The sequence below is a fragment of the Methylobacterium sp. ARG-1 genome (genome assembly GCF_001262595.1).
Taxonomy (GTDB): Bacteria; Pseudomonadota; Alphaproteobacteria; order Rhizobiales; family Beijerinckiaceae; genus Methylobacterium; species Methylobacterium brachiatum.
Map to the genome: position 1 here is coordinate 111,488 of NZ_LHCD01000001.1, position 56,225 is coordinate 167,712.

Sequence of the window (56,225 nt, forward strand, 5' to 3'; positions counted from 1 at the left end):
ACAACGGCCGCATCTCTCCCAGAACAGCTGCAGAATATACATCCGCTTCCGGGAGTGGCCGATCGCGCCTGAACGACTGTGTTGGGTTGGTCGCGGTCCGCTTTTGCGGCGGACCATCTCAGAAGCAGACCTGCTGCTTACGGCCAAACTACGCCATGCCTGATCGCCAATAAGCGCAAAACCTGCCGTTCGGGTTTGCGCCCATTCCAGCCATCTGGCCTTTTATCGGTTAGTCCCAGAAGCGGACATGGCAACTGACGACAAGCACGACCGCGAGCACCTGCTCGGGTTGAGCGAGACGCTCCAGATCAGGAACGCACCGCTCGCCGCCTGGGCCAAGGCTGCTGAGGACGAGGCCGCGCGCGTCCAGGCTCGCCTCGCCAAGGTCAAGAGCCAGTTCGACCGCTTCCGCGCCGAGGAGTTCTGGGACCGCGTCATGCAGGAGGTCGCCGAGATCCTCGCGGAACGGGGTGACATGACCACGGCTGAGATCCTGCTGGAGCTCAGAACCGTGACGCTCCGCGGCATCACCTTGCACAAGGAGCCGCTTACCTCCGGGACCCTCAAGAAGAAGATGGACGTGCGGGCGTCGTTCGAGAGCTACTTCGAGCCCCGCGCCGAGGGATGCTACGCCCGCCGCGCCGGATGACGCGCGCAGATGCACAGCCAGTGCGCCAAGGGCTTCGTGTCGAACATCACCTAGCCGATGGGCGTCGAGCCAGACTGGCAGCAAGTGGCGAGCCATGTTGTCCCCGCTTGAGCGATATCGGGGTATGCATCGCATCGGCGCCTGGGCGCGTTTCCTGTCCCGACCCCATCGGCGGATGGCCACCGCGCCTCCGCCATCTGCCGGAGACGCCTCGTGAGCGACGGTTACCCTTCGATGACGGCCCTCCTGGGCCTGTTGGCTCTTGCCGGTTACCAGAACCGGGACAAGCTCGCGGAACTGCTGGGGGGCACCGGCCAGGCCGCGCCGGCACCGTCAGGCACTGGGGCGGCGCCCGGAGGGCCTAGCGGCGGGCTCAGCGGCATCCTCGGCGGTTTGCTTGGCAGCCAGCAGAACCAAGCCCCTGGCGGCTTCCTGCACAGCGGCCTCGGCGAGATGCTCGAACGCTTCCAGCAGGCCGGCCACGGGGCGGCCGCGCAGTCCTGGGTCAACCAGGGACCGAACCAGGAAATCGCGCCGCAGCACCTGGAGCAGGCCATCGGGACGGACGTCCTCGCGGACCTGACCCAGCGCACCGGCCTGTCCCGTCAGGAGTTGCTGTCCCGGCTATCCCGGGAGCTTCCCCAGGCTGTCGACCGCTACACGCCGGATGGCCGGATGCCGGCTTAGCCAGGGTTCCCCGACCTCGACGGCCTTGACCGGCGCCGTTCCCGGGATCTCGACCTGGGCGACGACGCCGGCAGGTCGCTGCCCCGGCGCGGTGTCTTACGACCGTCGCGCTACGAAGGGACTTCGGACAGTTGGTCAGAGCCATCCGCTCTTACGGAAGCGCCAATACAGGATCGCACAGGCTGCCAGCTGCGGGTGGCTTCTGGCTAAAGGGCACGGCTTGGGGTCGTCCGAACGACACGGTGGGCGTCGGCGCCGCGGTCAACGGCATAACTCCAGCGCACCGGGCCTTCTTCAGCGCCGGCGGCCTAGGCCTGTTGATCGGCGACGGTCGGCTGACCCGCTACGCTCCCGAGAGTGCGTTCGAGACGTTCTATGCAGTGAGCCTGACCAAGGCGATGACCGTGACCTTCGACTACCAGCACGTCGAGAACCCGGCCTACAACAAGGACAGGGGGCCTGCCGACTTCTTCGCGACACGCCTGCACGTCGACTTCTGAAGCAGGCCACGCGAGGCTCCTCGCTCGTCATCAGCCTCGCCACCACGTCATCAGCCCGGCGCCCGGCGCGATTAGGATGAATGCCCAGGCCAGTGCCGAGGCGATGTTCGCGACCTGGAACGGCAGGCGGCGTACGCCGAAGACGCCGGCGACCAGCGGGATGACGGCCCGGATGGGTCCGAAGAAGCGTCCGAGCGCCACTGCGCCCGCGCCCCAGCGCCCGCAGAACGCCTCCGCGCGTGCAACCGCCGCGGGGTAGCGCCGCATCGGCCACATCCGCTTGGCGTCGTCCTTGTAGTAGTGCCCGAACTCGTAGGAGATCCAGTCGCCGAGCGCGGCCCCTATCGCGGCACAGAGCACCACCGGCCAGAACGAGACGTCGGCTGCCGCGATCATGGGCCCGAGCGCGAGCAGGATGACGGTGGCGGGCACCAGGAACGACAAGAAGGCGACCGACTCGCAGAAGGCGAGCACCCCCGCGATCAGGGGCGTCCAGGCCTTGTGAGCCTCGATGAAGGCGAGCGCCCATTGCCGGATCGCGTCGAGGTCCATGTCACCACGTTATTGAGAGGTGTCAGGTTGAGCGGGGCATGCTCCGACGGCAGCCCCGACCAACGTTTGCGTACGCTCGTTCAGTAGCCGTAGGAGCGTTGCCCATAGGGCTGTGAGGAACCGTACCCGGCGCCGCGCGGCTGCACGCGGGAACCGTAGTCGATCTCGCGCTGGCGCCGGGCCTGACGATTGGCCAGGTAGCGTCCGCCGAGGCAGCCCGCCACGGCACCTACGACGCCGCGCTCGGCCAGATAGTGACCTGCCAAGCCGCCGATGATGGCGCCCTTGATGCAGCCCTTCGCCTCCGCCGCCCCGGCGCCCATGAGCGTGACGATGGCGAGGGCCGCCGCGTGTCCGACAAGTCGCATGCTGGTGCTCCTGTTTGATGGGGAGAAGAACCCTTGCCGCCGCAGGAGCGTTCCGGCGTTCGAGCATCGACGAAGCCTCGCGTAGGAAGGACTTCGCCGAACCCATGGAACCAAGCGTCGGAGGCGGCGCGGCGTATCGCAACCTTCTGCGCGGATCGCTCGGAGGCGTCAGAACACGCTGATGCAGGCGAGACCCGCCAGCATCAGCAAGCACCCGAAGATGCGCCCCATGCTGGCCTCGTGCACTTCGAAGCCGACCCAGCCGAAATGGTCGAGGACGACCGAGGCTACGAGTTGGCCCGTCAACACCAGCGCCATCAAGGTTGCCGCCCCGAGGCGGCCGGCCAGCAGGATTGCCGCGACCCCATAGGCCGAGCCGGCCAGACCGCCGAACCAGGCCCACCACGGCACCGCTCCCATCTTCTCGAAGGAGGGCCAGGAGATCCTCATGGCCAGGAAGTAGGCCACCACCACGCCGAGCCCGAACAGGTAGTTGACGATGAGGGCCGGCACGGGTTCGCCGAAGCCGCGCTTGAGCCCGGCATTGGCCCCGGCCTGGACGGTGACGAGGGCGCCCGCGGCGACTGCGAAGGCCCAGGCGAGGAGGGCGGTCAACGACGCGCTCCCTTAGCCTCGGCCAAGTGTCGCATTGCCTTGCCGCTCATCGAAACGCCTCCTTGGAAGCCCGGCGGTCGGCCGGGCGCGGGGAGCGAAAGCCCGCGACCGTGGCGATGGTTCCTCAGATGTCCGATCCAGGTCGCAGGTTGGCGATCTGGGAATGGGGAAGCTTGCCCGGGCAAGATGTTTGTTGCCGCGAACGAACCGAGCCGTTTGGCCGTTAGAGGCCGATCCTGGCGGGAACCACCCGCGTTCGGAGGACGCGTCGGATGTCGGGTTCCACAACCGAGCTTTCGGCCACGCAGATGCCGCCGGCGGCCGATGCGAGCCATGGCTCCAAGACGAGCTTCTGGGCGCTTACCCTCGGCTCCGTCGGCGTGGTCTACGGCGACATCGGGACCAGCCCGCTCTACGCCCTGAAGGAGTCCCTGCATGCTGCCGCGGGCGGGGGGCATGCCCCGACGCGCGACATGGTCTTCGGCGTTGTCTCGCTGATCCTTTGGGCGCTCATCCTCATCGTGACCCTGAAGTACGTGCTCCTGGTCATGCGCGCGGACAACGACGGCGAGGGCGGGACCCCATCCCTCGTCGCGCTCGCCCAGCGTGTCCTGGGTCATTCCGGCGGCTTCGTCATTGTCCTCGGCATGGTGGGCGTCGCCCTGTTCTACGGCGACGCGATCATCACGCCGGCCATCTCGGTGCTGTCCGCCGTCGAAGGGTTGAAGCTCGTCACCCCGGCCTTCGAGCCGTACGTCCTGCCGCTCAGCCTCACCATCCTCATCGGCCTGTTCGCGGTCCAGAGCCACGGCACAGCGCGGGTGGCGACGTTCTTCGGGCCGATCACGGCGTTCTGGTTCGTCGTGATGGCGCTTGGCGGCCTGGGCCATCTCGCCGAAGACCTGAGCATCCTGGCGGCTTTCAACCCGGCATACGGGATTAGCTTCCTGCTCAACCATGGCACGGCCGGCCTGCTGGCGCTGGGAGCCGTCTTCCTCGCCGTGACCGGTGCCGAGGCGCTCTACGCCGACATGGGCCATTTCGGCCGCTCGCCGATCCGGGCGGCCTGGTTCGGCCTCATCCTGCCGGCGCTCGCCTTGAACTACCTGGGACAGGGCGCCATGCTGCTCGCCCACCCCGAGCGCATCGAGAACCCCTTCTTCCTCCTCTATCCGTCCTGGGCCCTGCTGCCGATGGTGCTTCTCGCCACCGTGGCTACCGTCATCGCGAGCCAGGCCGTCATCACCGGCACCTTCTCGATCACCCAGCAGGCCATGCAACTCGGCCTGCTGCCGCGCATGCGGGTCCAGCGCACCTCCGAGACGGAGAAGGGCCAGATCTACATCCCGCGGGTGAACTGGTGGCTGCTCGTCGCCGTAGTCTTCCTAGTGGTGCTGTTCAAGTCGTCGAGCGCGCTGGCGGCGGCCTACGGGATCGCCGTGACAGGGGACATGGTCATCACGGCGATCCTGCTCTTCGTCGTGGCCTGGAAGGCTTGGCGCTGGTCACCCATTCTAGCGGCCGCGGTCATCGCGCCGTTCCTGCTGATCGAGTTGGTGTTCCTGTCTGCCAACGCGCTGAAGCTGCTCCACGGCGGCTGGGTGCCGCTGACGATTGGGGCGGCGCTCGTTACCGCCATGTGGACCTGGCGGCGCGGTTCGGCCCTGGTTGCTGAGGAGATCCACCGGCGCCGCGTTCCCCTGTCCAACTTCACGAGCATGGCCGAGACGGGCTCGGTCCTGCGGGCGCCGGGCACGGCCGTGTTCCTAACCGGATCGCCAGGGGACACGCCCGGGGCCCTGATGCACAACGTGAAGCACAACCACGTGCTGCATGCCCGCAACGTCATCCTGCACGTGGTCACGGACGACCTGCCGCGGGTGCCTCAGACGGACCGAGTCACGGTCAAGCTGCTCTCGGACGTCTTCACCTGCGTGACGGTGCGGTTCGGGTTCATGGAACTGCCCGACCTGCCACGGGCCCTAGCCGCAGCCGGCTTCGATGCGGACAACCTGTCTTACTTCCTGACGCGGCGGGTCCTGGTGCCCTCGCCGGAGACGGGCATGCCGGTTTGGCAGGACCGCCTCTACATCGCCATGGCGCGCGCGGCGACCGATGCGTCACGCTACTTCCGCATCCCGGTCGATAGGGCCGTCGAGATCGGAGCCCGGATCGACATCTAAGGCGATGATTACCAACCCGGGCGCGTCAGAGGATGCGGCACGTTCTTTTGATCGCCCGGCCGAAGCCGAGGCGCATGAGCGGGCTTGAGCTCAGCCCGCGCGGCGACGAAGGAGCGTGCCGAATTCGCGGTCAGTTCGCGATAAAGCGGCGCTTGGCCTGGACGGGAGGATGCGCAGATGGGTCACCGTGACGATCCAAGCCATCGCCGCTTGATTGTCTTTAGCGCAACAAAGCAACTTGAATGGAGGCAGCCACCTCGCGATGGCTGCCTCCGATCACTTTAAGTGGATTACTAGCGGAACTTTGGTGCTCAAAGCGGATCTTTGAGCACGCGATCAAGAAGATCAGTTTGCTCGCGCCATATCCATCAGCGTCAGGTCCGGTTCGCAGCTTGATGCAGACCTTCGGTGGTGTGATGTCGTAGGTCCGAAATGGGTCATGAGGCTGTCCCCACCTGAGCCGCGCCGAACGTCCATTCTTCGACTTCCCAAGCTTCGAAGCGGACGGGCCGCTATCGGTCATCATCTGCCGCGGCGTATCACTCGCCTGAACGTCTCAGATGGGTGGATTGCCGTCCGTCCGCTTTGGGACGGCGATCCATGGAAGCGGACATCGTCGTCGGGCCCGCTAACGACCCTTTGCGGAAGCTGGGAGCGTCCGCTTGCCGGCTGTCATGAGGCAGAGACCTACGACCGGGACGGGTGGGAAGCGGAAGCCCGACAGAGGCGTCTCAAGCTAAGACAATTCAGCCTCGCCGCGATGGCTCGACAATGCTGGAGCTTCCTGGGAGATGAAGTCGAAGCGGAACAGCACGAGCTTCTGCTCGTCCGTCACCTCAATGCGCCAATCCTCGCCTAGCGCGATGCGCTTGGCTTCATCTTTGATGACTTCGCCTGCGAACTCGATGGTTTGGATGCGGGCCTCCTGCCAGTCGGCAAGTTCGGTGCCCATATCGTCAGGCAAGCTGACGCTATCGTAAATGTTGAAAAAGAAGCGCGGCAAGTAGCCCTCCGCCGGTGAGTGGGGCGGGAGTTGCTAACTCTCAGGTGCCGGCGTGCCTGGATCGAAGCCTGCCATACCATCTAGAATTGCACCTCGTCGCGAGCAAAGCCCGCACCTAGATCAGCTTTTCCACTGCATGGCCGGTATGCCGCGCCTCGGCGCCCATGGCGAGTTGCAGACCCGGAAGTCTGTTTGGGGCAAAGCTAACCGCGAGGAAGCACGGTATCTCTACAACTTGGGGGAAGCTTGGTATGCGGCAGAAGATTGCCGGCCCCGGCATATGATCCTACGAGGTCAGCGGCCGGAGACGTTACGCTCTCGCTCGCGAACGGGAATGAGAGCGCAATGACTGGATCATTTGACCGACCCAACACGCACCTGATCCTCCGCAAGGTAGAGAGCATCGCCCCTTTCGCCCCGAGCGAGGATGAGAAGGCTGCGCTGCTTGCTCTGCCCCTGCATGTGGCCAGCTTCGAGACTGGCCAGGATATCGTGCGTGAAGGTGACCGCCCCTCGCAGTGTCGTTGTACTGGAAGGCATCGTCTCCACCTACAAGACCACCCAGGCAGGCAGGCGTCAGGCCATGGCCTACCATGTTCCAGGCGACGTACCCGACCTTCAGAGCCTGCATCTGAAGGTTCTCGACAACAGCATTTCCGCGGTCGGACTATGCAGGGTTGGCTTCGTCCAGCACGACGCAATTCGGCACTCGATGCGTGCTCACCCACGGCTTGAGGCCGTGTTCTGGCGCTCTACGTTGATCGACGCGGCACTCGTCCGTGAGTGGATGTTGAACGTCGGTCGGCGCGAAGCCTACGCCCGCATGGCCCACCTGCTGTGCGAGTTGATCACGCGCCTGCAGGTAATTGGGCTCTCCTCGGATTACACCTGTCTGTTGCCGATGACGCAGCCCGAGCTTGCGGACGCGCTCGGGATCACGCCAGTCCACGTCAACCGCACCCTTCGCGACCTGAAGGCTGCTGGTCTTATCACCCTGCGCAGCAGACGACTTACGGTTCACGACTGGGAAGGGCCGAAGGCGGCGGCGGAGTTCGATCCGATTTACCTCCATCTTGGTAGTGACGAAGCCGAGTAAGGTGTCTGCAGCGGCGATCCACAGCTAAGGGTCGGAAGCGGAATGTCCGCTTCTGGATCAGGGACCAAGGTCCGATAGCCACCCTTAGCCGAAGCTGTCGAACGACCGACTAACGGCCGCTTTCGGGAAGCGCTGACGGCAGTCCCGACGACCGGGTTGGGTCGCAAGCGGGAAGGCCGCTTAGGGTGGTTTGCGGATTGTCCGCTTCTGAGTGGTGAGGGCGTTGAAGCGGTCAGCCACCAGATCGTGCTGCCGGGGCCACAGTTTCGTTTTCCAGAGCTTCGAGGTAGGCGCGCAGCAGGGACGCCCGGCTTGGCCGAAAGCTTCCTCCCTCGACCCTGGCTTCGGCGATGCGGTCGATCCGAAACATCCGGAACGCTTCGCGTAGACGGCACCACGATAAAACGACCAGTCGCCGCTCCGTGTGGACGATCGCCAATGGCAGGATCGTCCGCAGCGTGCCCGAACCGCGCTCATCCGTGTAGCGGATGGTCAGCGCCTCTTCCCGCCAGCACGCCTGCCGGATCAGACCCAGGTCATTTGAGGGCGCGTAGCGTGCTTCGGGGCGATAGACCTTCGACACGCAGTGGAACAGATGTTGCTCGCGATCGTCCGGCAGTGTCGCCGCAACTTTGGCCACGACCGAAGCCGCTGCCGCTGCCAAGTCGGGGTCGCCCATGGCGCGCACCTCGGCCATGCCAAGCGCCAAAGCCTCGATCTCCAGCCGATCCAAGGTCTGCGGTGGAAGGGCGTAATCCTCGGCAAGCCGGTAGCCGTACCCCCGCTCGCCGTCGATCCGGGCTCCCGCCGCCCGGAGACTGTCGATGTCCCGGTAAAGCGATCGCACGGAGACGCCGGTTTCCTCGGCTAGCCGTGCGGCCGTTACCGGTTTCGGCAGGGTTCGCATCGCCTGAAGGAGACGGAAGAGGCGGTCGCTCCGTGCCATCAGCCTACTGCCGGTTTCTGTCAGGTGGGGGTTGATACATCCCGGTCGCAGGGCACGACAAGACGCCCCGCACATCGGAGACCGCCATGTCCGTCCAGACAACGACCCATCTCAACTTCCGGGTCAGGCTCGCGAAGCGCTTGAATTCTACCGCTTCGTCTTCGGGGGCGATCTGTCGATCGCCACCTACGGGGACCTTGGGACGACGCAGGATGCTGCGCAGGCCAGCAGGTGATCTGGGGCCAAGTGACGTCCGATCAGGGCTTCCGGATCATGGCCTATGACGTGCAGCCGGAAAAGCCGTGGAACCCCGGCGAGAACGCGGTCTACGTCTCGGTTCGCGGAACCTCGCCGGAGGAGATCACCGCGTACTGGGAGAAGCTGCGCGTCAGCGCGTCGGTCCTGCAACCGCTTGGCGCGTCGGCTTGGTCGCCGCTCTATGGGATGCTGACGGATCGGTTCGGTGTGACATGGGTCATGGACGTGATGGTGCCCTGACCTGGCATTCTGACTAACGGGCGAACGGGCGTTTGTCCGCACTGTCGCACCAGAGCCGAAGTGGTGAGCCGCTGAGTTGGGTCGAGGGAGGCGGTCTGCTTCGGGGCAACGGACGCGTTGCGGCGGATATCATTGCGGTCACCGCGCACAGCCCCAAGCAAACCCTTCCGAAATCTGCTGCCACCAATGTGTTGCCAGATATCGTCACCCTGCTTCGACATAGGGTGTTCCCGCTGCCGCGCCCGCGACAGCGCGGAAACCACGATCGATGAGACGAAGAAAGACGCGGCCGGCAGCATCGGCGTCGCCGGGCGTGTCAGCCACCTTGTACCCTTCGAAGAAGGCGACGCTCCACGTCGCCACGAGCAAGCCCGCAATCAGATGCGCGTCGGGATCGTCCGTGGGTCGATCGACCGACTCTGCCATCATCGCTGCCAGAACGCGCGTGAACTCGCTGCCCATCTGGCGGGCGCGCGCCTTTAGCGCTTCGCTCGCCAGCGCCGTCGCCACGAACCTCAGTGGCGCACCGAAAAGCGGGAGGAGCGGGTTTCGGTCCTCGATACAACGGTGAGCGAGCAAGCGTAGCGCCGTCACCGGGCTCGCTCCCGCGTCCCGCCCATGGATGGCCGCGGCCACCATTCCGCGTATCTCCTCCTCCCGATCGAAGAACATGTCCTCCTTGCGGGGGAAATGGTTGAACACGGTCATGCGGCCGACATCGGCGGCCTCCGCGATCTCATCGACCGTTACCCGATCGAAGCCGTGCTCCATGAACAGGCGAGTGGCCGCATCGGAGATGGCTTGGCGCGTCGCCAGCCGCTTCCGGGTGCGCCTATCTAGCTTGGGGCTTGCCTGGTCCTGCACGTAAAAATATACTCGGTATAGTTTTGTATCGAAATTATTTTGAGGTGCCGGCATGCCTACGTCAACCGTGATGTCCAGTTCCTCCACCGAGCCGCGATCCGCACTCGTCAGCGGCGCAAGCTTCGCCGGCTTGGCGACGGCATTTTGGCTCAACCGGCTAAGATATCGCGTCACGGTGGTCGAGGTCGCACCGGGCCTGCGACGCGGCGGGACGCCCGTCGACATCGAAGGGGAGACAATCGCCATCCTCACACGCATGGGGTTGATGGACGCTGTTCGCGCCAGAACGCTTCCGCCTCGACGCTTCGCCTTCAAGGATGCGGAGAACGCAACGTTGGGCGATATGGCCCACCACCCAGACGATGAGGCGGGGCCCCGCTACGAGACCCACCGCGACGACCTGTTGGACGTTCTGTGCGGCGCGATCGAGGGCGCTGTGGAACTGCGGTTCAACCGTTCGATCGTGGCGATCGAGGAGCGTCCGGAAGCGGTATCGGCGACCTTCAGCGACGGCAGCCAGCACGAATTTGCATTGATTTGTGGCTGCGATGGAAATCGCTCCAACACGCGCAGGCTCGTGTTCGGCGACGGTGAGCAGTTCACCCATTTCATGGGCGGATATTTCTATCTCAAAGTCGTGCCGGACACTGGACTGCTCGAACCGAATAGCTCGGAGCTTTTTGCCGTTCCTGGGCGGATGGCGATGCTGAACGGCTATGACGATCGCACGGATATCGGCTTCGGGTTCCGCACGGCTGGCGAGATCGAATACGATTACCGAAACAAGGATCAGCAACGTCGCCTGATCAGGGAGCATTTTTCCGGTCTGGGGTGGAAAGTGCCCGACATGCTCGCTCGTATGGGCGAGGACAACGACTTCTATTTTGATCGTATCAGCCAGATCAGGATGCCGACGTGGTCTCACGGGCGCATCGCTCTCGTCGGCGACGCCGGCTATTGCGTGTCTCCGTTCGCGGGCCTCGGTGGCTCGATGGCCATCATCGGCGCAGGAAGGCTGGCTGACGCCCTGGCTCGGCATCCGGACGACCATGCCGCCGCCTTTCACGTCTACGAGGAAGGGCTACGGCCGTTCGTCGAGCAGGTGCAAGAACGGGCCGCTATCGACAGCGTACAGATGCTGTTTCCAGGCGACGAAGCCGAAATGGCGGAGCGAGATCGAAAACTAGCCATCGGTGACATCGGCGTCTAACGGCCGCTTTGGAGAAGCGCCACTCACGGTTTGGACGGCCGGGTTGGGTCGGTAGCAGGTTGTCCGCTTTTCCCGCGGGCTTTCTCCGAAGCGGACAACCGGCTTTCGGCCAGACTGCGCCATGCTAGATCGCCAATGGGTTCAAAGCCGGTCGTTCGGCTATGCGCCCATCCCGGTCATTTAGAGGATATCGAGCGCTTCCCCATAGCGACATTGAGCGTCATGACAGCGCCACCGAGAGATTCGCATACGGGCATGCTACGGAATCAGGCGCACTGTGAAGCTCCGCGGTCGTCTGCAAGCTAATGTACGGCCTGGGAAGGTCCGCTTCCCGGTGGTCGACGCAGCAGAGATCAACAACGGGGTAGGGCAGAAACCGGACTATGACCTTTCGTATGAAAGCGACCAGATCCGGCCCGCCGCTTGGAGCCTATGTCGGTCAATCGAGACCTCGAAGATACTTCCGAGCCATGCCTCCGCGCGCCAACGATGAGTGGAATATCCATATTCAGGGACGACAATAGAATGCAGCATGCCTATTACTGGAACCATGATCGGAAAATTGCGTGTATATTTGCTAGCGCATTTAGAAGCACTCGAGGTCCGTTCGCGACGCCAAGCACCATTACATCAACCCAGATTGCGATCTGTGCTGCGAGCAAGGTCGCCGCAGGCCGCACGCTAGTACGGTCTGCGGCGATAACGGCTTATTCAGCCGCTTGCAGGGCCGGCTCACGCGACACGGGCGTCGTGGCACGCCCAGAGAGGGCCGCCGCGAGTTTCTCCTCGTCGACCTCGTTCTCCCAGCGCGCCACGACGATGCACGCCACGGCGTTGCCGATGAAGTTGGTCAGCGCGCGGCACTCCGACATGAACCGGTCGACGCCCAGGATCAGCGCCATGCCGACCACCGGCACCGAGGGCACCACGGCGAGCGTCGCCGCCAGCGTGATGAAGCCCGAACCGGTGACGCCCGCCGCGCCCTTGGAGGACAGCATGGCGACGAGGAGGAGGAGCGCCTGCTCGCCGTAGCTTAACGGCGTATCTGTCGCCTGGGCGATGAACAGCGCCGCCATCGTCATGTAGATGTTCGTGCCGTCGAGGTTGAACGAGTAGCCCGTGGGCACGACGAGGCCGACGACCGGCTTCGAGCAGCCGGCCCGCTCCATCTTCTCCAGGAGCGAGGGCAGCGCCGACTCGGACGAGGAGGTACCGAGCACGAGCAGCAGCTCCTCCTTGATGTACCGGATCAGCGCGATGATCGAGAAGCCGTTGTAGCGGGCCACGGCCCCGAGGACGACCAGCACGAAGATCGCGGAGGTCAGGTAGAACGCGCCGACCAGGTAGGCGAGGTTGGCGAGCGAGCTGATCCCGTACTTGCCGATCGTAAACGCCATCGCCCCGAAGGCGCCGATCGGGGCGACCTTCATGATGATGTTCACGACGCCGAAGATCGCCTCGGACAGCACCTTGATGATGTCGAGCACCGGCTTGCCGCGATCGCCCAGGAAGGCGAGGCCGAAGCCGAACAGCACCGAGAAGAACAGCACCTGGAGGATCTCGCCGCCCGCGAAGGCACCCACCGCCGTAGACGGGATGATGTTCATCAGGAACTCGACGATGCTCTGCTCCTTCGCCTTGCCGGCGTAGGTGGCGATCGCCTTCGGATCGAGCGACTTCGGGTCGATGTGCAGGCCGTTCCCGGGCTGGAGCACGTTGGCGATGACGAGTCCGACGATCAGCGCGAGGGTCGAGAACGTCAGGAAGTAGATCAGCGCCTTCCCGCCGACGCGCCCGACCTTCTCGAGATTGGTCATTCCGGCGATGCCGGAGACCACGGTGAGGAAGATCACCGGCGCGATGATCATCTTGACAAGCTTGATGAACGCGTCGCCCAGCGGCTTCATCTCAGCGCCGAGCTGGGGGTAGAGGTGTCCCAGCGTGATGCCGATCGCGACGGCCACCAAGACTTGGAAATACAAGGTCCGGTAGAGCGGTTTCGGCTTCGTCGGCGGATGGGGTGCGGTGAGCGGTGACGGTACGGCGGCCATGGATGGATCTCCCTAGGATCGGCTTGGGTCATGGCGGTTGGCCCCGGGGTATCCAGGCGGCGTCCGCGCTTGGTCTTGTCCTCTCGGCGCGCAGTCTTGCCGCAAGGGCATGGCTGCGTTGCGCAACTAGAATGGCAATCTCCGTACCAGCCGTGGAACCCCGCGACGTTTTGCTTAAACAATTCAACCCATTAATCTTTTCTCGGCTGCGCCGGGTCGGTCGGAGACCCGGTCGTGCGGAAATCCGCACGCGCCTTGCTAATCCGGTCCGGGATTCCGCACCGGGCGCGGGCCGGTGACCGGGATGGGGGCGCACGGAACCGGTGGGCTCGGCCACGCGGTCGCGCGCCGGACGCTCCTGATCGTGGCGGGTCTGTGCGCGATCCTCTGCGCCGCCTGGTTCGCCGGGCGGTCCGCTGAGCGGTGGACGCTGGCGGACCTGCGGCGCAACGCGCGCTCGGCGATCGGATTACAGGTCGGTGTGCTGCTGGCCGAGATGCAGAAGCAGGCTTCCCTGCCCCTGGCGCTCGCCGCCGACCCGGAGATCGTCGCCGCGGTCGGCCGCGCGCCGGGGCGGGACCTGCTGGATCGCGTCGACCGGCGGCTTGCGCAGGTGGCCGCCGCCACCGGCTCGGCCGTGATCTACCTCATCGGTGCGGACGGCATCACGGTCGCAGCCAGCAATGCCGGGGCGGCGCAGAGCTTCGTCGGGCGCGACTACACGTTCCGGCCGTATTTCCGGCAGGCGCTGGCGGGCGGGGCCGGGTCGCAGTTCGCCCTCGGCACCGTCAGCGGTCGACCGGGGCTCTACCTCGCGCGGCGCATCGGCGACGGCGACGGCGTCGTCGTGGTCAAGGTCGAGTTCGACGTTGTCGAGGCGGCGTGGCGGGCGGCGCGCGAGGTCACCTTCGTCACCGACGCGCGGGGCATCGTCCTCGTCACCAGCGAGCCGGACTGGCGGTTCGGGACCCTCGGCGCCATCGACGCGGCCGAGCGCGTCCGGATCGGCGAGGGCCGGGAGTTCGGCGCGGCCCCCCTGGAGCGACTGCCCCTGCACCCGGTCGAGGGGGTGCCGGACGTGATCCGCGTCGGGCGCGGCGCGGTGCCGGCCTGGACGGCGATCACGACCCAGGCGCCCGTCCCCGGAACCGACTGGGAATTGCACACGCTGACCCCGGTCGGGAGCGCCGTGGAGCGGGAGCGGCTGCAGGCCTGGATCATCGCGGCGCTCGCGACCGGCCTCGCCGGATTCGCCGCCGCCGCCCTGCTCGACCGGGGCCGGCGGACCCGGGCCCGGCTGGCGCGGGCGGCCGCGCATCGGATGGAGCTGGAGAGCCGCGTCAGCGAGCGGACCCGCGCGCTGAGCGAGGCCAACGCCCAGCTGCGCGCCGAGATCGCGGAGCGGGAGCGCGCCGAGGCCGAGCGCGAGCGTCTCGGACGTGAACTGGCCCAGGCCGGCCGGCTGGCGGCGCTCGGCCAGTTCGCGGCCAGCATGGCGCACGAGATCAACCAGCCGCTCGCGGCAATCCGCTCCTATGCCGACAACACCGCGATCCTCGTCCGACGCGGACGCATCGAGGACGCGGCCGAAAACGCCTTCGCGATCGGCCGGCTTACCGACCGCATCGCCGGCCTGACCCGGCAGCTCAAGGGCTTCGCCCGGCGCTCCTCGCCGCGGCGCGAGCCGGTGGCCTTGCGCGACGTGCTGGGCAACGCGCTGGAACTCGTCGGCGCGCGCGCCGCGACCCTGGGCGTCCCGGTGCAGGTCGATGCGGCCGCTGCGGCCCTTCGCGTCCTCGGCGACGGGCCGCGCCTCGAACAGGTCGTGGTCAATTTGCTCCAGAACGCCGTCGACGCGGTGGCGGGCCGTCCCGAGCCCCGCGTGGAGCTGCAGGTGATCGCCGTGGATGCCGACCGGGTCGCGCTAGAGGTGCTCGACAACGGCCCCGGCATCCCCAAAGCCCTGCGTGGCCAGGTCTTCGACGCCTTCTTCACGACGAAGACCGACGGGCTGGGCCTCGGCCTCGCCATCGCCCGCGGGATCGTGGAGGATTGCGGCGGCAACCTGACCATGGCCGTCCGGCCGGGCACCGGCGCAGTCTTCCGGATGGAATTGCTCCGGGCGGCCTCGGGCGTGGGATCTTCGGTGGGAGTGGCGCAGTGACCGACGCGGCAGAAGACCCGGGCTACTCCGAGCGCGTCGTCTTCATCGACGACGAGGCCGAGGTGCGCCGGGCCAACCGCCAGAGCCTCGAGCTCGAAGGGTTCGCGGTCGAGGCGTTCGACGCCGCCGAGCCGGCCTTGGCGGCGATCCTGGCCGCGCCCCCCGGGGTCGTGGTCACCGACGTGCGCCTGCCCGGCCTCGACGGGGTGGGCCTGCTGGCGCGTCTGCGCCGGGTCGATCCGGACCTGCCGGTGATCCTGATCACGGGCCACGGCGACATCCGCATGGCGGTGAACGCCATGCAGGGCGGCGCCTACGACTTCCTGGCCAAGCCCTATCCGGCCGAGGGCCTCGTCGCGTCCGTGCGCCGGGCGCTGGAGCGGCGCCGCCTTGTGATGGAGAACCGTTCGCTGCGCGCGCGGCTCGACGCGGCAATCGAGGATGACCCGTCCTTCCTCGGCGTCTCGCCGGAGATCGTGGCGCTGCGCGCCCTGGTGCGCGAAGTGGCCCGCGCCGATGTCGACGTGCTGGTGTTCGGCGAGACCGGATCCGGCAAGGAGGTCGTCGCGGGGGCGCTCCATCGCTGGAGCCGGCGGGCCGGGCGGAATCTCGTGGCGATGAATTGCGGCGCGCTGCCGGACACCGTGGTCGAGAGTGAGCTGTTCGGCCACGAGGCCGGCGCCTTCACGGGAGCGGTCAAGCGGCGGGTCGGGCGGATCGAGCATGCACAGGGCGGCACGCTCTTCCTCGATGAGATCGAGAGCATGCCGCTGACACTTCAGGTGAAGCTGCTGCGGGTGCTGCAGGAGCGCACCGTGGAGCCGCTGGGCACCAACGAGGTGCGCCCGGTCGACATGCGGGTCGTGGCCGCGACCAAGGTCGATCTCGGGCAGGCGGCGGCCCAGGGCACGTTCCGGGACGATCTCTACCACCGCCTCAACGTGATCACGATCGCGATCCCGCCCCTACGCGACCGGGGCGAGGACGTGATGCTGCTGTTCCAGCATTTCCTGCGGCGGGCCGCCGGGCGCTTCGAGCGGGAGACCCCGCCGATCACCCCGGCCGTGCGCGACCACCTGCATCGCCACGCGTGGCCCGGCAACATCCGCGAGCTCGGCCACTTCGCCGAACGCTTCGCCCTCGGCTTGGTCGAGCCTCCACGCGTCATCGCGGATGCGACCGGCGGTAGTCTGGTCGATCAGCTAGAGCGCTTCGAGAGGCGGTTAATCCGGGACGAGTTGATCGTTGCCAGTGGCGATGTCCGCGCGGCAGCCGAAGCCCTCGGCCTACCGCGCAAGACCCTCTACGACAAGGTGGCCCGCCACGGTCTAACACCGGCGGACTATCGCTAGACCGCCCGGTTCGGTCCACGATTTCAAAAGGAATTTCAGTCTGTTTTCGGCCTTATCCACTCGACTGCTTTGCGCCACGAGTCGACGTTGGCGGTTTGGCCGTAAGTGGACGTTCGGCTTTGCGCCCATCACGGCCATTCGGCGATCGACGCCGGTATTCCGGAAGCGGACGTCGTCTCGGGTTGAATGATGGGCTTCAGTTGTGCGCGAAGCATCATCGGACCCATCGTGCGGAGGCGCGCGGCCGGAAGGATCTGCGGCTATCCGCTTGGAGAACAGCTTCAGGCCAGCGGGCACGCCTTGGTGCTCGATTACGATCCAGCTGAAGGCGGCTGGGATCCGCGAGGAGTCCGACACGTCATGCGATTGACCGGGCCGCCTTTCTGGAGCTTCACGCTTGGCAGGCGGCCTCTGCAAGGGAGCAGAAGTCAGTTCGATGGCAGGGGAGGTCACGCCTTCGGCATCGAGGGCCTCGGCGCATTTGGGGCGCAGAAGTCGGCACGTCTGAACGCCGGACGAAGGCTGCTAACCGTCCGCGCACGCCATCCCTTGAGGGGTCCTCGCATTAGAGATACTGAATACATTAAGATCGTTCCAGAGAGAGGATCCGATGGCACGACTGAACGTCAACGGCGTCGTGCGGGATGTTGATGCCGAGCCCGACACGCCGCTCCTCTGGGTCATCCGCGAGCAGATCGGGTTGACCGGCACCAAGTACGGGTGCGGCATCGCTCAGTGTGGCGCCTGCACCGTGCATATTGACGGGGCGGCCGTCCGCTCCTGCTCAATGCCGCTCTCCGCGGTCGAGCCAGGTCAGAAGATCATCACGATCGAGGGGCTTGCCCCGGATGCCGGCCATCCGGTCCAGCAGGCCTGGGCCGAGCTCGACGTGCCGCAATGCGGCTTCTGCCAGCCCGGGATGATCATGGCCTCGGCGGCGCTGCTGGCGCAGAACCCGCGTCCCAGTGAGGAGCAGATCCGTCAGGAGATCACCAATATCTGCCGCTGCGGCACCTATAACCGCGTGCTCGCGGGCATCAAGATTGCCGCCGAGCGCGGCCAGTCCGGCTGACGGAGAGAGAGCAGATGAATCTCGAATCCAAGGCCTCCCCGCAGGCTGTTCGCCCCACCCGTCGCACACTGCTTGCCGGCGCCGGTCTCTTCACCCTGGGCTTCCACATCCCGTTCCCCGCACGCGCCGCGACCCTCGACGCGGCGCCCGCCACGCCGGAAGTGAACGCCTGGGTCGTGGTGAAGCCGGACGAGACCGTGGTGATCCGCATCGCCCGTTCGGAAATGGGCCAGGGCACGCTCACCGGCCTCGCGCAGCTCGTCGCCGAGGAACTCGGCTGCGACTGGGCCAGGGTCACCACCGAGTATCCGAGCCCGGGCCAGAACCTCGCCCGCAAGCGCGTCTGGGGCGACTACTCGACCGGCGGCAGTCGGGGCGTGCGCGATTCCCACGAGTACGTGCGCAAAGGCGGCGCCGCCGCCCGCACCATGCTTATTGCCGCGGCCGCGAAGGGCTGGGGCGTGCCGCCTGTCGAGTGCCGCGTCGAGCGGGGCGTCATCACGCACGGTCCTACCGGCCGAAGCACCACTTACGGCGCTGTCGCCGCAGAGGCGGCCAAGATCGAGCCGCCGAAGGACGTGGTGCTCAAGAATCCGAAGGACTGGACCATTGCTGGCAAGCCACTGAAGCGGCTCGACACCCTGCCTAAGCTCGACGGCAGCCAGGTCTACGGGATCGATCTCAAGCTGCCTGGCCTGCTCAACGCCGCGATCCGCGACTGCCCGGTCACCGGCGGTAGCGTGAAGAGCTTCGACGCCGCGGCGGTGTCGGGCATGCCCGGCGTGAGACGAGTCATCCAAGTCGGCGACAGCGCGGTCGCGGTGGTGGCCGACACGTTCTGGCGTGCCAAGACGGCCCTCGACGCCCTGCCGATCGTCTGGGACGAGGGCCCGAACGCGAGGGTCTCCAGCGAGACCATCGCGGCGACCCTGCGCGAGGGGCTCGACGCCGAGCAGGCCTTCGTCGGCAATAAGGCCGGCGACGTGGCCGGCGCGCTGAAGGGTGCTGCCAAAGTGGTCGAGGCCGTCTACGGCGTGCCGTTCCAGAACCACGCCACGATGGAGCCGATGAACGCGACCGCGCTCTGGACGCCGGAGCGCTGCGAGGTCTGGACGCCGACGCAGAATGGAGAGGCGGCTTTGGCCGCGACCGCCGACGCCGCCGGGCTGCCGGCCACGTCCTGCGAGGTCTACAAGATCCATCTCGGCGGCGGCTTCGGCCGGCGCGGCGCCACGCACGACTGGGTGCGGCAGGCGGTGCTCATCGCGAAGGAGATGCCGGGCACGCCGGTCAAGCTGATCTGGACCCGCGAGGAGGACATGACGCATGGCCGGTACCACCCGGTCACGCAGTGCCGGATGCGCGCCGCCCTCGACGGGGACGGCAACCTGACCGGGCTGCACATGCGCATCTCCGGCCAGTCGATCCTGGCCTCGGTCGCCCCTCAACGCATGGTCGAAGGCCGCGACCCCGTTACCTTCCAGGGTCTCAATCCCGGAGGACCGGAGGCCGCGATCGGCTACACGATTCCGAACATCCTCGTCGACCACGCGATGCGCAACCCGCACATCCTGCCGGGCTTCTGGCGGGGCGTGAACCTGAACCCGAACGCCATCTATCTCGAATGCTTCATGGACGAGCTGGCCCACGCCGCTGGCCATGACCCGCTGGCCTTCCGGCTGAAGCTGATGGACAACCACCCGAAGCACCGGGCCGTGCTGCAGGCGGTGGCCGAGCGGATCGGCTGGGCCAATAAGCCGCCCGAGGGCATCTACCGCGGCATTTGCCAGACGATGGGGTTCGGCAGCTACGTGGCGGGTGCGGCCGAGGTCTCGGTCTCCGACCAAGGCGAGTTGAAGATCCACCGTATCGTGGCGGCCACCGATCCCGGCCACGCGGTCAACCCGCAGCAGATCGATGCGCAGGTGGCGGGCTCCTTCGTCTACGGTCTCTCGGCCGCGCTCTACGGCGCCTGCACGGTGAAGGACGGGCGAATCGAGCAGACGAACTTCGACAGCTATCCCGTGATGCGGATGGACGCGATGCCGGCAGTCGAGGCCATCCTGATGCCGTCCGGCGGTTTCTGGGGCGGCGTCGGCGAGCCGACGATCGCAGTCGCCGCGCCGGCCGTGCTCAACGCGATCTTCGCGGCGACCGGCAAGCGCGTCCGCCAGCTTCCGCTGAAGGACACGGATCTGCGCCGGGCATGAGGGCGATGACGCCGGCGCTCGCGTTGCTCGCCGCTCTGGCCGGGGGGACGGGCGCGCGCGCCGCCGGGATGCGGCCCTCGCCCGGCGCCTCGTCCTGCACCGGCTGCCACGCTGAGGGCGCCGCCATGGGCGCCCTCGCGGGGCGGTCCGAGGCCGAGATCGTCGGCGCGCTCGACGCCTTCCGCGGCGGCACCCGCCCGGCGACGATCATGAACCGGATCGCCAAGGGGTTCGACGCGCAGGAAAGCCAAGCCATCGCCGCTTGGTTCGCATCGCAGGGGGCGCGGTGAAGCGCGACACCTTTCCCGCGCCGACGCGCCGTGCCGTGATCGGCGCCACTGCGGCGAGCGTGCTGGCGCGCCCGGCTTTCGGCGGTACGGCTCCGCGTGTCGTGGTCGTCGGCGCCGGGTTCGGCGGCGCTACGACGGCGCGCACGCTCGCCGCCGGGGGCGTCGACGTCACCCTCGTCGAGGCGGCGGAGCGCTACATCGCCTGCACGGGCAGCAACGCGGTCGTCGTGGGGCTCCGCGGCATCGACGCCCAGACCTTCGGCTACGAGGCCCTCGCCAGGACAGGGCTTCGGTTCGTGCGCGCGACCGCCACCGGGGTCGATCCCACCGCACGCCGGTTGAGCCTCGGCGACGGGACGGCGCTGCCTTTCGACCGCCTAATTCTCGCGCCGGGTATCGACCTGCGCTTCGATGTGGTGCCGGGCTACGACGAGCGAGCCGCCGCGGCGATGCCCCATGCCTGGAAGGCCGGGGAGCAGACGGTGCTCCTCGCCCGCCAGCTCGAGGCCATGCCGGAGGGCGGCACGGTGGTGATCTCGGCGCCCGCCAACCCGTATCGCTGCCCGCCCGGCCCCTACGAGCGCGCCAGCCTGATCGCGCATTTCCTGAAGACCCGGAAGCCCAAGGCGAAGCTCGTCCTGCTCGACGCCAAGGACACGTTCTCGAAGCAGAAACTGTTCGAGGCCGCCTGGGCGAAGCTGTACCCGGACGTGCTCGAATACGTGCCGCTCGCCTCAGGCGGCGCGGTCACGGAAGTCGACTCCGCCGCGATGGTCGTTCGGACGGACTTCGCGGAGTACAAGGCCGATGTGGCGTGCATCATCCCGCCCCAGCGCGCCGGCCGCATCGCCGCGCAAGCCGGCTGCACCGACCGCAGCGGCTGGTGCCCGATCGATCCCGTGACCTTCGAATCGCGCCTCGTGCCGGGCATCCATGTCATCGGTGACGCGGCGATCGCCGGGGCGATGCCGAAATCCGCCTTCTCGGCGAATTCGCAAGCCAAGGTCTGCGCGCAGGCGGTGATCGATCTGCTGGCCGGACGGAAGCCCGAGAGCCCGAAGCTCATCAACACCTGCTGGAGCCTCGTCGCACCGGGCAACGGCATCTCGATCGCGGGCGTCTTCCGCCCGACCGACGGGCTCCTCGCGGACGTTCCGGGAGCCGGCGGGATCAGCCCCATCGACGCGCCCGATGAGGTGCGCGCGCAAGAGGCAGCCTATGGCGAGAGCTGGTATCGGACGATCACCCGGGACGTGTTCGGATGAGCCAGGGCCGCTCGGCCCTCATTCTCGTGCTGGCGCTCGCCGCCCCGCCGTCGCAGGCCGAGGAGGGCTTGGTACCCACCACGGTCGTCGGCGACGCCATTGCTCAGGGCCTCACCGGCGCGCCGGGCGATGCCGCGCGTGGCCGGGCCATCGTCGTTGACCGGACCCGCGGGCTCTGCCTTCTCTGCCATGCCGGGCCTTTCCCGGAGGAGCGGTTTCAGGGCAACCTCGCGCCGGATCTCACGGGTGTCGGCGGGCGGCTGAGCCCGGGGCAGTTGCGCCTGCGGCTGGTGGACGGACGGGTATTGAACCCGGAGACGATCATGCCATCCTATTATAGCCTCGCGGGGCTCGCCCGCGTGGGGCGGGCGTGGCAGGGGCGCCCAATCCTGAGCGCGGCCGAGATCGAGGATGTCGTCGCCTTTCTGGCGACGTTGCGCGAGGCTGGCCCCGAGGAAAGCCGATGAGCAGGCACAGGAGACGGAGCGCGCGTTCGATGGACCGGCGCGGCGTGCTCGCCGGGTTGGCCGGGACTGTGCTTGTCATCGCGCTGCGCCCCGCCGCCGCGGCGACGCTCCCGCGCACCGAAACGACCGAATCCGCCATCCGGCGCTTCGCGGGTGACAACCCGATCCGGCCGGGCCGGGTGACCCTCGACCTGCCGCCGCTCGTGGAAAACGGCAACACGGTGCCGCTCACCATCAGCGTGGAGAGCGCGATGACGCCCGAGGATCATGTGCGCCGGATCGGCGTGTTCAACGAGAGGAATCCGCAGCCGAATGTCGTCACGGCTCACCTAAGGCCGGGCGCCGGTCGCGCGCAGCTCTCGACACGTATCCGGCTCGCCGACACGCAGCGCATCACCGCTATCGCCGAGATGAGCGACGGGACCTACTGGTCGGCGAGCGCGGATGCCATCGTGACCCTCGCCGCCTGCCTGGAGGGCTGACCCCGATGGCCCGGACGCTGATCAACCTGCCGAAGACCGCCAAGCCCGGCGACACGATCACGATCAAGACCCTGATCTCTCACCCGATGGAAACGGGCTTCCGACCCGGTGCCGACGGCCGCATCCTGCCGCGCAACATCGTGACGGACTTCGTCTGCCGCTTCGAGGACGAGGAGATCTTCAGGGCCGAGCTGTTTCCCGCCTCGGCCGCCAACCCTTATATCACTTTCACCTGGATCGCGACGCGCAGCGGCCGCTTCAGCTTCACGTGGCGCGGCGATGGCGGCTTCGACCAGACCGAGTCCGCGGCGATCACCGTAGCCTGAGCCTGGCCGTGCCGCGCCGCCTGAGCCGTCTGCTGCCGGTGGCTTCCGTGAGCCTGCTCCTCTCTGGCGCTCTCACTGGGGCGGAGCCGATCCCGCCGGCCGAGCGGCGCTCGGGCTTCGATCAGATGAGCCCCGAGATCCAGGCGATGCAGCGGGACGACGGGGCCAATCCCGGCATGCTCGCGGTTGCGGATGGGGAAGATCTCTGGACGAAGGCGCCTCCCTCCGGCCGCCCCGCCTGCGCCGGCTGCCACGGCGAGGCCTCGTCCACGATGCGCGGCGTCGCGACACGCTATCCCGCCTGGGACGCGCGGACCCAGAAACCCATCGACCTCCAGGCCCGGGTCAACACCTGCCGACGGGAGCATCAGCGCGTTGAGCCTCTCGCCTACGAGAGCCCTGACCTGTTGGCGCTCACGGCCTTCATCGTCGCGCAGTCCCGCGGGCTGCCGATTACCCCACCAGACGATCCCCGGCTCGATCCCACACGGGCGGAGGGCCGCGCACTCTTCGAGGCGCGTCAGGGACAGCTCGGCCTGTCCTGCGCGATCTGCCACGACGACCATTGGGGCCGCCGCCTTGGCGCGGCGGCGATCCCGCAGGGACATCCGACCGGCTACCCGCTCTACCGCCTCGAATGGCAGGGTCTCGGCTCATTACAGCGACGCCTGCGCAACTGCCTCACCGGCATGCGTGCCGAGCCCTTCGGGTACGGCGCGCCGGAATACATCGCGCTCGAACTCTACCTCGTGACTCGGGCCGCCCCGCTGCCACTAGAGACGCCGGCCGTGCGGCCCTGATCCACCTTGGGCCAGCCACCTCCCAGTGCCGCGTCCGCATTTCACGTCGGTCACGATGGTAACGCACCAGAACGGGCCGCGCGAACGCCTCGGCCGCCCGCCAAACCGCAACTTCATCCTTCTTCCTGGCCCAAGAGACGCGCAGGTGGTGGTGTAAAGCGCCGCGCTTACACCGACTCGGCCGCGAGCCTACATACGCGGTATGCCTGTCCTCCTGGCGCTCGGCGTCACCCTTCTGTTCGGCCTCGTGTTCGGACCCCAGTGGTGGGTGCGTCGGGCGATGCAGCAACACGCCACCGAGCGGCCGGACCTGCCCGGGACCGGAGGCGAACTAGCCCGCCATCTACTCGACCTGGCACGGCTCGAGGATGTTCCCGTCGAGATCGCGCAAGCCGACCACTACGATCCAGTCGCCAACGTCGTGCGCCTGTCGCCAGAGAGTGATAACGGCCGCTCCATAAAGGCGGTCGCGGTCGCAGCACATGAGGTTTCTCACGCGCTCCAGCACGCGGAGGGGGATCGGCTGCTCGCGGCGCGGGTGACCTTCGCCCAGGTCGTCCGGGGCTTCGAGTTTGCTCCAGGCTTGGTCATGATGACCGCGCCCATCATGCTTGCCGTCACCAAATCCCCCGCCCTACTCGCCTTACAGGTCGGGTTCGGCATCGCGCTCCTCAGCGTTCGCCTCGTGTTTCACCTTTTAACGCTGCCTGTCGAGCTCGACGCGAGCTTCCGCCGGGCTTTGCCCATCCTGGAAACAGGTCGCTTCCTTGACGCTGACGATATGCTTGGCGCCCGCACCGTACTGCGCGCCGCGGCCCTCACCTACGTGGCCTCATCCCTGGTGTCGCTCGTGAACATCGCCCGCTTCCGGCGACTTCTCCCGTTCTAAGACCTGCCAGGCGCGCGACCGCTTTTTGCTCCGCTCAGCTGCAAGCGGACTATCTCCTATCGGCCAAAAGACGTGACGCCGGATCGCCGAAGCTCGCAAGATCAGACATTCGGCTTTGCGCCCATCTCGGCCATTCAGCGGACTCTCATCCTTGCCCGAAAGCGGACCCCAATGTGATGACTCTGATCTACTTGTAGCCGAGCGAGCGCCAGACCTTGCGGTAGAGGCAAGACCTACGCACCACAGTTACAAGCGTCGATCGCCAAGGCCGCCATGTTCGTCGGACCCGACGAAGATCTATCTCGCTCCTGCGATCACGGTTGGGCCACTGATTGAAGTGGCTTCCCGATGCCCCCGCAATGCGACGTACGACCTGCGCAAAGCGAGGCTGCCCTCGGCGCACCGCGTCACCGAAAGCTCTGCTCCGGACCGACGAACCGATCGCCCGCGAACCAAAATTATGCGGCTCGCCTCGGGACGAAGCCCCAGATCCGCATCTGATCACGAGTGAGATGGCCCAATTTGCCTGGAAAGTTCAGCGATTTGTGCAGCCGGTGCTGTGAAAATAAGCATCGAAGCGCTTGCGGGTGATCGAAAAAACTCTCAGACTGACCACCAGTGAGATTTTTTGATCGGCTGGAGCGTCGTGGCATCGGACCAGGAGGAACTGTCTGTCGCGCAGCGGATCGCACAAGCGTTTCCGGCGCTAAGCTCCGCTCACCGAGACGTAGCCCGCTTCGTCCTTGATCATCCGTTGCGCGCTGCGACCCTGCCCGTGAATGAGCTTGCCGACTTGGTCGGCGTCTCAGTCGCCACCGCCAATCGGTTTGCCCGCGCTGTGGGCTATGAGGGCTACGCAAAGTTCCGCGCGGCCCTCGTCCTCGGCTATGAGAAGGCGCTCGCCCCGGTCGAGAAGCTGCGCGGCGGCCGAGATCAAACCGCTACCGCGTCCGGCATCCTTGACGGAGCCTTGGCCGACATCGTCCGCAACATCGAAGCGACACGCCGCGGGCTCGACGGCCAGACCTGTGCGCAGGCCGTCGAGGCGATCCGCCGGGCCCGACGGGTCTACATTGTCGGGCTGGGCAGCAGCAGCTGGCCGGCCGGCATCCTGGCGCGCAACCTCGACGTCAACCGCGAGGACGTCCACCTGCTGGCGACACTGGAGGGGCCCGGCTTCGCCGCCCGGACTCTGCGCCGGCTGACGACCGACGACCTCGTCATCGCGCTCGCAACCCCGCGGTACTTCGCCGACACGGTGCGGCTGGCCGAGATCGGCCGGAAGCACGGCGCCGCGGTTCTGGCGCTGACCGACGGACCGCACTCGCCCCTCGTCGCCACCGCTACGATCGCGCTCTACGCGCAGACTGACTGCCACTACTTTGCCGCCTCAGATGCCAGCCTGACGGCCCTCGTCGAGGCCCTGGCGAGCGCCTTCGCCCACGCCACCGTGGATCTCGTCCCGGCCGCGACGCAGGTGACGGAAGCCGTCCTGCCCTGGCTCGACCGCGACTACGCCGCCTGGCCGCCGCAGGGCGGAACCGACGACCTGCCCGACACCCCGCCCCCGGGAACCGTTCCATGAGCGACCACAGCCCCGTACTCGTAATCCACGGCGGTGCCGGGACGATCGCGTCGGGCCAGGCCGATCCTGTCGAGGCGGGCTATCACGCGGCCCTCGCCGAGATCCTTGCGGCCGGAGCGGCCTGCCTCGCCGCCGGCGGCAGCGCCCTCGACGCCGTGAGCTGCGCCGTCGACCTCCTGGAGGAGTGCCCGCTCTTTAATGCCGGCCACGGCGCCGTCTTCACCAGCGCCGAGACCCACGAACTCGACGCCGCGATCATGGACGGCGCCACCCTGTTGGCCGGTGCCGTTGCGGGGGTCGCGCGGGTGCGCCGGCCCGGCCGCGCAGCCCGCGCGGTGATGGAGGCGGGCGAGCACGTGCTGATGGCCGGGGCCGGCGCCGAGGCCTTCGCGCTGCAGCACGGTCTGGAGATGGTCGAACCGAATTTCTTCTCGACGGAGGCCCGCCGCGACCAGCTCCGCCGGGCACTGGCCGCCGGGCAGGTGGCCCTCGATCACGACACGGCGTCGGGGCCCCTCGACGAGACCCGCAAGTTCGGCACGGTGGGCGCCGTCGCCCTCGACCGGGACGGCCATCTCGCCGCCCTGACCTCGACCGGCGGCATGACCAACAAGCGTCCCGGCCGTATCGGCGACTCGCCGCTGATCGGCGCGGGCACCTACGCGGACGACCGGACCGCCGCCGTCTCCTGCACCGGCACGGGCGAAGCCTTCATCCGCGTCGCGGCGGCGCACGATGTCTGCGCGCGCATGGCCTACGGGGGCCAGGACCTAGCGGCGGCGGCCCGGGCGGTGGTCGAGGACGCGCTCCCGGCGGTTGGGGGCCGCGGCGGACTGATCGCCGTCGACGCGCGCGGCCGTGTCGCGATGCCGTTCAACACTGAGGGCATGTATCGCGGCCTCGTCCGCCCCGGCGAGGCACCAACCACCGCGATCTTCGGCGAGTCCCGCCGCGTCCCAGCTCCCGCGCGCTGAGATCCGCCATGCCGACCATCGCAGCCGGAACCGGCTCTCCCACCGCGATGCCCGACGGGCGCGTCGTCTCCGTCACCAGTCTCGCCGTCCGCTTCGCGACCTCCGAGCGGGTCGTGGAGGCGGTCCGCGACCTGTCGTTCCACGTTGATGCCGGCGAGACCCTGGCGATCGTCGGCGAGTCCGGGTCCGGCAAGTCCGTGACCTCGCTGAGCCTGATGCGCCTCGTCGAGCACGGCGGCGGCCGGATCGCGGCCGGGCAGATGCTGTTCCGGCGCGGCTCGGGCGAGGTCCTCGATCTCGCTGCCGCCCCGAACGCCCAGATGCGGGCGATCCGCGGCGCCGAGATCGCGATGATCTTCCAGGAGCCGATGACCTCCCTGAACCCGGTCTTCACCGCCGGGGACCAGATCGCCGAATCGATCCGCGTCCATCAGGGGAAGAGCGCCTCCGCCTCCCGGGCCGAGGCCATGCGGATGCTCGACCTCGTGCGCATCCCCGAGGCGCGCAACGTCCTCACGCGCTACCCACACCAACTCTCCGGCGGCATGCGCCAGCGCGTGATGATTGCCATGGCGCTGTCCTGCAAGCCGCAGTTGCTCATCGCCGACGAGCCGACCACGGCCCTCGACGTCACGATCCAGGCGCAGATCCTCGAGCTGATCCGCAGCCTCCAGGCCGAGATGAGGATGGGCGTCGTCTTCATCACCCACGACATGGGCGTGGTGGCCGAGATCGCCGACCGCGTGCTGGTCATGTACCGCGGCGACAAGGTCGAGGAGGGGGCGGCGCCCGCGCTCTTCGCTGCGCCGCGCCACGTCTACACCCGGGCGCTGCTCGCCGCAGTGCCCAAGCTCGGCGCCATGGCGGGCAGCGACCTGCCGCGGAAGTTCGACCTGCTGCGGGCCGAGGCCCGGGAACAGCCGGCAGGGCAGGCGGCCCCAGCCGCAGTCGACGCGCCCCATGACACCGTTCGCGCCGGCGCTGGTCCGATCCTGCGGGTGCGCGACCTCGTCACCCGGTTCGACATCCGCGGTGGCCTGCTGAACCGCGTGCGCCGCCGCGTCCACGCGGTGGAGCGGGTCAGCTTCGATCTCCATCCCGGCGAGACCCTGGCCCTCGTCGGCGAATCCGGCTGCGGCAAGTCCACGACGGGCCGCTCGCTCCTGCGCCTTGTGGAGAGTGAGAGCGGCCTGATCGAGTTCGACGGCGGCAACGTCCGCGACCTGCCCCCCGGCCGGCTCCGCGGTCTGCGGCGCAACATCCAGTTCATCTTCCAGGACCCCTACGCGTCCCTCGATCCCCGCCTGACCGTGGGCTTCTCGATCATGGAGCCTCTGCTGGTCCATGGGATCGCGACGCGCCGCGAGGCCGAGGCGCGGGTGGCGTGGCTGCTCGAGCGCGTTGGGCTGACCCCCGACCAGGCCCAGCGCTACCCGCACGAGTTCTCGGGGGGACAGCGGCAGCGCATCGCTATCGCCCGGGCCCTCGCCCTGAACCCGAAGGTCATCGTCGCCGACGAGGCGGTCTCGGCCCTCGACGTCTCGATCCAGGCGCAGATCGTGAACCTGATGCTCGACCTCCAGCGCGAGTTCGGCCTCGCCTACCTCTTCATTAGCCACGACATGGCGGTGGTCGAGCGGATCAGCCACCGGGTGGCAGTGATGTATCTCGGCCAGATCGTCGAGATCGGCCCCCGCCGGGCGATCTTCGAGAACCCGCAGCACCCCTACACCCGCAAGCTGATGGCGGCGGTGCCGGTCGCCGATCCGGCCCGCCGGCACCTGCGCGCCCGCCGGCTCCTGACCGACGAGATCCCGAGCCCGGTCCGGGCGCTCGGCGACGAACCGCAGGTCGCGCCCCTCGTCGAGATCGGCCCCGGTCATCTCGTCGCCCGCCACACGGTCGGCGGCCTCGCCGCCTGACACCCCCTATCCCCGCCAGCAGGATCGTCCCATGCCCCGAGGCCTGACCATGTTCGAGCGCTTCCTCCTCGCCGCCGGCCTGCTCGCCGCGGCGGCCGCCCCCGCTGCCGCCGCGGGCGACCCGATCCTGGCGATCAGTGGCCAGCCCGAGACCCTCGACCCGTACAACACCAACACGACACTCACGACCGCCGTCACCAAGTCGTTCTACGAGGGCCTCTTCGGCTTCGACAAGGACCTGAAGGTCCGCAATGTCTTGGCCGAGAGCTACGAGAGCTCGCCCGACGGTCTGGTCTACACGTTCAAGCTGCGCGAGGGCGTCAAATTCCACGACGGCACGACGTTCGATGCCGCTGCGGTCAAGACCAACCTCGACCGCGTCCTCGACCCGGAGAACCACCTCGCGCGGTACAACCAGTTCAACCGCATCAAGACGATCGAGGTGCTCTCACCCGCAAGCCTGCGCATCACCCTGAAGGAGCCCTTCGGGCCGTTTATCAACTCGCTGGCCCACGCTTCGGCGGCGATCATCTCGCCCACAGCCCTGAAGAAGTACGGCAAAGACATCGCCTTCCACCCGGTCGGCACCGGGCCGTTCACCTTCGTCGACTGGAAGCAGACCGATTACGTCAAGGGCGCGAAGTTCGCCGATTACTGGCAGGCCGGCTTCCCGAAGGTCGACACCATCACGTGGAAGCCGGTGCCCGAGAACGGCACCCGCGCCGCCATGCTGCAGACCGGCGAGGCCGACTTCGCCTTCCCGCTGCCCTACGAGCAGGCCAAAATGCTCGAAGCCAGCAAGAAGCTGAAGATCGAGGTGCACGCCTCGATCATCGAGCGATATCTCAGCATGAACGTGCTGCAGAAGCCGTTCGACGACCTGCGCGTCCGCCAGGCGATCAACTACGCGATCAACAAGGAGGCCTTGGCCAAGGTCGCCTTCTCGGGCTACGCCTTCCCCGCGCAGGGCATCGTCCCGCAGGGCGTGCGCTACGCCCACAAGATAAATCCCTGGCCCTACGACCCGGCCAAGGCGCGCCAACTCCTGAAGGAGGCCGGCTACGCCAACGGCTTCGAGGCGACCCTCTGGAGCGCCTACACCACCACCACCGCCCAGAAGGCGATTCAGTTCCTCCAGCAGCAGCTCGGCCAGGTCGGCATCAAGGTGCAGACCCTGGCCCTGGAGCCTGGCCAGCGCACCGAGTGGGTGCAGACCGCGCCGGATCCGAAGACCGCCCGCGTCCGCCTCTACTATGCCGGCTGGTCGTCCTCGACTGGCGAGGCCGACTGGGGCCTGCGGCCGCTGCTGGCGACGGAGGCGTGGCCGCCCAAGCTCAACAACACCGCCTACTACAGCAACGCCGAGTTCGACGCCCTCCTCGCCAAGGCGCTGGTCTCGACGAACGACGCGGAGCGGGCGGAGCTCTACGCAACGGCACAGGAGATCGTGATGAAGGACGCCCCCTGGGCGCCGCTGGTTACCGAGCAGAATCTCTACGCGACCTCCGCGCGGCTCTCCGGCGTCTACGTCATGCCCGACGGCAACATCGATTCCGGCGAAATCGCTGTCACTCAGTAGCCGCCAATCGCGGACCCTGCGCCGGCTGGCCCGATCGTTGGCCGGCCCGGCGCGGCGCGCCCGCGCGATCGCTTCACGGAAACCCCGGATCCCGGGCGCGAGCCTATGCTGACCTTCCTGCTCAAGCGGCTCCTCGGGCTGCTGCCGACGCTGCTGATCGTCTCGGTGCTGGTCTTCCTGTTCGTCCACCTGCTGCCCGGTGATCCGGCCCGGCTGGCAGCCGGGCAGGATGCCGACGCCCAGACGGTGGCCCTGGTGCGCACAGAGCTCGGCCTCGACCGGCCCCTGCCGGAACAGTTCGTGCGCTACTTCGCCAACCTCGCCCGCGGCGATCTCGGCGTCTCGATCCGCACCCGCCGCCCGGTCTCGATCGAGATCGGCGAGCGCTTCCTGCCGACCCTCCTACTCACCCTCACCAGCATGGCCTGGGCGGTCGCCTTCGGGCTGATCATCGGTATCGTCTCGGCGGTCTACCGCAACGAATGGCCCGACCGGGTCGGGATGACCCTCGCCGTGTCCGGCATCTCGTTCCCGGCCTTCGCGCTCGGCATCCTCCTGATGCAAATCTTCTCGGTCGAGCTCGGCTGGCTTCCGACCGTCGGTGCCGACACGTGGCGGCACTACGTGCTGCCGTCGCTGACGCTCGGCGCGGCCGTGGCCGCCGTGATGGCCCGCTTCACCCGCGCGGCCTTCGTCGAGGTGATCGGCGAGGATTTCGTGCGCACCGCGCGTGCCAAGGGCCTCAAGGAGCGCGTCGTCATCGCCAAGCACTGCCTGCGCAACGCCCTGATCCCGGTCGTGACCATGATGGGCCTGCAGTTCGGCTTCCTGCTCGGCGGCTCGATCGTCGTGGAGGCGGTGTTCAATTGGCCCGGCATGGGCCGTCTGCTCGTCGATGCCGTGAACCAGCGCGACTACCCTGTGATCCAGGCCCTGGTCCTGCTGTTCTCGCTGGAGTTCATCCTGATCAACTTGGTCGTGGACGTGCTCTACGGCCTCATCAACCCGACCATCCGCTACAGGTGAGCCGGCCGTGACCGACATCCTCGTCCCCGCCGCCCCCACCGTCGCGCCCGTCCCCACCGGCATCAGGACGCCGTGGTCGGAATTCTGGCGCAAGTTCCGGCGCCAGCGTGTCGCCGTCGTCGCCCTGGGCTTCATCGGCCTGCTGCTCGCGGTGGCCGTGCTGGCTCCGTGGATCGTGCCCTACGACCCGGTCAACGACTTCGACTACGACCGGATCAACGAGGGCCCCTCGCTCGCGCACTGGCTCGGTGTCGATCCCCTCGGACGCGACATCCTGAGCCGCATCGTCGAGGGCGCGCGGATCTCCCTCGCGACTGGCTTCCTCTCGGTCGCCGTCGGCGGCCTGGTCGGGACCGTGCTCGGTCTCCTGGCGGGCTATTACGGCGGCTGGTGGGACCGGATCGTCATGCGGATGTCCGACGTGCTGTTCGCCTTCCCGGGCATCCTGCTGGCGCTCGGCGTCGTCGCCATTCTGGGCTCAGGGCTCGTCAACGTCGTCGTGGCGGTCTCGGTCTTCAGCGTCCCGGCCTTCGCGCGCCTCGTGCGCGGCACGACCCTGGTCCTGAAGAACACCACCTACATCGAGGCCGCGCGGAGCATCGGCGCTCCCGACCGGACGATCATCCTGCGCCACATCCTGCCGGGCACGATCTCGGGCATCGTGGTCTACTTCACCATGCGGCTGGGTACCTCGATCATCACGGCCGCGAGTCTGTCCTTCCTCGGCATGGGCGCGCAGCCGCCGACGCCCGAATGGGGCGCCATGCTCAACGAGGCCCGCGCCGACATGGTCTCGGCGCCGCACGTGGCGCTGTTCCCGAGCCTGGCGATCTTCTTCACGGTGCTGGCCTTCAACCTCCTCGGCGACGGCCTGCGCGACGCCCTCGACCCGAAGATCGACCGCCTGTGACGGACATCGCCCCTCCGCGCCCCGCGCCCCGCGTCGGCCGCCTGCCGCGGGGCGCGGGCGACGCCATCACCGACGTCCCGGGCGTGACGGTCGGCCATTGCACGCTGGCCGAAGGCGACGTGCAGACCGGGGTGACGGTCGTGCGGCCGCACGGCGGCGATCCCTACCGAGACCGTGTTCCTGCGGCCGGCATCGTGCTGAACGGGTTCGGCAAATCCGTCGGCCTGATGCAGGTCGAGGAACTCGGCGTGCTCGAGACGCCGATTGCCTTGACCAACACCTTCTCCGTGCCGGCGGTGGCCGCGGCCCAGATCCGCGCGGCGATCGCCGACAATCCAGAGATCGGGCGCACGCTGCCGACGCTCAACCCGCTCGTGTTCGAGTGCAACGACGGCTACCTCAACGACATCCAGCGTATGGCGGTGGAGGCGTCCCACTATCGCGACGCCCTCGGCGCGGCCGGCGCCGACGTCGCGGAAGGATCGGTAGGGGCCGGGCGCGGGATGTCGAGCTTCGGCCTCAAAGGCGGCATCGGTACCGCCTCCCGGCGGGTCCGCACGCGCACGCGCGGCCGCTTCACGCTGGGGACCCTCGTCCTGTCGAATTTCGGCAAACCGTCCCAGATCCGGGTCTGCGGCACGCCGCTCGCCGCCCACCTCCGGGCAGCCGCGGACGAACCGGAACCGGCCGCGGAGGCCCCGGAGAAGGGGTCGATTATCATGATCGTCGCCACCGACGCGCCCCTCGACGCGCGCCAGCTCCGCCGCCTCGCCCTGCGGGCCGGGGCGGGCCTCGCCCGGACCGGGTCGGTGTTCGGCCACGGCAGCGGCGACATCGCGCTCGCTTTCTCGACCGCCTACACCGCGCCGCACGATCCCATGCGCCCGATGCCGGCGCTCGCCCTGCTGCACGACACGGAGCTCGACCCGCTGTTCGAGGCCGCTGCGGACGGGATCGAGCAGGCGATCATCCACGCTTTGTGGCGGGCCGAGGCGGTGACGGGCCGCGACGGCCACAGGCGGCGCGCGCTGTCCGATCTCCTGCCCGGCTGGGCCGATATCCTCGGAGCCTGAGCGATGCGCATCCTGATCTCGACGGATATCGAGGGCGTCGCCGGAATCTACCATCGCGTCCAGACGACGCCGGGCAACCCCGAATACGAGCGCGCGCGGCTGCTGATGACGCGCGAGGCCAACGCCGCCATCGCGGGCGCGTTCGACGGCGGCGCGCGGGCGGTACTGGTCAACGACTCGCACGGCGACTTCCGCAACATGCCCCCCGACCTCCTCGATCCCAGGGCGCAGGTCGTGCAGGGTAAGCCGCGGCCCCTCGGGATGATGGCAGGCCTCGATCAGGACATCGATGCGGTTTGCCTCGTGGGCTACCACTCACGGGCGAGCGGACGGGGCATCCTGGCCCACACGATCAACAGCTTCGCCTTCGCCCGGCTAGAGATCAACGGCCTTGAACTTGGCGAAGCCGGTCTCTATGGCGCGCTGGCTGGCGAATACGGCGTGCCGGTCGTGATGGGGAGCGGCGACGACGTCTTCATCGCCGAGAACCATGCGCTGTTTCCTCAGACCCGATTCGTGGAAATCAAGCGTGCGACGGGACAGAACAGCGGCATCAGCCTCTCGCCCGCGCAGGCCTGCGCGGCGATCCAGAAGACCGTCGCGGCGGCGCTGCGGGATCATGCAGCGCAGCCACTCCGCTTCGACGCTCCTTTCGAGATCCGCATGTGGGCACAATCTCCTGCTCTGGCGGATCTGTTCTGCGTTTGGCCGGCCCTGCGACGGGGAGAGGGCAATGAATTCGCATTCACTGCCGCACGCATCGAGGAGGCCGTTCGGATGATCAACTGCTTGTCAGCGATGTCGGCGGCGCTCCGGTGAAGTGAAGGCGGCGCAGGAGGCGTGGTTCGCGGCTTCGCCCGACCTCGACCCCGGCCGGCTCGACTTCCCCGATGAGCCAGCGGCAGCCACCTCAATTGGGTTGGTAGAAGAACGTCCGCTTCTCCGGGCAGCCTTCTCTAAAGCGGTCATTCCGCTTTCGGCCAGATTACGCCATGCCGGATAGCCGACAGGCGCAAAACCGGTCCTTCGGCTTACCACCTGCACGAACTCTCTGTAGTCACGTCCTGGGATCGCGGGTGAGTGGCGGCCTGTAGGGACGGGATGGGGCTGCGCGGATGCCGATCAGCAGGATGGACCTCGTAGACTCGGCCTCGCCGGAGGCGCTCGTCAAACGCATCCTACAGGCTGAGCCGAACCTTTCGGTGCCCGTGCCGATCCAAGACCTGTGCGCGCGCCTTGGCATTCTCGGAATAGAGGACCTCGACACCGACGAGTTCGAGGGTGGCCTCGTTACTGACGCGAAGCGGTGCGAAGGCACCATCCTCGTCAAGCGCGGGGGCGAACCGCGTCGCCGCTTCACCATCGCGCATGAACTCGCCCACTTCCTGCTGGCGCACCACGTCCCGGATCAGCCCGGCCAGTTCCTGTGCAAGAGCTCTGACCTTCTCCGCGTCACAGCGAAGGAGGGTGATCAGCGGCAGCGCAGGGAGGTCGAGGCCAATCGCTTCGCCACTCTCATGTTAATGGCCTCCGCACCTGTTGCGGGGAGCCATGGCGGCCTTTCGCGAGCCCAATCTGCAGCACGTTCTCATGCTCGCGCGCGACTTCGCGGTCGGCAAGGAGGCGGCGGCTCGGGCCTACGTGCAATACCAACCCGAGAGGATCGCCATCGTCGTGGCGGGCAATGACCGGGTGCAGCGGTGCTACCGCAGCCTCTCCTTTCCGGCCATCATCTCCGCGGTCGGCAGCCCGGTCCCGACAGGCTCGCTCTATCACAGTGGTCCACATCAGCCGAACATCGCGAGCGACATCGCCGCGTGTAGTTCCGATCTCTGGATCGACGTGAAGCGCGACCTCCGCGCGCCGTCCCTCTACGAGCAGGTTTACCTTCAGCAGAACAAGTTTGCGATGATCCTCCTGCGTCTGGAAGCTGTCCCGGAGGAGAGCGCGGAGGAACGCAGGCTGGATGAGGGCTGGCGTCACCGTTTCCACTCGGGGCGACGGTAGGCAAGACCTAGCCCTGATGGAACAGCCCCGACGGCTATCGCCTGCTGCTTCGTCAGAGCGGGCGGTACCGCCGTCCCGAGGCTGATCCGGCGCACTCCTCAGGTCGGCATAGGAGCAATGTGGGTCGTGAATGGCGGGAACTGACGACTATCTTCGGTTGGTCCTCAATCTGGCTGCGGAAGAGGGAGCGTTCCTCGACCCGGTCGGCCGCGCTGAGGACGCCGAGCTGAACGCTATGGGCACCGCGTCTGTAACGTCTCCTGCGGTGTCGCTGATGATCACGAACCGTCAGCGAGCGGCGCTTCGTGAGCTTGGCTTTTCCGAAGAATCCATACGGCAGATGACGCCCGCCGAGGCGCATGGGAAGCTTGGATTGGCCTAGCTGTCGTCATCTGAACGCGGATCAGGCGGCTGCCGGCGGCGGCGATGGTGTCGTCGCGAAATGGGCGGTTGTTACGGCGGGGCTGAGCTACAGCTCGCCGGTCGCGGATAAGGCCGCATGTGTACAGAACCGGGCCACTCGAACCTCTCTAGTTTCAAACACTTGCACGGTGCACGAACCGGGCAGAATCAGAGATGTGCCTGGGTGGGTGAGCCGGTGTGGCTCACGCGTCCGCGGCGGTGTGAGTTTGCGTCAGAAACGGGTTCGAATCGGCAGCATGTGATTGCCGCCGGCTCGTGTCGTGCATTGTTTATTCTGCAATCACGCAGCAGCGCGGGCCCGGGTCGCGGGCCGAGTGCGCTGCGATCGTGAACGGTTGATCGGCTTGCTCGCGCTGGTGGTGTCGACGGTCGGCATGTGCGTGGGCGCTGCTAATGCTTCAGCAGCGGGTACGAATGCGGCGGCTCCCATCGCGAGTTCGAGCTCGCCGTCGAGCAGCCACCAATCGGTGTAGCGTCGATGAAGCGTCGCGGCTTGTACAGGGATGCCAGCCGCTGCCAGCGCGGTGAACGCGTGTTCCAGTGTGAGCGGGATGAACGGGATCGGGCCGGCGGCCGGGTCCGTGAGGTGACGGTTGTAAGTTGCCGCGGCGCCGTGTGCGAGTTGATTGTGCGCGGGGGCGATGAAGGCAAGCGTGGCCGTGTCGGCGAGGCCGGCGGTGAGCATGGCGGCTGTGAGGCAGTGCTGGCGATAGAGCTGCTGGCAGGCTGGGCCGGTCAGGGTCGGGTCGTCGGGCGCGATGAACAGGCCTGGGGTCGTATGCGCGATCTCCGTGTGCCGCGGGTTGGGCGGTGGGGCAGGTTCATATCCGGCTTCGCTGTACTTCATCTCGATGCAGATGAGCGCCCGGGCGCCGGACGGCGCGGTGCCGCGAACGACGACGTCGAACGCGGTGCGGTCGGCGGTAAAGCGTGCGTCGCCGCGGCCAGGGCTGTGCTCGAACAGGATGTCTGTGACCTCTGCCAGTGCGTCGGGGAATAGCTCTGCCATGAAGCGGGTAGCTAGCGCGGGGTCGGCGGCGAGTGGACCGAACAGGTTGAAGGCGAGCGGCTGCGAAGACAGCAGGTTGGTGCGCAGGCGGCCGATGTCGTAGGCGGCGCCAGGTTCGCGGTAGGCCAGCGCCCTGGCGGCCACCGCGGCGATGGAGGGCGTCATGAAGTTGGCGCCGGTGCGGCCGGCTGCGATCGATATGCGCGAGCCGAGGCGGCGGACGCGGTGGGGGTTGGCGCGATCGAGATGGGTGCCGATTGGCAGGTCACGGTCCTCGCGCCAGAGGGCTTGGAGGAAGCGGGCCGCTGCCTTGAAGCGGTGGTCGGCGGGGACGAACACGTGGTGACGGCGGCGGGCAACCTCGGGGATGAGCGGCAGGTGGGAAGGGGGTGCGCCGAGGCCAGACGGGTCGAGGGTGTTGTGGGCGGCGAGGATGTCGCCGGTCTCATTAAGGCTACCAGCATCGGTTGGCGGCGGCAGGGGGATATTGATGTCCATGTCGAATTGCCTCGTGTCGGCCGCGGGTGTGCGGCCGACACGGGATTCCCGGGACGGGCGGAGGGATGAACAGGTGGCGGCGTAGGGCCGACGCCGACGGAGCATGGCCAAGCGCTGGGGAGGCCGGCGGTAGCGGAGGGCTGGGGTGGGCCGGTGGGCCCGCGGCGGTGGGCCTGCCCGGGGCCCAGGCGCAGGTAGAGAGGGGTTGGATGCGATGTAGCCGTTGGGACACGCACTCGACATGCGCAGCCGTGCGTCAAAGCGCCGTCAGGTCATTGAGAGTCCGAAACGCGCCACTTCCGGACCTTCTGCCACAACCACTGGAATGGCTGCTCTTTGCTCGCAAGCAGCCTCTGCACGGAGTTGTCGAGCGGCGAGGCTACAAAATCTTCCCGCCGGGAACACCGCGCCCGCCTCCCGAGCCAAGGCCGCCGAGGACGAAGCCGGGCGCGTCCAGGTGCGTCTCGCCAAGGTTGAGAACCAGCTCGACCGCTTCCGCGCCGAGGAGTTCTGGGATCGCGTCATACAGGAGATAGCCGAGCTCTTGACCGAGAACGGCCCCCTAACGCTGACCGAAATCCCGCCGGAACTCAATTCAGGGTCAGCGGCACACCCCGTCGGTCATCCCAAAAGCCGCTTTGACACCACCACGAGCCAGCCAGGAGCGCGACCCGTAACCGCTAGCGCACGGGGTATCACATCCACCTACACGCCACCCGAGCTCGAAGTTGCTTTCCGGCGCCTCCGAGAGGGTTTTCGTATCTCACCCTCAACGTCCGTCGGGCATCTCCCAGCGACTGGGAAGCGTCTCCTACATCGGAGTTCGCCGTCTTCCTCATGGCCGACAGGCTGCTGGCCAACGGCGAATGGCCCATACAGCCTGAAGACGCTTCTACGTACGGCTAGGTCCAGCCGAGTTCCTTTACCGCCCGGGCGTCGTTCCAGATCTTCGTCAGGCCGACAATCCTGTCGCCCTCGAACTGCATGACGTAGACGTAGTCGGTCGACGTGGCCTTGCCCGTGGGCGGGCATGGGCCGCCCTCGCCAGTGTGGGTCCCGTGGAAGACCCCGTAGGCCGCCACGTTCCGGCGCTCCTCGTCGGTAGCGAAGGACCGCACCTCGTACCGACCGTCGGGGATGACGGTCAGGAGCCCCTTCATCCACTCCGTGTAGTCCCGCACTGAGGTTACGCCGGCGAGGGCGTCGGCCTGGGCCGAGAAAGTCGCGTCGGGGGCACAGTAGCGCTCGCATGCCTCCCAGCCCCCGCCCGTCTCGCAGGCGTCGAAGAAGGCTCTCGCAACCGTCGTGATGTCGCCCATACTTGGATCGTCCTTTCCCGTGGTCAGACGCGCCGCGTGTAGCGGATGCTTTCCGCGCGAGCACCGTCTCGGAGTGCCTGCGCGGGAGGCCGTTCGGCTAGTTCGCCCGTGAGACCTCGACGAGGTTGTCGGAGAAGGACGGCGCATGGCCCATGTCGGTGAAGGCGCCCGACGAGATGCTGTTGACCGTGCCCTCGTTCAGCTGGCGCCAGTAGCCCAGCGTCGCCACCACGATGCCGGCGTTCACGTCGTCGGTGATCCGCGCCACGCCCTTGAAGGCGCCGCGGTCGTTGGCGACCTGAACCCGATCGCCATCGCGGATCCCGCGGGCGTCGGCGTCGGCTTGGCTGATCATCACGAACTGCTCGCCCTGGCCCTTCTGCTTGTCCTCCATGTTCGCGTAGCAGGAGTTCAGGAAGTAGTGGCTCTTGGGCGAGACGATGTTGAGCGGGAAGCGCTTGGCCAGCTCGGGATCGCTGGTGTGGGATTCCCGCGGGCCGAGGTAATCCGGCAGCGGGTCGAGCGCCTCGCCGGGCTGGAAGCCCTCGTACATCTGCCGGAACGGGGGAGCGACGAAGTTCGTGGCGCCCTCGACCTTCAGCATGCACTTGCCGGTGGGCGTCGGGAAGTTGCCCTCCCGATGCGGCGCCCGGTCGTCCGGCGTGCCAACCTTGAGGCGGGCGAAGCCGTGCTCGCGCATGTAGGCGAGGTCAATGCCCTCGCAAGCCGGGGCGTTCCAATCGACGTAGTGCTCAAGGCACTCGCTGTCGCTCCACTTGAAGTTCTCCTCCTCGTAGCCGAGCCGCGCGGCGAGCTGGCGGAAGATCTCGTTGTTGGGGATCGCCTCGCCTGGCGCCTCGGCGCACTTGGTGTTGTAGGTGAGGTAGAGGTGGCCCCAGGACAGGATCATGTCCTCCATCTCCGCGCCCATGGTCGCCGGCAACAGAATGTCGGCGTAGGAGGCGGTGTCGGAGATGAAGTGTTCGGCCGAGACCATGAACAGGTCCTCACGCATCAGCCCCTCGACGATCTTGTCGGTCTCGGGCGCCTGCGTGACGGGGTTCGAGTTCCAGCACATCATCGACATGATCGGCGGATCGAGCTTCATCTCGCCGGTGAGGGCGCGACCGATCTGAAGGTTCGAGACGACGCGGGTGCCCTCCGGGATTAGGTCCGGGCGGCAGATGACGTCGAACTTGTAGGGGTGCTCCCAAACGCCGAACTGAGTGATGCCGCCGCCGACATGACGCCACGCGCCGGTCAGCGCCGGGATGCAGGCGACCGCCCGGATGGTCTGGCCGCCGCCGTAGTGGCGCTCCAAAGCCACGCCGATGCGGATGCCCACCGGCTGCTCGGTCGCCATCTCGCGGGCGAGTTTGCGGATGTCGTCGGCGGAGACGCCGGTGATCTCGGAGGCCCATTCGGGCGTGCGGGTGCTGGCGCGCTCCTTCAACTCCTCGAAGCCGACCGTGTAGTTGTCGACGTAATCCTGATCGACGAGCCCCTGCTCCATGATCGAGTTGATCAGCGCCATGGCGAGCGCGCCGTCGGTGCCGGGCTTCGGCGCGATGTGCCAGTCGGCGGCCTTGGCGGTGCGCGAGGCGTAGGTGTCGATCACAACGACCTTGGCGCCCTTCTTCTGCGCGTCCTTCACGATCGCCCAGTGGTGCAGGTTGGTGCTGACCGAGTTGCAGGCCCAGATGACGATGTACTTGGAGTGGATGTAGCTGTCGGGGTCGAGGCCCGCGGTCGGGCCGACGGTGAGGAGCCAGGCGGTGCACGAGCCCTCGCCGCAGAAGGTGCGCTCGGTGACGGTAGCGCCCATGCGGTTGAAGAAGGCGTCACCGCCGTTCAGCCCATGCACGAGGCCCTGGTTGCCGAGGTAGCTGTAGGGCGCGATGGCCTGCGGCCCGTACTGGTCGATGATCGCCTTCCAGCGCGTGACGATGGTGTCCAGCGCCTCGTCCCATGTGATGCGCTCGAACTCTTTCAAGCCCTTCGGGCCGACCCGCTTCATCGGATAGAGCAGCCGGTCCGGATGGTAGTGGCGCTTCTCGTAGTCCTTCAGCTTCACGCAGAGCCCACCGCGGGTCATCGGGTGGTCCGGGTTGCCGCGCACGCCCTGAAGCTGACCGTGCTTGACGTCGAACAGCATCGAGCAGGTATCGGGGCAATCGTGCGGGCAACCGCCGAAGAACGTTTCCGTCAGGCTCTCGGCCTCGGCGACGATCAGGGAGTCCGGCTTGACGATCTCGTTCATGATTCCTCCGCGGTCGAGCGCCTGGCCCTCTTTGTCTGGCGGGGAGGCGTGCTCGGTGCGATCCCAGGATGCACTAAAGCGCAAACAATTCCAATTTTTGGTTCAGTAAAAGAGCCAAATCGGGCTGTGTCCATAGTACCAACCGTTTTGTCGCGCTTCGGCGGGACTGCCGTGGACGACCGATGATGCAACGTTAGGAATACCGACGGGAGGAACCGTGGAATTGACGCTCGCGCTGGATGCGCAGTCCACCAAGCCGCTGCAGGCTCAGGTCTTCGACCAGGTGCGGGAGATCATCCTCGGCGGCCAGCTCAGGGCCGGCATGGCATTGCCGCCGAGCCGCATGTTGGCGGAACGCCTACGGGTGTCGCGAAACACCGTGATGATGGCCTACGAGCGCTTGGCTGCCGAAGGCTACGTCAAGGCGCGCGGCACGGCTGGTCTGTTCGTGGAGCCGATCCCGCCGGACAGCCTCCTGCTGATCCAGCGGGGCGGCCATTACCAAACGAACGGGCCGATCCCGGACGCTTCAAGCGAGCCCCTGCTCTGCTTCGCGGGCTCGCCCGGCGGAGGCAGCGACCGGCCGGAGCTCGACTTCTGGGTCGGACGCTCGGACCCGGCGGGTTTCCCCCTTCGCGTCTGGCGGAGGCTCGTGAACCGACTCCTGGCGAAGGAGACCGCCTACCTCACCGACTATTGCGACCCGGCCGGTCTGCCGGAGCTCCGCGCCGCCATCAGCACGCACCTACGGCGGGCCCGCGCCGTGGCGGTCACCGAGGACCAAGTCATCGTGACCACGGGCGGGCAGGACGCGCTCAACCTCGTGTTCAACCTGCTCAAGTCGCACACCCGGCAACTCTGCATCGAGAACCCCTGCTACCTCGGGGCCTCGCTGATCTTCAGGAGCGCCGGCCTGACCATTCATCCGATCCCGGTCGACGCCGAGGGCTTGCGGACCGACCTGCTTCCGACGTTACGGGGCAGCCTGCTCTACGTCACGCCCTCTCACCAATTCCCGACTGGGGCCACCATGACGCTGACGCGGCGCCTGGCCTTGCTGCAATGGGCCGAGGAGACCGACAGCTACATCGTCGAGGACGACTACGACAGCGACTTCCGGTACGACGGGCCGCCGCTGACGGCCCTCGCGGGTCTCGATGGGGGCCGCCGCGTCTTCTACGCCGGGACCTTCTCCAAGTCGGTCGGCGCCGGCCTGCGCATCGGCTTTGCCACGGTCCCCCGCATGTTCTGGGACGAGGCGCGGATGCTCAAGGCCCGGATGAGCAACGGCCAAGCCTGGCTGGAGCAGGCCGCGCTGGCCGCCTTCATCGACGAGGGGCACTTCGACCGGCACCTGCGCCGGCTGCGCCAGGTCTACAAGGCGCGTCGCGACCGCCTCGTTACGGCGTTGCGGGCGGCCTTCGAGGGAGCCGCCATCCTCGGCGGGGAGAGCGGGCTGCACCTGGTCTGGAAGCTCCCGCCGGGTTTTCCTCCCGCCCGGCAGATCCAGGTCATGGCGCGGGCGCAGGGCATCGGGATCTACGCCCTGTCGAGTGGAGCCGCTTACGACTTCAATGCCGAGGCGAACGACGACATGCTGGTGTTCGGCTACTCGTCGCTAACCGAGGCGCAGATCGAGGATGCGGTGCACAGGCTGCGCCTGATGCTGGATGAGCACGCCGCATCGGCGAACCCTTAGCAAGGCTGCGTCATGCTGCCGTCGCGATTATCAAGGACGGCTCGAAGCACGGTTCTGGTGGAAAGCAGATGGCTGTGTGCCTCGTTGACGGGAACCGGGACGCTGGCGTAAGCAGCCCCCATGATCCGTCGCGCCAGCAACACCGTGAGCTATCGCCCGCCCTCACCATAGGGCGGCTGCGTTCGATCACGATCGACGATCATACCAAGCCGCCGCATCCCGGCGGCGCTTTCATTTCCAGACAGGTCTCCGGGGGCGGCGCGTCCACTGCCGACGAGAGACCATGATGACCTCCCAGCGATCCGCGTTCATCCATTCGCTCAAGGGCCATGAGATTGAGCCTTGTACTCCGTGCCTCTTCGAGGTCGAGCACGGCGACACCGTTATTCGGATCGCCGATGATTGGGACGGTCACGTCCTCATCGATAAGCTGTACGTCGCCCTCCGGGAGGCCCGCCAAGCTCGGGACAAGGTGAGCCTGCTGAGGAAGTTAGGGCCGACCCGCGAGGACAAGCTTGCACGGCGTCCGCTGGCCTAAAAGACGGACCCGCTCGGGGTGGATTGCAGACGTTCCCTAGGGAATCGGAGCCCCCCGTTTAGCCGACTTAAAGCATCCGGCGCGCCCGTCGCACGGCCGTGAACGTTAGCGCCGATGCTGCCAGAGCCAGCGGCACGAACGAGACCCATAGCACCGTGTCCCATCCGTAGCTGGTCAGCAGGCCTCCGGACGAGAACGACCCCAGGGCCACCATCCCGAACACGATGAAGTCGTTGACCGACTGCATCCGTGTCCGCTCCTCCGGGCGGTGGCATTCGAGGACCAGCGCCGAGGCTCCCACGAAGCCAAAATTCCAGCCGACCCCGAGCAGGATCAACGACAGCCAGAAATGGGTGACGTCCACGCCCGCCAACCCGACGATGGCGGCCGCGCCCGTCAGGGCCAGACCGGCGGCAACGATGCTGGAGGCACCGAAGCGCGTGATCAGCCGCCCGGTGAAGAAACTCGGACCGTACATGGCGATTACGTGCCACTGGAGGCCGAGATTGGCGTCCTCCCGGGCGTGGCCGCACAGGTGCATGGCCAGCGGCGCGGCCGTCATGACGAAGTTCATCAGCAGGTACGACACGGCCCCGCAGAGCACCGCGATGATGAAGCGCGGCTGAGCCAGGATCGCGGCCAGGGGCCGCCCGCCGTCGAGATCCTCCGCGGCGGGGCGCGGCAGCCGGACGCCGGCGAGGACGACGGCCGCTAGGGCCGCGACCGCCGCCTGACCCAGGAAGGTGGCGGCGAACAGGTAGGGGGCCACAGGTTCATGGTGTGGGTGACGAGTTGCGGGCCGATTACCCCAGCGAAGACCCCGCCCGCCATCACGGTGGACAGCGTGCGCGGTCGCCGCTCCGCTGGGACGCACTCCGCCGCAGCGAAGCGGAAGGAGAAGACGACAGCCGCGTAGGCGCCACCGAAGAACATGGGCCGCGCTGAACAGCCAGAAGTTGGTTGTCAGGATGGCCAAGGCCGACAAGAGCCCGACGAGCACGCCGCACCCCGTCCCGCCCATGAAGGCCGCGTTCCGGCCGTAACGCCGGGCGATGCTACCGGCCGGCAGCGAGCAGGCGGCCATCCCGACGACGAAAATCGAGATCGGCAGGGTCGCTAGGACCTTGCTCGGTGCCAGCATGTTGCCGACGATCGCGCCGGTCGAGAACACGACGACCGAGTTCGACCCGGCGAGCGCCTGAGCGACGGCCAGCCGCAGGACATTGGCCGTTCCGGATTGGGCAGCGGGAGCAGGTGCCTGTTCGGCGGTCAACGAGGAAACGTGAGGCATCGGAAACTCAGGTTTCGACGGGCAGTTCCCTTGTGCCCACGAGTCGGCTGGCACGAGAGGTCGAACCGGGTCGGTCGGGTTCAGCAGGCGGAAGAGCTATAGCCGCGGGGCGACCGTCCGTATCTCTACCGGATGCCAAGTTGTGTAGAATGGCTGCCAATTTAGAGACTGGAGACGATGTGGGAGCCGATCGAGGTGCCGCTTGGGCTGGTGCCGCCCCGGCCGATAACCGTACGTGCCCAGACCATCCCGGCGCGCGGGTACTTCGCCGAGCACGCACACCGCTGGCACCAGATCGTCTACGCCACCTCCGGGGTGCTCACCGTGGCTGTGGAAGGGTGTTCCTTCGTGATTTCGCCAGAGCAGGCCGTATGGCTGCCGACCGGTGTTCAACATCGGGTCGGATCGCTGCTCGGCGCCCAGTTCCGCAGCCTGTGGGTCGCCGATGAGGCCGGGCGCGATGTGGCGGAACACCCGACGGTGTTCGCCGTGCAACCGCTGCTGCGCGCCCTGATCCTGGAGGCGGTGGCGATCGAGGGGACCGAGGACGATGACGGCTACGGCGGTCGCGTCGCCGCCCTGATCCTGGACCAGTTCCGGAGAGCCCGTCCGCTGCCGGGGGCGCTCCCCTGGCCGCGCGAGGGTCCCTTGGTCGGGTTGTGCGAAGCGCTCTACGCCGATCCGGCCGATGCCCGCGGGCCGGAGGAATGGGGACGTGAACTCGGGCTGTCAGTGCGGACCCTGGCGCGGCGCTTTGAGACCGACATCGGCATGGGTCCTGGCGGCGACGCCTGCGCCTGTTCCGGGCCGTCGAACTGATGGGTGGGGGCTTGAGCGTGACCGAGACCGCGATGCATCTCGGCTACGGCTCGACCTCTGCGTTCGTGTACGCGTTCCGCACCGACTTCGGGAGCAGCCCGCAAGCCTACATGCACGAGCAGGTCTCGGGCCGGCCACGACAATGACAGCCCTGTCGGCGCGTTCGATGGAGACAGCGTCGTCGAGGATCTCCAATCGATCCAAGCTGACTGCCGTTGACGCCTCGGCCGCGTCATCATCATGGAGACGCTCACGAACCGGCGGCGACAAACCGCCAGGTCATAGTCCCCGTCTGGGCGGAGTGCATGTGGCAGGCCCGGACGCAGCGACGGTATGGACGAAGGCGCGACTCCTCATACACGCGACGGCATCGTGTGCATGACACACTTACCCCTCACACCCAAGTGGCCTGAGGGTCGTCCCGAGGGCCTACGAAGCGGCCGAGCAGGCCGCCGAGCACGCGCCCGAGGCTGTCCATCAGCAGGAACACCGCCGGCACGAAAACCAGCGAGAGCAGGGTCGAGAAGATCAGGCCCGCGATCACCGCCACCGCCATCGGCGCGCGGAACTCGCCGCCCTCTCCGAAAGCGAGCGCGGAAGGCACCATCCCGGCCGCCATGGCAATCGTTGTCATCACAAGGCGGACGGATGCTTGGGGGCGGATATCATGGTGCTGGCTCCTTAACGGCGGCGACCGTGTCCTGGCCGGAGTGGTCAAGTGTCGCGTGCCGGGATCCAAAACAGTCCGGTCGATGAGACGCTATTCCGGCCAGTCATGGAACTCGACCAGCTTGGCTTTCGAAGGGTCTGCTCTCGACCCGTTCAGGCATCGAGGAAGGTCTGGTTGCCGACGGTTAGATCAGCTCGGGGCCACTGAGTGGGAGGGCATCTGCCGCAAGAGCTGCGGCGACGGCCGGGGGCCTGCATCGTACGAATCGCAAAGGTCGGAAAGACGTCCGCCGAGCGCCCGCCCATTGAGCGTCACATACCATTCTTTACAAGAATAGGCCCTATTCCCTGTGCCGTTCTACAGATGATCCTTGCCGATAGATATCCTGCCTGAACATCGTCGGGTCTGTGACGAGAACAGAGAAAGGACATCGCGATGGGTAAGCTCGATGGAAGGATAGCAGTCATCACCGGCGGGAGCGACGGCATGGGTCGCTCGACCGCGCGCCTGTTCGTCCGGGAGGGCGCCACCGTCATCATCACCGGCCGGAACCAGGACACGCTGGATGCCGCCGTGTGGGAGATCGGGGGAGCCATCGAGGCGTTCCGCGGCGACATCGGCAACCTCGCGGATCTCGACGCCCTGAAGGTCCATGTCGAGAACAAGCACGGTCGTGTCGACGTCCTGTTCGCCAACGCGGGCGGCGCCCGCCTCGGCCCGTTCGAGCAGGTCACGGAGGAGGATTTCGACTACACCTTCGACACGAACGCGAAGGGCACGTTCTTCACCGTCCAGAAGTTGCTGCCGCTCATCCCGAACGGCGGGTCGGTCATCCTCAACACGTCGATTGCTGGCTCCAAGGGCCTGCCGGACTTCAGCGTGTACTCGGCGACGAAGGCCGCGATCCGTTCGTTCGCACGCACCCTTACGACGGACCTCAAGGGGCGGGGCATCCGCGTGAACGCCCTGGCGCCCGGACACACCGCGACGGACATCATGCGCAAGACCGGGGTCCCCGATGAGAGCATCGGCGGGATCAACGCCTGGATTCAGACGCAGGTGCCGGCCGGCCGCATGGCCACGGGGGACGAGATCGGCAAGGCGGCCCTGTTCCTGGCCTCGGACGACGCGTCGTACGTGACCGGCATCGAGCTTACGGTCGACGGCGGCTGGGCGCAGGTCTGACACCCTCACGGCCCCCGCGGAACGTGTCGGGGGCAGGTGACGCCGGTACCATCGGCTGCCGTGGCGACTCCCGCACGCCGGCGCGGCCGACAACCTCGGAAGGTCGTTCAAATGGCTTTGGTGATCGCCCAGTACGGGCAGGGCGGCCCGGAGGTCATGCAGGCTGAGGAGCGCGACATCGGCGCGCCGGCCGCGGGCATGGTCAAACTCAGGCAGGAGGCCATCGGGTTCAACTACTTCGACGTCCTGCAGCGCAAGGGGCTGATTTCCGGGTCCGTACCAGGACGCGTCATGGGCATCGAGGGTGCCGGCACCGTCACCGCGGTCGGCCCGGGCGTGGGCGGCTTCACAGTCGGGGACCGCGTCGGCTACCTGCGGTCCCAGGGCGCCTATGCCGACGAGCGACTGATCGAAGCCGACTTGCTGTTCCACCTGCCGGAGGACGTCGGCTTCGACATCGCCGCGGCGCTCACCGTGAAGGGCTTCATGGCCTGGCTCTGCGCGCGCCGGCTCTACGAAGTCCAGCACGGCCAGACCGTCCTGGTGACCACCGCCGCGGGAGGGGTCGGGTCCTTGGTCACGCGGCTCGCGGCGCATCACGGGGCCCGCGTCATCGGGATGGTGGGAAGCGAGCCCAAGCGGCGCCCGGTGCGGGATAGCGGCGCCGTGGACGTGGCCGTCGGCCTCGACGATGCAGGTGGGATGGTTGCGCGGCTCACCGGCGGGACGGGCGTGGATGTCGTATTCGACGGCCTGGGCGCGGACACGGCCGAGCGCCTGCTTGCCGCCGACGCCGTCCGGCCGGGTGGGACCATCGTTTCGTTCGGTGCGGCCGCCGGTTGGCCGACGGCGGACCGAGAAGCCATCGCGAGGCGAGGGTACTCGTTCATGGCACCGCAGGCACCCGACTACATCGCCAGCGCGAACGAGTTGCGCGGCGCGATGGCGGAGGTGTTTGCCCTCCATCGGAATGGTGCCTTCGGTGCGATACCGCTGACGCGGCATCCCTTGCGCGATGCCGCCGAGCTTCACCGGCAGGTCGACCGGCGTGTCGTCTTCGGCATTTCTTTGCTCCTGCCGTGACACCGGTACCGGGATGCACACCCGGTCGGGTCCTCCGCCGTGTCAGGCACCGCGCGTCCCGGTCGACCCAACCCAATCTCCTATCTGTCGGCAGTCTTGCGGATGCCGCTTGCCGGCGATCCCATCCACGCTGGAGAGCCTGACAATGGCAGTCGTCGAGGATGCCGCGGCCGTGCTCGGCTTCTGGTTCGGTGAGGTGCCGCCGGACAAGCGCTTCGCGAAGGACCCGGTGCTGGACAGGGTCATCGAGGAGCGTTTCGGAGCGCTACGCGAGGCGGTGCTGGCAAGCGATGCCGATGGATGGCGGGACAGCCCTGACAGGCTGCTGGCAGCAATCATCCTGCTCGACCAGTTCTCCCGCAACATCTTCCGAGGTAGCGGGAGAGCCTTCGCTGCCGACCCCCTGGCCCGCTCGCTCACGCTGCAAGCGTTCGACCGCGGGTGGGAAGACCGATACGCCCATGAGCAGCTGCGGTTTCTCTACCTGCCCCTGGCCCACGCCGAGGACAGCGAGATGCAGGCGCTTTCGGTCGCCAGGTACGAAGCCCTCGGCGACCCCGAGGCACTGAGGGCCGCGCGCGAGCATGCCGAGGTGGTGCGGCTCTACGGGCGGTTCCCGTCGCGCAACGCGGCTCTGGCGCGGCCATCGACGCCCGCCGAGATCTCTTACCTGCGAGAAACAACGCATCGTTGGTAGGCGCATTCCAAGCCCTGACCCATCGTCAAGACCAGATGGCTCTCGTACGGCATTGCACGTGTTCGCCGCCGGCGATGCTTGGAACGGTGTTCCATGCGAGGATCAGCTTGGCCCTAGCCCACCCTCAATTCCGGCTCCTCGGCGCAGATCGCCGCTAGGAACTCGATGAAGTGTCGCACACGGGAGGGCATGCGCCGTCCGGCGGCGGTGACCGCGTTGATCGGGAAGGTCGGCGGCGCATACTCCTCCAGGACCCGGACGACCTCGCCGGAGGCCAGGACGTCGGTGAACAGCCAGCTCGCGTGATGGGCGATACCGAGGCCCGCGAGGACCGCGCCGCGGACATGCTCGGCGTCGTTCGTGCGGAACGCTCCCCCGCCGTCGACAGTCACCTGCCGGCCGTCCACGTCGAAGCCCCACCCGACGATGTTACCCTGGTAGACATAGCCGATGCGTTGGTGGTGGCTGAGTTCGTCCAGGGTCTTCGGCGTGCCGTGCCGGGAAAGGTAGCCGGCGGAGGCCAGGGTGATCATCCGCATGTCGCCGATGCGGCGGGCCACGAGTGCGGAATCCGAGAGCCGGCCGATGCGGATCGCGACGTCCATTCCCTCCTCGATGAGGTCGACGTGCCTCCCGGAGACCTCCATCTCGACCGACACGTCGGGGAATGCTTCCCTGAACGCCGCCAGCCGGGGGATGACGAGCATCCTCCCGAATGCGGGCGAGAGGGTGACGCGGACCAGCCCCGAGGGGGCCGATTGTCCCGCAGCGACCCTCTCCTCGGCAAAGTCGAGATCCTGCAGGATGCGCAGGGTGTCTTCGTAGTAGTCCTGCCCCGCAGGCGTCACGGCGAGGGTACGGGAGTTCCTCGCCAGGAGCTGCGTCCCCAGGCGTGCCTCAAGCGCGGCGAGTTGCTTGCTGACCGTCGGCTGGCTGACGTTCAGATCCCGCGCCGCCTGCGAGAAACTTCCGCTCTCGACGACGCGCACGAAAGTTCGCATCGCATCCAGCTTATCCATCGTTCACATTCCGGGAGAGAATAGAAGCTATAGTTGCCGACGGCCTTGCAAGGTTGTTCGGTGAACCCAAAGAATGCTCAAAAGGAGATCCCATGAGCAATCGCAAAATCCTGACGCCCGATGCAAGCCATCCCATTGCCGTCAGCAAATGCTCGGCAATGGTCATTGTCAAAAGGGACCTACTTCCCATTGCGCAGACACGGAATGCGCTGACCCTTACGGAGGCGTCGTATCCGCCTGTTCAATACATTCCTCGCGGCGACGTCGACATGTCCCGGTTGGTTAGATCCCAGCACACGACCTACTGCCCGTACAAGGGCGAGGCGAACTACTACAGCATTCCGGTTCTCGGGGACGAGGGGGTGAACGCCGTCTGGACCTACGAGGCACCCTTCGAGGCGGTGGGCGACATCGACGGACACCTGGCCTTCTACCCCGACCGCGTCTCCGTCGAGTTAGCTGAATAAGCCCGAGCGGGCCCCCGCGCGATCCCCATCTCCATTCCATTTCAGAATAGTTAGTATGGCTTTTCCGTCAATGTCATTCTCAAGATGAATGCGCAACATCCGTCATTAACGGGTCACGACGGGCCCGGGACGGAAGGAAAAGTCATGACGATGAAGATTTACGGCGACCCCGGCTCGGGCAGCCTGCGCCGGGTGACCACCGCCGCAAAGATCATGGGCATCGATCTGGAGCGCGTGAACGTCGACCTGTTCAAGGGGGAGAGCCAGACCGAAGAGTTCAAGTCGCGCCTCAACCCACACGGCCTGACGCCGGTCCTGGTGGACGGGGATTTCATCCTCTACGAGGCCGCGGCGATCAATCTGTACCTTGCCAACAAGATGAACTCCCCGCTGCTCGGGACCACGGAACAGGATCGCTCCCGGGTCCTCCAGTGGATGTTCTGGTCGGGCGAGCAGTGGCGTACCTTCACCGTCACGATCTTCGACGAGCGGGTCGGGAAAACCGTCATGAACCTCCCGAAGGACGAGAACCTCATCGCCTTCGCCGAGGGCAAGATCCGCGCCGCGGCGAAGGTGCTCGACAAGCACCTCGAAGGCCGCGAGTTCATGGTCGGCAATGCCCTGACCCTGGCCGACCTCGATGTCGCGGCTCCTTTCTCCCAGGTCGGACGCGCAAGGTTCCCGCTCGGGGAGTTCCCGAACCTCGTCGCCTGGCACGACAACCTGCTCCGGTCGTTCCCGGCGTGGGCGGAAACGAAGGCCGAAGTCGACAACCGGATGGACACCTTCCTGTCGAGCGTCGGCGTGACGCTCTGATATCAGGCCTTCGTGCCCTGCCAGCGCGCCAACCGGAGCGGTGCGCGCTGGCGGGGGTTCGTGGCGGCCTCACCCTGGCGGCATGGCGGGCGGCCAAGCTTACGTCGGACGAGCTTCGACGAGGCATCGGCCCGGCGTCGGTCGTTCGCCAGGATCTCGTGGGGTTCGCGAGCCCTCGACTGGCGGCCCGCCGAGCAGGCGTACGGCTCCTTCCCAACATGCGAATGCCAGACGGAACCGACATCATGCATATCGATCTCACCGGCAGGAAAGCCATCGTGACCGGGTCCACCGCCGGCATCGGCCGAGCGACAGCCGAGGGGCTGGCGCGCGCCGGCGCGGCGGTCGTCGTCAACGGTCGCGGCAGCGGGCGGGTCGACGAGGCGGTGCGGCAGATCCGGGACGCCGTTCCCGGCAGCGACGTGTCCGGCGTCGCCGCCGACCTCTCGACGACCGAGGGCGTGGAGACGCTCGTCGCGCAGGCTCCCGACGTCGACATCCTCGTCAACAACGTCGGCACGGCCTTTCTCCGCCCCTACACGGGCATCGACGACATCGCCGCCATCCCAGATGCGGACTGGCTGGGCCTGTTCCACCTCAACGTGATGAGCGGCGTGCGCGCTACCCGGCACTACCTGCCGGGGATGGTCCGCAAGGGCTGGGGACGGGTCGTGTTCGTCAGCAGCGAGTCCGCGGTCAACACCCCCAAGGAGATGCTCGACTACGGCATGACCAAGACCGCGCAGCTCGCCGTGTCGCGCGGCCTGGCCGAGGCGGTCGCGGGCACGGGCGTCACGGTCAACGCGGTCCTGCCCGGCCCGACACGGTCCGAGATCCTCGGCAACTTCATGGCGCAGCAGGCTAGGGACCAGGGCATCACCCAGGAGGAGGCAGAGCAGGCGTTCCTGTCGTCGCTGAGACCGACGAGCCTCCTCGGGCGGTTCGCGTCGACCGAGGAGGTCGCCAACATGATCGTCTACGCCTGCTCGGAACAGGCATCCGCGACCAGCGGCGCTACGCTGCGTGTCGACGGCGGCGTCGTCCGCTACGTGGCATAGGCCGCCTGAGCCCTTCGGCGCCGTCTCCTTAGCTGCGCCGTGGGTCCGCCATCCGGGATTTATCGACGACGGCAAGGGTATCGCACGGCTGAACACGGCTATGAGTCTGTCGATGCTGAGGCGCACACGCGAGTTGCTCGCCGAGGGCGCGCTTTGAAGGGGCTCCCACAAGGCTTCCATTCAAGGCAGCCATGCCCCCGACCGTGACCGCATCCGGTCGGCCCAAGCCAAGCGGATAACGTCCGTCGCCCAGAATCGGAGAATTTAGAACCGCCTCACCAAACCATTCAGATAAGCCCTACCGACAATCCGGCGGGAGCTAGCCTACCGATCTGTCCGAGTTCGTGGACCGTAATGCCACGCATACGCATCCATGATGGACCTCACGAGGTCTCTGAGGGGCTCCTGCAGCTCAAGGGTCCGCGACCGATTGCGGATCTCGACACCATGACGCTCGCTCCGGATGAGGCCCGCTTCGCGCAGCACCTTAATGTGCTGGGATAGGGACGACCGCGGGACGACGCGCTCGCCCGTGTTCGCCAGTGCCGTGCAGGTCCCGCCAGAACACACGCCCGCGATCTGCGCGAAGATCGCCGCGCGCTCCGCGTCGCCGAGGGCGTGCAGGATCGCGTCGGGCCGTACGTCCTCGATGGCGGGGTGGGAAGGCTGGCGCATGGAGTTTTCATAAACGGCCTTGACAACGAGTTCAATAATCCAGAAAACCTGAACAACCGGATAAAGGAATTAAGCCGCAGCTGGACGCGGCGCTCCCCGTTCGAAAGGATGCAGGATGGCTCAGCTCGCTGGGAAGGTCGCCGTTGTGACGGGGGCTTCGAAGGGCATCGGCGCGGCCATCGCCAAGGCGTTCGCCACTGAGGGCGCCAAGGTGGTGGTGAACTACGCGTCCAGCCGTGAAGGTGCCGACGCCGTCGTCCACGCGATCAGGGAAGCCGGCGGCGAGGCCATCGCCGTGGCCGGAGACGTCTCGAAGGCGGAACAGGCGCAAGGCGTGGTCGACGCCGCGGTCGCGGAGTTTGGTCGATTGGACGTGCTGGTGAACAACGCCGGCATCTACGCCATGGTACCCATCGAGCAGGTTACCGAGGAATACTACCGCCGCACCTTCGACGTGAACGTCCTCGGTCCCCTTCTGACCATCCAGGCCGCGCTCAAGCACTTCGGCGAGGGCGGCAGCATCATCAACATCTCGTCGAACGCGACGACCCTGTTGCCGCCGACGTCCGCCGTCTACGCAGGCACGAAGGGGGCTCTTGAGGCCATCACGGGCGTGCTCGCCAAAGAGCTGGGCGCCCGCAAGATCCGGGTGAACGCGCTTCTCCCCGGTGTCGTCGAGACCGAGGGCACCCGCGCCATGGGGATGATTGGCTCGGACTTCGAGCGCTACGCAGTCGCCCAGACCCCGCTCGGACGCATCGGCCAGCCGGACGACATCACCGGCGTCGCGGTCTTCCTGGCCTCCGACGATGCCCGCTGGATAACCGGCGAGCGCCTGATGGCCAGCGGCGGCTTCCGTTGATCGCGAGAGGGGGCGCTCCGATGTCGCCCAATGCTCCGCTGTTCCGCCCCTTTCGCCTCAAGACGCTCGACCTGAAGAACCGCATCGTGATGGCGCCGATGACCCGGGGGGGCATCCCGCGCGAGGCGAACGCGGCCTATTACAAGCGCCGGGCCGAGGGACAGGTCGGCCTGATCCTGTCCGAGGGCACGGTCGTCGACCGTCCCGTGTCGCGCAACCATCCCGACGTGCCGTCCTTCTACGGCGAGGCCGCCCTCGCCGGGTGGAAGGGCGTCATCGAGGCCGTCCACGCGGCCGGCGGCCGGATGGCGCCGCAGCTCTGGCACACCGGATCGACCAAGCACCCGCAATGGGAGCCGGACGCGCCGGTCGAGAGCCCCTCCGGCCTGCTGGGGCCGGAAACGCCGCGGGGAGAAGCCATGAGCGAGGAGGCCATCGCCGACACGGTCGTGGCCTTCGCCACGGCTGCGACCGAGGCCAAGCGTCTCGGCTTCGATGCTGTCGAGGTCCATGGTGCACACGGCTACCTCATCGACCAGTTCTTCTGGTCGGGCACGAACCAGCGCACCGACCGCTACGGCGGCGCGACCCTGAAGGAGCGGGCCAGGTTCGCAAGCGAGGTCGTCGCCGCCGTGCGGGCGGCCATCGGCCCCGACTTCCCGCTCATCCTGCGCGTCAGCCAATGGAAGCAGCAGGACTACACGGTGCGGCTCGCCGAGACGCCGAGGCTTCTAACGGAATGGCTGCTGCCCCTGGTGGAGGCAGGCGTCGACATCCTGCACTGCTCCCAGCGCCGATACTGGGAGCCTGAGTTTCCGGAGGTCGACGGCGAGGACGGCCTCAACCTCGCCGGCTGGGCCAAGAAGCTGACGGGCGCCGCGACAATTGCCGTCGGGTCGGTCGGCCTGTCCAGCGATTCCTCGTCCGCCTTCCGCGGCGAGAGTTCCACCAGCGTGGGCCTGGAACGGCTGATCGAGCGCATGGAGCGGGACGAGTTCGACCTCATCGCGGTCGGACGGGCGCTGCTCAGCGACCCAAGCTGGGTCCTGAAGGTCCAGAGGCGCGACCGGGAACGCATGACGGGCTTCAGCCCGGCTTCCCTCTCCGAGCTGGCCTGAACAGGGAGGACGGAACGGCATCGACGCCCCGCCCGGCACCCCGGCGACCCGCCGCGCGAGCGGCGGTGCGGATGGCCGCACCCTGGCTGCCCACACCCTTCCGAGGTCTGGCGCACGGTGCCGTTCCACCATGCGCCTGCCGGACCCGCAACCCCACTTCCACGAGGACGCGTCACCATGCGGACCATCGCCTTGACCGCGCGACGGTGCGGGCAACCCGACGTGCTGGAGTACGTCGCGTTGGACCTGCCCGACTTGGGGGTCGGAACCGCCCGCGTCGCGGTGAACGCGGCCGGAATCAACCCGGTCGATGCCCGCCGGATGACCGGCGAGATCCGGCTCGGCCCGCCTCCCTTGTACCTTGGGACCGAGTTCGCCGGGACCATCGTCGGATTGAAAGGGGCCGCCGGCGGATGGAGGTCGGCGACGAGGTGCTGGGGTCGGGCGGCGACTTCACGCACGCCACGGTCATCGACGTGCCCCTCGCCAACCTGGTCAGGCGCCCGCCGTCCCTGCCCTGGACCGTCGCTGGTTCGCTGGCGGGCGCCAGCCAGACCGCGGTGACTGTCCTGGAGGAGCTCGGGCCCATCCGCACGCTCCTAGTCCATGGCGGGGCCGGCGGCGTCGGCTCGGTCACGGTCCAGCTCGCACGACGGAAGGGGGGGCCGTCGTGGCGACCGGCTCCGAGGCCAACCAGGACTACATCCGCTCCCTCGGCGCGACCCCGGTCGTGTACGGACCCGGCCTCGTCGAACGGCTGGAGCGGGCGCATTCCGGCCTCTTCGATGCATCCATCGACATGGCCGGCACTGACGAAGGGACCAAGGCTTCGCTCGCCCGCGTGAGGCCCGAGGGGATCATCTGGTCGATCACCGCGCTGCAGCCCTCCTCGCCGCGGGGCATGCCGACCTGGCGGAGGCGCGACCCGAGGAGCGTCGAACGCGTCGCGGCCGCCATCGTCGCCGGCGACCTGAGGTGGGAGGTCAGCGCGACCTACCCCTTCGAGGATGCCCCAAAAGCCTATGCGGCCATCCTGCAAAGGCATGTGCGGGGGAAGGGCGTACTCACCTTCGATGCCGTTCGGCCACTTGTACTTGGATAACC

Annotated in this window: 53 protein-coding genes and 5 pseudogenes; 43 read left to right on the forward strand and 15 right to left on the reverse strand. The window is 67.3% G+C overall.

What is annotated here, in order from left to right:
• Positions 1-247 precede the first annotated feature (247 nt).
• From AKJ13_RS32470 to AKJ13_RS00535, 3 genes and pseudogenes are all read left to right on the forward strand, one after another.
• Complete coding sequence (locus tag AKJ13_RS32470; protein WP_244471465.1) at positions 248-649, forward strand: hypothetical protein; 402 nt, start codon at positions 248-250, stop codon at positions 647-649.
• A 213-nt stretch (positions 650-862) separates the two neighbouring features.
• Positions 863-1,336, forward strand: coding sequence for a YidB family protein (locus AKJ13_RS00530; RefSeq protein WP_050731646.1), 474 nt, complete (start codon positions 863-865; stop codon positions 1,334-1,336).
• Between the two features lie 191 nt (positions 1,337-1,527).
• Positions 1,528-1,836: pseudogene (locus tag AKJ13_RS00535) on the forward strand (carbohydrate porin); the annotation flags it as partial.
• A 30-nt stretch (positions 1,837-1,866) separates the two neighbouring features.
• Here AKJ13_RS00535 and AKJ13_RS00540 read toward each other — a convergent pair.
• The 3 genes from AKJ13_RS00540 to AKJ13_RS00550 form a co-directional block, all read right to left on the reverse strand.
• Complete coding sequence (locus tag AKJ13_RS00540; RefSeq protein ID WP_050731648.1) at positions 1,867-2,388, reverse strand: DedA family protein; 522 nt, start codon at positions 2,386-2,388, stop codon at positions 1,867-1,869.
• An 80-nt stretch (positions 2,389-2,468) separates the two neighbouring features.
• Positions 2,469-2,756 carry a hypothetical protein gene (locus tag AKJ13_RS00545; RefSeq protein ID WP_050731649.1) on the reverse strand — a complete coding sequence of 96 codons (288 nt, stop codon included), beginning with the start codon at positions 2,754-2,756 and terminating at the stop codon, positions 2,469-2,471.
• Between the two features lie 168 nt (positions 2,757-2,924).
• A complete protein-coding gene (locus tag AKJ13_RS00550) occupies positions 2,925-3,371 on the reverse strand; it encodes a DMT family transporter (RefSeq protein WP_050731650.1) in 447 nt (148 codons plus the stop codon).
• A gap of 272 nt (positions 3,372-3,643) precedes the next feature.
• Between AKJ13_RS00550 and AKJ13_RS00555 the strand changes: the two genes are divergently transcribed.
• Positions 3,644-5,554 carry a potassium transporter Kup gene (locus AKJ13_RS00555; RefSeq protein WP_050731651.1) on the forward strand — a complete coding sequence of 637 codons (1,911 nt, stop codon included), beginning with the start codon at positions 3,644-3,646 and terminating at the stop codon, positions 5,552-5,554.
• A 736-nt stretch (positions 5,555-6,290) separates the two neighbouring features.
• Here AKJ13_RS00555 and AKJ13_RS00560 read toward each other — a convergent pair.
• Positions 6,291-6,557, reverse strand: coding sequence for a hypothetical protein (locus tag AKJ13_RS00560; RefSeq protein ID WP_050731652.1), 267 nt, complete (start codon positions 6,555-6,557; stop codon positions 6,291-6,293).
• A 496-nt stretch (positions 6,558-7,053) separates the two neighbouring features.
• Between AKJ13_RS00560 and AKJ13_RS00565 the strand changes: the two genes are divergently transcribed.
• A complete protein-coding gene (locus AKJ13_RS00565; RefSeq protein WP_348270926.1) occupies positions 7,054-7,653 on the forward strand; it encodes a Crp/Fnr family transcriptional regulator in 600 nt (199 codons plus the stop codon).
• 232 nt (positions 7,654-7,885) lie between these two features.
• Here AKJ13_RS00565 and AKJ13_RS00570 read toward each other — a convergent pair whose 3' ends face one another.
• A complete protein-coding gene (locus tag AKJ13_RS00570) occupies positions 7,886-8,599 on the reverse strand; it encodes a YafY family protein (RefSeq protein ID WP_050731653.1) in 714 nt (237 codons plus the stop codon).
• Between the two features lie 246 nt (positions 8,600-8,845).
• Between AKJ13_RS00570 and AKJ13_RS32095 the strand changes: the two genes are divergently transcribed.
• Positions 8,846-9,097 carry a hypothetical protein gene (locus tag AKJ13_RS32095; RefSeq protein WP_200905561.1) on the forward strand — a complete coding sequence of 84 codons (252 nt, stop codon included), beginning with the start codon at positions 8,846-8,848 and terminating at the stop codon, positions 9,095-9,097.
• Between the two features lie 204 nt (positions 9,098-9,301).
• On the opposite strand, the gene AKJ13_RS00580 is transcribed toward AKJ13_RS32095, so the two are convergent.
• Positions 9,302-10,048: a TetR/AcrR family transcriptional regulator gene (locus tag AKJ13_RS00580; RefSeq protein WP_244471466.1), complete on the reverse strand. Its 747-nt coding sequence runs from the start codon at positions 10,046-10,048 to the stop codon at positions 9,302-9,304.
• On the opposite strand from AKJ13_RS00580, the gene AKJ13_RS00585 reads away from it, so the two are divergent.
• The gene (locus AKJ13_RS00585; protein WP_064774596.1) at positions 10,032-11,171 is read left to right on the forward strand and encodes an FAD-dependent monooxygenase; all 1,140 of its coding nucleotides are present in this window, start codon (positions 10,032-10,034) and stop codon (positions 11,169-11,171) included. The two genes, AKJ13_RS00580 and AKJ13_RS00585, sit on opposite strands and share 17 nt — an antisense overlap.
• 707 nt (positions 11,172-11,878) lie before the next feature.
• Here the strand turns inward: AKJ13_RS00585 and AKJ13_RS00590 are convergent.
• Entirely contained in the window at positions 11,879-13,222 is a 1,344-nt protein-coding gene (locus AKJ13_RS00590; protein WP_050731656.1) for a dicarboxylate/amino acid:cation symporter, read from the reverse strand.
• Between the two features lie 304 nt (positions 13,223-13,526).
• On the opposite strand from AKJ13_RS00590, the gene AKJ13_RS00595 reads away from it, so the two are divergent.
• From AKJ13_RS00595 to AKJ13_RS32475, 20 genes and pseudogenes are all read left to right on the forward strand, one after another.
• On the forward strand, positions 13,527-15,386 hold the full coding sequence (locus tag AKJ13_RS00595; RefSeq protein ID WP_050731657.1) for an ATP-binding protein: 1,860 nt from the start codon (positions 13,527-13,529) through the stop codon (positions 15,384-15,386).
• Positions 15,383-16,738: a sigma-54 dependent transcriptional regulator gene (locus AKJ13_RS00600; protein WP_050731658.1), complete on the forward strand. Its 1,356-nt coding sequence runs from the start codon at positions 15,383-15,385 to the stop codon at positions 16,736-16,738. Before AKJ13_RS00595 ends, AKJ13_RS00600 begins: the two co-directional genes overlap by 4 nt.
• A gap of 610 nt (positions 16,739-17,348) precedes the next feature.
• Complete coding sequence (locus AKJ13_RS00605) at positions 17,349-17,810, forward strand: (2Fe-2S)-binding protein (protein ID WP_050731659.1); 462 nt, start codon at positions 17,349-17,351, stop codon at positions 17,808-17,810.
• A gap of 14 nt (positions 17,811-17,824) precedes the next feature.
• Complete coding sequence (locus AKJ13_RS00610; RefSeq protein WP_050731660.1) at positions 17,825-20,020, forward strand: molybdopterin cofactor-binding domain-containing protein; 2,196 nt, start codon at positions 17,825-17,827, stop codon at positions 20,018-20,020.
• A complete protein-coding gene (locus tag AKJ13_RS00615; protein WP_050731661.1) occupies positions 20,017-20,310 on the forward strand; it encodes a cytochrome c in 294 nt (97 codons plus the stop codon). Before AKJ13_RS00610 ends, AKJ13_RS00615 begins: the two co-directional genes overlap by 4 nt.
• A gap of 35 nt (positions 20,311-20,345) precedes the next feature.
• Positions 20,346-21,575: an NAD(P)/FAD-dependent oxidoreductase gene (locus AKJ13_RS00620; protein WP_050731839.1), complete on the forward strand. Its 1,230-nt coding sequence runs from the start codon at positions 20,346-20,348 to the stop codon at positions 21,573-21,575.
• Positions 21,572-22,042, forward strand: coding sequence for a sulfur oxidation c-type cytochrome SoxX (gene soxX, locus AKJ13_RS00625; protein ID WP_050731662.1), 471 nt, complete (start codon positions 21,572-21,574; stop codon positions 22,040-22,042). Before AKJ13_RS00620 ends, soxX begins: the two co-directional genes overlap by 4 nt.
• Before the next feature lie 29 nt (positions 22,043-22,071).
• Positions 22,072-22,524 (forward strand): SoxY-related AACIE arm protein, encoded by a 453-nt coding sequence (locus AKJ13_RS00630; protein WP_050731663.1) that lies wholly within the window; start codon positions 22,072-22,074, stop codon positions 22,522-22,524.
• A 5-nt stretch (positions 22,525-22,529) separates the two neighbouring features.
• Positions 22,530-22,850, forward strand: coding sequence for a thiosulfate oxidation carrier complex protein SoxZ (locus tag AKJ13_RS00635; RefSeq protein ID WP_050731664.1), 321 nt, complete (start codon positions 22,530-22,532; stop codon positions 22,848-22,850).
• Positions 22,851-22,858: 8 nt separating this feature from the next.
• Positions 22,859-23,650 (forward strand): sulfur oxidation c-type cytochrome SoxA, encoded by a 792-nt coding sequence (gene soxA, locus AKJ13_RS00640; RefSeq protein ID WP_050731665.1) that lies wholly within the window; start codon positions 22,859-22,861, stop codon positions 23,648-23,650.
• A gap of 202 nt (positions 23,651-23,852) precedes the next feature.
• Complete coding sequence (locus AKJ13_RS00645; RefSeq protein WP_050731666.1) at positions 23,853-24,539, forward strand: zinc metallopeptidase; 687 nt, start codon at positions 23,853-23,855, stop codon at positions 24,537-24,539.
• Positions 24,540-25,185: 646 nt separating this feature from the next.
• A complete protein-coding gene (locus AKJ13_RS00650) occupies positions 25,186-26,124 on the forward strand; it encodes a MurR/RpiR family transcriptional regulator (RefSeq protein WP_050731840.1) in 939 nt (312 codons plus the stop codon).
• Positions 26,121-27,098, forward strand: a complete 978-nt coding sequence (locus tag AKJ13_RS00655) for an isoaspartyl peptidase/L-asparaginase (RefSeq protein WP_050731667.1) — start codon at positions 26,121-26,123, stop codon at positions 27,096-27,098. The genes AKJ13_RS00650 and AKJ13_RS00655 overlap by 4 nt, the downstream gene beginning before the upstream one ends.
• An 8-nt stretch (positions 27,099-27,106) precedes the next feature.
• Positions 27,107-29,020 (forward strand): dipeptide ABC transporter ATP-binding protein, encoded by a 1,914-nt coding sequence (locus tag AKJ13_RS00660; RefSeq protein WP_050731668.1) that lies wholly within the window; start codon positions 27,107-27,109, stop codon positions 29,018-29,020.
• A 31-nt stretch (positions 29,021-29,051) separates the two neighbouring features.
• Positions 29,052-30,599 (forward strand): glutathione ABC transporter substrate-binding protein GsiB, encoded by a 1,548-nt coding sequence (gene gsiB / locus AKJ13_RS00665; protein WP_244471467.1) that lies wholly within the window; start codon positions 29,052-29,054, stop codon positions 30,597-30,599.
• A 105-nt stretch (positions 30,600-30,704) separates the two neighbouring features.
• Positions 30,705-31,625 carry a glutathione ABC transporter permease GsiC gene (gsiC, locus tag AKJ13_RS00670; protein ID WP_050731669.1) on the forward strand — a complete coding sequence of 307 codons (921 nt, stop codon included), beginning with the start codon at positions 30,705-30,707 and terminating at the stop codon, positions 31,623-31,625.
• A gap of 7 nt (positions 31,626-31,632) precedes the next feature.
• Positions 31,633-32,535 carry a glutathione ABC transporter permease GsiD gene (gsiD, locus tag AKJ13_RS00675; RefSeq protein ID WP_050731670.1) on the forward strand — a complete coding sequence of 301 codons (903 nt, stop codon included), beginning with the start codon at positions 31,633-31,635 and terminating at the stop codon, positions 32,533-32,535.
• Positions 32,532-33,608 carry a P1 family peptidase gene (locus AKJ13_RS00680; RefSeq protein ID WP_050731671.1) on the forward strand — a complete coding sequence of 359 codons (1,077 nt, stop codon included), beginning with the start codon at positions 32,532-32,534 and terminating at the stop codon, positions 33,606-33,608. Before gsiD ends, AKJ13_RS00680 begins: the two co-directional genes overlap by 4 nt.
• Before the next feature lie 3 nt (positions 33,609-33,611).
• A complete protein-coding gene (locus tag AKJ13_RS00685) occupies positions 33,612-34,427 on the forward strand; it encodes a M55 family metallopeptidase (protein ID WP_050731672.1) in 816 nt (271 codons plus the stop codon).
• Positions 34,426-34,524 (forward strand): annotated as a pseudogene (locus AKJ13_RS32475) (IS630 family transposase); the annotation flags it as partial. The gene AKJ13_RS00685 and the pseudogene AKJ13_RS32475, both read left to right, overlap by 2 nt.
• Positions 34,525-34,786: 262 nt before the next feature.
• Here AKJ13_RS32475 and AKJ13_RS32480 read toward each other — a convergent pair.
• Complete coding sequence (locus tag AKJ13_RS32480) at positions 34,787-35,008, reverse strand: hypothetical protein (RefSeq protein ID WP_244471483.1); 222 nt, start codon at positions 35,006-35,008, stop codon at positions 34,787-34,789.
• Between AKJ13_RS32480 and AKJ13_RS32485 the strand changes: the two are divergent.
• The 3 genes and pseudogenes from AKJ13_RS32485 to AKJ13_RS00695 form a co-directional block, all read left to right on the forward strand.
• Positions 34,997-35,074 (forward strand): annotated as a pseudogene (locus AKJ13_RS32485) (hypothetical protein); the annotation flags it as partial. The gene AKJ13_RS32480 and the pseudogene AKJ13_RS32485 overlap by 12 nt on opposite strands.
• A gap of 85 nt (positions 35,075-35,159) precedes the next feature.
• Positions 35,160-35,615, forward strand: a complete 456-nt coding sequence (locus tag AKJ13_RS32490; protein ID WP_244471484.1) for a hypothetical protein — start codon at positions 35,160-35,162, stop codon at positions 35,613-35,615.
• A gap of 130 nt (positions 35,616-35,745) precedes the next feature.
• Entirely contained in the window at positions 35,746-35,997 is a 252-nt protein-coding gene (locus AKJ13_RS00695; protein ID WP_050731673.1) for a hypothetical protein, read from the forward strand.
• A 321-nt stretch (positions 35,998-36,318) separates the two neighbouring features.
• Here the strand turns inward: AKJ13_RS00695 and AKJ13_RS00700 are convergent, their stop codons facing one another.
• The 3 genes from AKJ13_RS00700 to AKJ13_RS00710 form a co-directional block, all read right to left on the reverse strand.
• Complete coding sequence (locus AKJ13_RS00700) at positions 36,319-37,545, reverse strand: hypothetical protein (RefSeq protein WP_082316818.1); 1,227 nt, start codon at positions 37,543-37,545, stop codon at positions 36,319-36,321.
• 902 nt (positions 37,546-38,447) lie between these two features.
• Positions 38,448-38,864 carry an ester cyclase gene (locus tag AKJ13_RS00705; RefSeq protein WP_050731674.1) on the reverse strand — a complete coding sequence of 139 codons (417 nt, stop codon included), beginning with the start codon at positions 38,862-38,864 and terminating at the stop codon, positions 38,448-38,450.
• Positions 38,865-38,961: 97 nt separating this feature from the next.
• Positions 38,962-41,124 (reverse strand): molybdopterin oxidoreductase family protein, encoded by a 2,163-nt coding sequence (locus tag AKJ13_RS00710; protein ID WP_050731675.1) that lies wholly within the window; start codon positions 41,122-41,124, stop codon positions 38,962-38,964.
• Positions 41,125-41,341: 217 nt separating this feature from the next.
• On the opposite strand from AKJ13_RS00710, the gene AKJ13_RS00715 reads away from it, so the two are divergent.
• Entirely contained in the window at positions 41,342-42,823 is a 1,482-nt protein-coding gene (locus AKJ13_RS00715) for a PLP-dependent aminotransferase family protein (RefSeq protein ID WP_082316819.1), read from the forward strand.
• 283 nt (positions 42,824-43,106) lie between these two features.
• Positions 43,107-43,361 carry a hypothetical protein gene (locus AKJ13_RS00720; RefSeq protein WP_050731677.1) on the forward strand — a complete coding sequence of 85 codons (255 nt, stop codon included), beginning with the start codon at positions 43,107-43,109 and terminating at the stop codon, positions 43,359-43,361.
• Positions 43,362-43,428: 67 nt separating this feature from the next.
• Here the strand turns inward: AKJ13_RS00720 and AKJ13_RS00725 are convergent.
• Positions 43,429-44,652: pseudogene (locus tag AKJ13_RS00725) on the reverse strand (MFS transporter).
• A 177-nt stretch (positions 44,653-44,829) separates the two neighbouring features.
• On the opposite strand from AKJ13_RS00725, the gene AKJ13_RS00730 reads away from it, so the two are divergent.
• Both AKJ13_RS00730 and AKJ13_RS32495 read left to right on the forward strand, forming a co-directional pair.
• Positions 44,830-45,471 (forward strand): cupin domain-containing protein, encoded by a 642-nt coding sequence (locus tag AKJ13_RS00730; protein WP_244471468.1) that lies wholly within the window; start codon positions 44,830-44,832, stop codon positions 45,469-45,471.
• Between the two features lie 17 nt (positions 45,472-45,488).
• Complete coding sequence (locus AKJ13_RS32495; protein ID WP_244471481.1) at positions 45,489-45,617, forward strand: AraC family transcriptional regulator; 129 nt, start codon at positions 45,489-45,491, stop codon at positions 45,615-45,617.
• A 248-nt stretch (positions 45,618-45,865) separates the two neighbouring features.
• Here AKJ13_RS32495 and AKJ13_RS00735 read toward each other — a convergent pair.
• Positions 45,866-46,111, reverse strand: a pseudogene (locus AKJ13_RS00735) (efflux RND transporter permease subunit); the annotation flags it as partial.
• Positions 46,112-46,576: 465 nt separating this feature from the next.
• Between AKJ13_RS00735 and AKJ13_RS00740 the strand changes: the two are divergent.
• The 3 genes from AKJ13_RS00740 to AKJ13_RS00750 all read left to right on the forward strand — a co-directional run bounded on the left by AKJ13_RS00740 (position 46,577) and on the right by AKJ13_RS00750 (position 49,106).
• A complete protein-coding gene (locus AKJ13_RS00740; protein ID WP_050731679.1) occupies positions 46,577-47,326 on the forward strand; it encodes an SDR family oxidoreductase in 750 nt (249 codons plus the stop codon).
• A 120-nt stretch (positions 47,327-47,446) separates the two neighbouring features.
• The gene (locus tag AKJ13_RS00745) at positions 47,447-48,409 is read left to right on the forward strand and encodes a zinc-binding dehydrogenase (RefSeq protein ID WP_160320588.1); all 963 of its coding nucleotides are present in this window, start codon (positions 47,447-47,449) and stop codon (positions 48,407-48,409) included.
• Between the two features lie 145 nt (positions 48,410-48,554).
• Positions 48,555-49,106, forward strand: a complete 552-nt coding sequence (locus AKJ13_RS00750; protein ID WP_050731843.1) for a DUF924 family protein — start codon at positions 48,555-48,557, stop codon at positions 49,104-49,106.
• A gap of 113 nt (positions 49,107-49,219) precedes the next feature.
• On the opposite strand, the gene AKJ13_RS00755 is transcribed toward AKJ13_RS00750, so the two are convergent.
• Positions 49,220-50,125 (reverse strand): LysR family transcriptional regulator, encoded by a 906-nt coding sequence (locus AKJ13_RS00755; protein WP_050731681.1) that lies wholly within the window; start codon positions 50,123-50,125, stop codon positions 49,220-49,222.
• A gap of 92 nt (positions 50,126-50,217) precedes the next feature.
• On the opposite strand from AKJ13_RS00755, the gene AKJ13_RS00760 reads away from it, so the two are divergent.
• From AKJ13_RS00760 to AKJ13_RS00770, 3 genes are all read left to right on the forward strand, one after another.
• Positions 50,218-50,592, forward strand: coding sequence for a DUF427 domain-containing protein (locus AKJ13_RS00760; RefSeq protein ID WP_050731682.1), 375 nt, complete (start codon positions 50,218-50,220; stop codon positions 50,590-50,592).
• Between the two features lie 144 nt (positions 50,593-50,736).
• Positions 50,737-51,408 (forward strand): glutathione S-transferase family protein, encoded by a 672-nt coding sequence (locus tag AKJ13_RS00765; protein ID WP_050731683.1) that lies wholly within the window; start codon positions 50,737-50,739, stop codon positions 51,406-51,408.
• Positions 51,409-51,653: 245 nt separating this feature from the next.
• Positions 51,654-52,466 (forward strand): SDR family NAD(P)-dependent oxidoreductase, encoded by an 813-nt coding sequence (locus AKJ13_RS00770; RefSeq protein WP_050731684.1) that lies wholly within the window; start codon positions 51,654-51,656, stop codon positions 52,464-52,466.
• A 324-nt stretch (positions 52,467-52,790) separates the two neighbouring features.
• On the opposite strand, the gene AKJ13_RS00775 is transcribed toward AKJ13_RS00770, so the two are convergent.
• Positions 52,791-53,141: a helix-turn-helix domain-containing protein gene (locus AKJ13_RS00775; protein ID WP_050731685.1), complete on the reverse strand. Its 351-nt coding sequence runs from the start codon at positions 53,139-53,141 to the stop codon at positions 52,791-52,793.
• 115 nt (positions 53,142-53,256) lie between these two features.
• Between AKJ13_RS00775 and AKJ13_RS00780 the strand changes: the two genes are divergently transcribed.
• The 3 genes from AKJ13_RS00780 to AKJ13_RS00790 all read left to right on the forward strand — a co-directional run bounded on the left by AKJ13_RS00780 (position 53,257) and on the right by AKJ13_RS00790 (position 56,223).
• Complete coding sequence (locus AKJ13_RS00780) at positions 53,257-54,003, forward strand: glucose 1-dehydrogenase (RefSeq protein ID WP_050731686.1); 747 nt, start codon at positions 53,257-53,259, stop codon at positions 54,001-54,003.
• 20 nt (positions 54,004-54,023) lie between these two features.
• Positions 54,024-55,121: an NADH:flavin oxidoreductase gene (locus tag AKJ13_RS00785; RefSeq protein WP_050731687.1), complete on the forward strand. Its 1,098-nt coding sequence runs from the start codon at positions 54,024-54,026 to the stop codon at positions 55,119-55,121.
• A 670-nt stretch (positions 55,122-55,791) separates the two neighbouring features.
• Positions 55,792-56,223 carry a zinc-binding dehydrogenase gene (locus AKJ13_RS00790; protein WP_050731688.1) on the forward strand — a complete coding sequence of 144 codons (432 nt, stop codon included), beginning with the start codon at positions 55,792-55,794 and terminating at the stop codon, positions 56,221-56,223.
• Positions 56,224-56,225 lie beyond the last annotated feature (2 nt).

Excerpts from the sequence above, each read along its gene's own strand:
- AKJ13_RS32470 (WP_244471465.1), top strand. The coding sequence starts at position 248 with ATGGCAACTGACGACAAGCACGACCGCGAGCACCTGCTCGGGTTGAGC.
- AKJ13_RS00540 (WP_050731648.1), bottom strand. The coding sequence starts at position 2,388 with ATGGACCTCGACGCGATCCGGCAATGGGCGCTCGCCTTCATCGAGGCT.
- AKJ13_RS00545 (WP_050731649.1), bottom strand. The coding sequence starts at position 2,756 with ATGCGACTTGTCGGACACGCGGCGGCCCTCGCCATCGTCACGCTCATG.
- AKJ13_RS00555 (WP_050731651.1), top strand. The coding sequence starts at position 3,644 with ATGTCGGGTTCCACAACCGAGCTTTCGGCCACGCAGATGCCGCCGGCG.
- AKJ13_RS00570 (WP_050731653.1), bottom strand. The coding sequence starts at position 8,599 with ATGGCACGGAGCGACCGCCTCTTCCGTCTCCTTCAGGCGATGCGAACC.
- AKJ13_RS00585 (WP_064774596.1), top strand. The coding sequence starts at position 10,032 with ATGTCCAGTTCCTCCACCGAGCCGCGATCCGCACTCGTCAGCGGCGCA.
- AKJ13_RS00590 (WP_050731656.1), bottom strand. The coding sequence starts at position 13,222 with ATGGCCGCCGTACCGTCACCGCTCACCGCACCCCATCCGCCGACGAAG.
- AKJ13_RS00595 (WP_050731657.1), top strand. The coding sequence starts at position 13,527 with ATGGGGGCGCACGGAACCGGTGGGCTCGGCCACGCGGTCGCGCGCCGG.
- AKJ13_RS00605 (WP_050731659.1), top strand. The coding sequence starts at position 17,349 with ATGGCACGACTGAACGTCAACGGCGTCGTGCGGGATGTTGATGCCGAG.
- AKJ13_RS00610 (WP_050731660.1), top strand. The coding sequence starts at position 17,825 with ATGAATCTCGAATCCAAGGCCTCCCCGCAGGCTGTTCGCCCCACCCGT.
- AKJ13_RS00615 (WP_050731661.1), top strand. The coding sequence starts at position 20,017 with ATGAGGGCGATGACGCCGGCGCTCGCGTTGCTCGCCGCTCTGGCCGGG.
- soxX (WP_050731662.1), top strand. The coding sequence starts at position 21,572 with ATGAGCCAGGGCCGCTCGGCCCTCATTCTCGTGCTGGCGCTCGCCGCC.
- AKJ13_RS00630 (WP_050731663.1), top strand. The coding sequence starts at position 22,072 with ATGGACCGGCGCGGCGTGCTCGCCGGGTTGGCCGGGACTGTGCTTGTC.
- AKJ13_RS00635 (WP_050731664.1), top strand. The coding sequence starts at position 22,530 with ATGGCCCGGACGCTGATCAACCTGCCGAAGACCGCCAAGCCCGGCGAC.
- AKJ13_RS00645 (WP_050731666.1), top strand. The coding sequence starts at position 23,853 with ATGCCTGTCCTCCTGGCGCTCGGCGTCACCCTTCTGTTCGGCCTCGTG.
- AKJ13_RS00655 (WP_050731667.1), top strand. The coding sequence starts at position 26,121 with ATGAGCGACCACAGCCCCGTACTCGTAATCCACGGCGGTGCCGGGACG.
- AKJ13_RS00660 (WP_050731668.1), top strand. The coding sequence starts at position 27,107 with ATGCCGACCATCGCAGCCGGAACCGGCTCTCCCACCGCGATGCCCGAC.
- gsiB (WP_244471467.1), top strand. The coding sequence starts at position 29,052 with ATGCCCCGAGGCCTGACCATGTTCGAGCGCTTCCTCCTCGCCGCCGGC.
- gsiC (WP_050731669.1), top strand. The coding sequence starts at position 30,705 with ATGCTGACCTTCCTGCTCAAGCGGCTCCTCGGGCTGCTGCCGACGCTG.
- AKJ13_RS00685 (WP_050731672.1), top strand. The coding sequence starts at position 33,612 with ATGCGCATCCTGATCTCGACGGATATCGAGGGCGTCGCCGGAATCTAC.
- AKJ13_RS32490 (WP_244471484.1), top strand. The coding sequence starts at position 35,160 with ATGGCGGCCTTTCGCGAGCCCAATCTGCAGCACGTTCTCATGCTCGCG.
- AKJ13_RS00695 (WP_050731673.1), top strand. The coding sequence starts at position 35,746 with ATGGCGGGAACTGACGACTATCTTCGGTTGGTCCTCAATCTGGCTGCG.
- AKJ13_RS00700 (WP_082316818.1), bottom strand. The coding sequence starts at position 37,545 with ATGGACATCAATATCCCCCTGCCGCCGCCAACCGATGCTGGTAGCCTT.
- AKJ13_RS00705 (WP_050731674.1), bottom strand. The coding sequence starts at position 38,864 with ATGGGCGACATCACGACGGTTGCGAGAGCCTTCTTCGACGCCTGCGAG.
- AKJ13_RS00710 (WP_050731675.1), bottom strand. The coding sequence starts at position 41,124 with ATGAACGAGATCGTCAAGCCGGACTCCCTGATCGTCGCCGAGGCCGAG.
- AKJ13_RS00720 (WP_050731677.1), top strand. The coding sequence starts at position 43,107 with ATGATGACCTCCCAGCGATCCGCGTTCATCCATTCGCTCAAGGGCCAT.
- AKJ13_RS00730 (WP_244471468.1), top strand. The coding sequence starts at position 44,830 with ATGTGGGAGCCGATCGAGGTGCCGCTTGGGCTGGTGCCGCCCCGGCCG.
- AKJ13_RS00740 (WP_050731679.1), top strand. The coding sequence starts at position 46,577 with ATGGGTAAGCTCGATGGAAGGATAGCAGTCATCACCGGCGGGAGCGAC.
- AKJ13_RS00750 (WP_050731843.1), top strand. The coding sequence starts at position 48,555 with ATGGCAGTCGTCGAGGATGCCGCGGCCGTGCTCGGCTTCTGGTTCGGT.
- AKJ13_RS00755 (WP_050731681.1), bottom strand. The coding sequence starts at position 50,125 with ATGGATAAGCTGGATGCGATGCGAACTTTCGTGCGCGTCGTCGAGAGC.
- AKJ13_RS00760 (WP_050731682.1), top strand. The coding sequence starts at position 50,218 with ATGAGCAATCGCAAAATCCTGACGCCCGATGCAAGCCATCCCATTGCC.
- AKJ13_RS00765 (WP_050731683.1), top strand. The coding sequence starts at position 50,737 with ATGACGATGAAGATTTACGGCGACCCCGGCTCGGGCAGCCTGCGCCGG.
- AKJ13_RS00770 (WP_050731684.1), top strand. The coding sequence starts at position 51,654 with ATGCATATCGATCTCACCGGCAGGAAAGCCATCGTGACCGGGTCCACC.
- AKJ13_RS00775 (WP_050731685.1), bottom strand. The coding sequence starts at position 53,141 with ATGCGCCAGCCTTCCCACCCCGCCATCGAGGACGTACGGCCCGACGCG.
- AKJ13_RS00780 (WP_050731686.1), top strand. The coding sequence starts at position 53,257 with ATGGCTCAGCTCGCTGGGAAGGTCGCCGTTGTGACGGGGGCTTCGAAG.
- AKJ13_RS00785 (WP_050731687.1), top strand. The coding sequence starts at position 54,024 with ATGTCGCCCAATGCTCCGCTGTTCCGCCCCTTTCGCCTCAAGACGCTC.